The sequence below is a fragment of the Enterobacter sp. MGH119 genome, assembly GCF_001037675.1.
In the GTDB taxonomy this organism is placed as follows: domain Bacteria; phylum Pseudomonadota; class Gammaproteobacteria; order Enterobacterales; family Enterobacteriaceae; genus Enterobacter; species Enterobacter hormaechei_C.
Window position 1 is genome coordinate 112279 of record NZ_KQ089933.1, and the last position, 56091, is coordinate 168369.

Genomic DNA, 56091 nt, shown 5'->3' on the forward strand with positions numbered 1-56091 from the left:
CGTCATAAATCCCGAGCGATAACAGCGCATTGGAGAGGGTGCGACCAATCAGAAACTCCATCGACAGGTAATACACCTGTCGCGTCTCCTGCGAAAGCTGGGCGCGGTTGGAGCGCAGCCAGCGTTCGACCATACGGTCGCGCACCGCAAACAGCGTGGCGTTCAGCCACTCATGTTTGTTGGCAATAACGGGATCTTTCCCAATGGTAAACATCAGCTTATAGGCGATGGAGTGTTTCAACGCCTCAACGCTGAGCGTGGGGGAAGAGTAGCTAAATGGAGCATTCATATCAGTAACTTCGCCTCGTTACATCAAGCGTTGATAAAGGTCGCGGTAGGACTGCGCCGCAACGTGCCAGCCAAAGTCCATGGACATCGCCTGACGTTGTACGTAACGCCACAGGGATGGACGGGACCACAAGACGAAAGCACGCCGGATCGCCCGAAGCAGCGACCAGGCATTACTGTCCTCGAAAACAAACCCGCTGGCGATACCATCCGCCAGGTTTTCCAGGGAGCTGTCAGACACCGTATCCGCCAGCCCGCCCGTGCGGCGTACCAGCGGCAACGTGCCGTATTTCAGACCATAGAGCTGCGTCAGGCCGCAGGGCTCGAAACGGCTCGGCACCAGAATCACGTCCGCGCCGCCCATGATGCGGTGCGAGAACGCTTCGTGATAGCCAATCTGCACGCCCACCTGCCCCGGATGTTCCGCCGCGGCCGCAAGGAAACCTTCCTGCAATACCGGGTCGCCCGCGCCGAGCAGCGCCAGTTGCCCACCCTGCTCCAGTAATCCCGGCAGCGCTTCCAGCACCAGATCCAGCCCTTTCTGGCTGGTCAGGCGGCTGACCACCGCAAACAGCGGTACCTTGTCGTTGACCTTCAGCCCCATCGCAATCTGTAGCTGGCGCTTGTTCTCCGCTTTGTCCTCCACGGAGTCGCGTCCATAGCGCGCCGCCAGCAGGAGGTCCGTTTCCGGATTCCAGATCTGTTCATCTACGCCGTTCAGAATGCCCGACAGACGACCTTCACGGTGGCGCTGTTGCAGCAGCCCTTCCATACCGTAACCGAACTCCGGCTGGGTAATTTCACGCGCGTAGGTTGGGCTGACCGCCGTGATATGGTCGGCGTAGTACAGACCCGCCTTCAGGAAAGAAATCTGTCCGTTAAACTCCAGCCCGTGCATGTTAAAGAACGACCATGGCAGATCGATGTCATTCATATGATGCGCGTAATACATGCCCTGATACGCCAGGTTGTGCACCGTAAACACCGATTTGGCCGGGTGCCCCTTCGCCGCCAGATACGCAGGAGCCAGCCCCGCGTGCCAGTCGTGCGCGTGCACCACGTTCGGACGCCAGAACGGATCCAGCCCGACGGCCATCTCCGCCCCCACCCAGCCGAGCAGGGCAAAGCGCAGCACGTTATCGGTATAGGCGTACAGGTTGGTATCGTGATACGGGCTGCCGGGTCGATCGTATAAATGCGGGGCATCAATCAGGTAAATCCCTGTGCCATTGTAATGTCCAAACAGCAGGGTGATACGTCCCGCGAAGGTCTCGCGACGGGTAACAACCTTTGCATCGGGAATACCACGCCGGATATCCGGAAAAGCGGGCAACAACACGCGGGTATCCACCCCTCCGGCAATTTGCGCCGCCGGTAGTGCACCAAGAACATCCGCCAGTCCGCCCGTTTTTAACAACGGGAACATCTCAGAACATACGTGTAAAACCTGCATCATCGCTCCTGTTTGATTTGCAGCTTCCGCAACATTTCCCGTGTTACTAACACGATCCCCTCTTCCGAACGGTAGAAACGACGCGCATCTTCTTCCGCGTTTTCCCCAATCACCATCCCTTCGGGAATGACGCAGGCACGGTCGATAACGCAGCGACGCAGACGACATGAGCGCCCTACCCAGACATCCGGCAGCAGGACTGCCGAATCGATATTACAGAATGAGTTTATACGCACGCGCGGGAACAGCACGGACTGCACCACCACCGAACCGGAGATAATGCACCCGCCAGAGACCAGCGAGTTGAGCGTCATACCGTGGCTGCCGGAGCGGTCCTGGACGAACTTCGCCGGCGGCAGCGATTCCATATGGGTGCGAATCGGCCAGTTCTGGTCGTACATATCCAGCTCAGGCGTGACGGACGCAAGATCGAGGTTGGCTTTCCAGTACGCTTCCAGCGTTCCCACATCGCGCCAGTAAGGTTCCGCATTCGGATCGGACTGCACGCAGGACAGCGGGAAGGGGTGTGCATACGCCATGCCAGCTTTGGTAATTTTCGGGATAATGTCTTTGCCGAAGTCGTGACTGGAGTTCTCGTCTTTGTCGTCCTCTTCCAGCAGTTCATAAAGATAATCGGCGTCAAAGACATAGATCCCCATGCTGGCGAGCGATTTGGTGTCGTCTCCCGGCATGGTTGGCGGGTTCGCCGGTTTTTCGACAAAGTCGATAATCTTGTCGTCGCCATCTACATGCATCACGCCAAACGCGGTTGCTTCCGCAACAGGCACCGGCAGGCACGCCACGGTGCAGCGCGCCCCTTTTTCGACGTGGTCGATCAGCATGTGGGAGTAATCTTGCTTGTAGATGTGGTCCCCGGCGAGGATAACGATGTATTCCGCGTTGTAGCGGCGAATGATGTCGAGGTTTTGGGTCACGGCATCCGCCGTGCCGCGGTACCAGTTCTCCCCGTGAACGCGCTGCTGCGCCGGGAGCAGATCGACAAACTCGTTCATCTCTTCGCTGAAGAATGACCAGCCGCGCTGAATGTGCTGCACCAGCGTGTGCGACTGATATTGGGTAATGACGCCAATACGGCGAATGCCTGAGTTCAGGCAGTTTGACAGTGCAAAATCGATAATACGGAACTTACCACCAAAGTGAACGGCCGGTTTAGCGCGCTTGATGGTCAAATCTTTCAGACGGGTACCACGCCCGCCCGCGAGTATCAGGGCAACTGTTTTTAATGGTAGCTGGCGCGCCAACATTAACGGATCGTTCTTCTCTAATCTAACCATGACTAACTCCTTTTTTATCATCTTTGGAATACGCACACTCCGTGCGCAGGCCCGTGCCAGACAGCCATAACAACCGGATTATCCGCTCCGGCAAAGGGAGGAATGGCTCGCCACTCCCCGTCAGGTAAAACAATCTCTGCGACGTCATCCGTCGCGTTCAGCGTCACCAGCCACGCATCCGAAAGCAGGATTTGCAGACAGGGTATGCCGTGTTGCCACTCTTGCGCGCTTAACGGTTGCGCGTCTTTATTCAGCCAGCGAACGTTGCCGTCGCCCTCTTCCCACCAGCGGTCGGCGGTGAGCGCGGGGATGCGCTGGCGAAGATGGATCAGCGCCGCGGTGAAATGGGTCAGCCCGCTGTTCGCTTCTCCCCAGTCGAGCCAGGTCAGGGTGTTGTCCTGGCAATAGGCGTTGTTGTTGCCGTGCTGGCTGTGGCCGTGCTCATCGCCCGCCAGCAGCATCGGCGTGCCCTGCGACAACAAAAGCGTCGTCAGCAGCGCATGAACGCTGGCGCGTCGCCGCTCGATCACATCCAGACTTCCGCCTAACCCTTCTATACCATGGTTAAAGCTATGGTTATTGTTAGTCCCATCGCGATTCTCCTCGCCGTTTGCCTCATTGTGTTTCTGATTGAAACAAACGCAGTCGCGCAGCGTAAAACCGTCGTGCGCCGTCACCAGGTTAATGGTGGCCGACGGACGTTTGCCGTCACGCTTAAAGAGATCGCTGGAGCCGGCAAAGCGACCGGCAAACTCCCCCAGCGACAGATCGCGCGTCAGCCAGAAGCGGCGGACGGCATCGCGGAAGTGGTCGTTCCACTCGGCAAACAGCGGCGGGAAGTTCCCCACCTGATAACCGCCCTCGCCGATGTCCCAGGGCTCCGCAATCAGCTTCACCTTTGAAAGCACCGGGCAGTTTTTGATGGCCTCAAACAGCGGCGCCTGCTGGCTGAACGCCGGGGTGCGCCCCATCACTGGCGCCAGGTCGAAGCGAAAACCATCCACGTGGAACGTCTCAACCCAGTATTTCAGGCACTCGTACGCGTAATGCGTAACGGCCGGATGACTGAGGTTGAGGGTGTTACCGCACCCGGTCCAGTTCTCGTAATCGCCGTCGTCCCTGATCCAATAATAGCTACGGTTATCGATTCCGCGCTGTGAGAGCGTCGGGCCGTCAAGATCGCTTTCCGCACTGTGGTTCAACACCACGTCCAGAATGACTTCGATACCCGCCGCGTGAAGCGCTTTCACCGCATCGCGAAACTCATCCCGCGCCTTCTCAGGATTCACCGCATAACGCGGATCGAGGGCGAACAACGCCAGCGAGTTGTAGCCCCAGTAGTTGCTTAACCCGAGACGCTGTAGCCGCGGCTCGCTGGCGAAATGCGCCACGGGCAACAGCTCCAGCGCGGTGATCCCTAAGTGCTTCAGGTACGCGACCATCGTCGGATGCCCAAGCGCTTTGTAGGTGCCGCGCATCTCTTTGGGAATTGACGGGTGCAGATACGTCAGCCCTTTGACGTGGGCTTCATAAATAACGGTGTTGCCCCAAGGCGTACGCGGCGGGGCATCGTCTTCCCAGTCGTAGAGATCGTGCACCACCACGCTTTTGGGCGCGACGGGCGCACTGTCGCGGTGGTCAGGTTCGCCGTAGCCAACGTGGAACAGCGGGTCATCTTTAAACTCACCGTCCACCCGGTGCGCACAAGGGTCAATCAGCAGCTTCGCCGGGTTAAACCAGTGCCCCTGAGAGGGCTCCCAGGGGCCGTGTACGCGAAAACCGTAGTGCATCCCCGGCCGTCCTCCGGCCAGGTAGCCATGCCAGGTATCCCCCGTGCGCGCCGGTAAATCGTAACGGTGCTCGTTACCTTCCCCGTCAAACACACAGAGTTCCACCCGCTCCGCATGGGCGGAAAAGAGCGTGAAGTTCACCCCCTTTCCGTCAAAACTCGCCCCGAGCGGTTCGGGTTTACCTGCCGTAAGCTGCGTCATTCTCCCTCCCGCACCAGCCAGATTGTGCCAAGCGGCGGCAGCGTCAGGCTCAGGGAGTTCGGACGGCCATGGCTTTCAATGGCATCGCTCTGCACCAGCCCGCCGTTACCCGCATTGCTGCCGTGGTAATGCATGGAGTCGGTATTGAGAATTTCGCGCCATTTGCCCGGCTGGTTAATGCCGAAGCGGTAGTGTTCACGCGGCACTGGCGTGAAGTTGCTGGCGACGATGATCTCGTTACCCGCCTTGTCGCGGCGCGCAAAGACAAACACCGAGCGCTCGTGGTCGTCCACCACCAGCCACTCAAAGCCGTACGGGTCGAAGTCCAGCTCGTGCAGCGCTTTGTGGTGGCGATAGGTCAGGTTCAGGTCGCGGACCAGACGCTGTACGCCGTGGTGCCAGTTGTCCGCACCTTCCAGCAGATGCCAGTCAAGGCTGGTATCGTGGTTCCATTCGCGCCCCTGCGCAAATTCGTTGCCCATAAACAGCAGCTTTTTGCCCGGGAAGGCGAACATCCAGCCGTAGTAGGCGCGCAGGTTGGCAAACTTCTGCCACGCGTCCCCCGGCATGCGGTCGAGAATGGATTTCTTGCCGTGCACCACTTCATCGTGCGACAGCGGCAGCATGAAGTTTTCGGTGTAGTTGTAGAGCAGCCCGAAAGTGAGCTTATCGTGGTGATACTGACGATAAACCGGGTCGAGCTTCATGTAGTCGAGCGTGTCGTGCATCCAGCCGAGGTTCCACTTGTACCAGAAGCCCAGTCCGCCCATTGACGGTGGACGGGAAACGCCCGGGAAGTCGGTGGACTCTTCCGCCATGGTCACGGCACCCTCCACCTGCTCCCCGATGATGCGGTTGGTGTTGCGCAGAAACTCAATCGCTTCGAGGTTTTCACGCCCGCCATACTCGTTCGGGATCCACTCACCCTCTTTGCGGCTGTAGTCGCGGTAAATCATCGACGCTACCGCATCGACGCGCAGGGCATCAATGCCGAAACGCTCGATCCAGTACAGCGCGTTCCCGACCAGGTAGTTCGATACTTCACGGCGACCGTAGTTGTAGATCAGCGTGTTCCAGTCCTGGTGATAGCCTTCGCGCGGGTCGCTGTGCTCGTAAAGCTTTGTGCCGTCGAACTCTGCCAGCGCAAAATCATCCGACGGGAAGTGGCCCGGCACCCAGTCGAGGATCACGTTCAGCCCGGCGGCGTGCGCGGCATCGATGAAATAGCGGAAGTCATCGCGCGTACCAAAGCGGCGCGTAGGCGCATACAGCCCGGTTGGCTGATAGCCCCAGCTGCCGTCGAACGGGTGCTCGTTGATCGGCAGCAGTTCCAGGTGCGTAAAGCCCATCCATTTGGCGTACGGCACCAGCTGGTCCGCCAGCTCGCGATAGCTCAGCCAGAAGTTGTTATCGGTGTGGCGACGCCACGAGCCGAGATGCACTTCATAGACGGAGATCGGCGCATCAAAGCGGTTAGCCTGCTTGCGCTCTTCCGTCTGGACAACCTTCTCCGGCAGGCCGCAAATCAGCGAGGCGGTATTCGGGCGCAGTTCGGCCTCAAAGGCGTACGGGTCAGATTTAATGCGCAGCTTGCCGTTGGCATCGATCATCTCGAATTTGTAGAGCTGACCGTTGTGCGCGCCGGGGATAAACAGCTCCCAGATGCCGGTTTCCCGGCGCAGGCGCATGGGGTGACGACGACCGTCCCAGTAGTTGAACTGCCCGACAACGGAGACGCGCTGGGCGTTTGGCGCCCATACGGCAAAACGCGTGCCGGTGATACCGTCCATGGTATCCGCATGGGCACCCAGCGTTTCGTAAGGGCGTAAATGGGTCCCTTCGGACAGCAGCCAGGCGTCCATCTCTTTTAAAAGCGGGCCGAAGCTATAGGGATCGTCAATCAGGTTTTGCTGACCGTGCCAGATAACGGCAAGCTGATAACGAAAAGGATTTTTACGGCGGGGCATGACGCCCGAGAAGAAGCCACGCGAGTCGAGGCATTCCAGATTACCCACCTTGCGGCCGGTTTTGGGTTCGATAACCCACACTTCTGTTGCATCCGGTAACAGCGCACGAACTTCCAGTCCGGCCTCTGTACGGTGCATCCCTAGCACAGAAAAGGGGTCGGCAAAGTGACCCGCAATAAGCGCATTAATCACGTCTCTCGAAATACGATCGGACATGGTATTCATCCTGTTTTTTTATGTCGCCCTTTTTACGCGCTCTGGGACGACTTTTAATGTGACCTAAACGGTGCAGTTAATCCTCTCTGCTCCGCCCTACCCTCAGGTGAGAAATAAATCTTCCTTAAAGCATAGCCAACGTCGTGGGTCCTCCTGATAAAAAATAAGACATCTGCGTTTTACTCCATGTAGTACGCAAAAAAAGGGGGTGACAATCACCCCCCGTGTTTAACAAATTATTACGCCAGCTGGCGCAGCATGCGGCGCAGCGGCTCGGCGGCACCCCACAGAAGCTGGTCGCCAACGGTGAACGCGGAGAGGTACTCTGGCCCCATGTTCAGCTTGCGCAGGCGGCCAACCGGGGTGGTCAGCGTGCCGGTGACGGCTGCCGGGGTCAGTTCGCGCATGGTGATATCGCGATCGTTTGGCACCACTTTCGCCCACGGGTTATGCGCGGCCAGCAGCTCTTCCACGGTCGGAATAGACACATCTTTTTTCAGTTTAATGGTGAAGGCCTGGCTGTGGCAGCGCAGCGCGCCGATACGCACGCACAGACCGTCAACCGGAATGGTGTTCGCGGTGCCGAGGATTTTGTTGGTCTCAGCCTGGCCCTTCCACTCTTCGCGGGTCTGGCCGTTATCCAGCTGTTTGTCTATCCACGGGATCAGGCCGCCGGCCAGCGGTACGCCGAAGTTATCCACCGGCAGCTCGCCGCTGCGGGTGAGCTGAGTGACTTTACGCTCGATATCGAGGATCGCGGACGCCGGGTCTGCCAGCTCGGCAGCGACGCTCTGGTGCAGCTGGCCCATCTGGGTCAGCAGCTCGCGCATATGACGCGCGCCACCGCCGGACGCCGCCTGGTAGGTCGCCACGGAGACCCACTCCACCAGATCCTGTGCGAACAGACCGCCGAGAGACATCAGCATCAGGCTGACGGTGCAGTTACCGCCAACAAAGGTTTTCACGCCGTTGTTCAGGCCGTCGGTGATGACGCCCTGGTTAACCGGGTCGAGAATAATGATGGCATCGTCTTTCATGCGAAGCGAAGAGGCCGCGTCAATCCAGTAGCCCTGCCAGCCGCTTTCACGCAGCTTCGGATAGATTTCGTTGGTATAATCGCCGCCCTGGCAGGTCACAATAATGTCGAGTGCCTTCAGCGCCTCCAGGTCGTAAGCATCCTGCAACGTGCCTGTGGTACCCCCAAAGGACGGTGCAGCCTGGCCGAGCTGGGAAGTGGAGAAGAAGACTGGGCGGATGGCGTCGAAATCGCGCTCTTCAACCATGCGTTGCATGAGTACAGAGCCGACCATACCGCGCCAGCCGATAAAACCAACGTTTTTCATAGCATTTTTTTCCTGCAAGGGGTGTGTGCTGATTGTGCAAGCCAGTATTGAACTGGGATATGCTTCACATTACAAAATGCTGCCAAAGTCGCAAGCGAAATTAATCGATGATTGCCCGGCAATCAGAAAAAGTGCTAATCATCGCAATGACCACAATAAGTATCAGGGATAATTTAAGATGAGTGAAATCATTTCCGCAGCGGTTTTATTGATCCTGATTATGGATCCGCTCGGTAATCTGCCGATCTTCATGTCGGTGCTGAAGCACACCGAGCCGAAGCGCCGTCGGGCGATCATGATCCGCGAGCTGCTCATCGCCCTGCTGGTGATGTTTATCTTCCTGTTCGCCGGTGAAAAAATTCTCGCTTTCCTGAACTTACGCGCCGAAACGGTCTCCATTTCCGGCGGGATCATTTTGTTCCTGATTGCCATTAAGATGATTTTCCCTAGCGCGGAGGGCAGCAGCAGCGGCCTGCCTGCGGGTGAAGAGCCGTTTATCGTGCCGCTGGCGATTCCGCTGGTCGCCGGGCCAACGATTCTGGCCACGCTGATGCTGCTGTCGCATCAGTATCCGAATCAGATGAGCCATCTGGTGATTGCCCTGCTGATCGCCTGGGGCGGGACGTTTATTATCCTGTTGCAGTCGTCGCTATTCCTGCGCCTGCTGGGTGAGAAAGGGGTGAACGCGCTGGAGCGCCTGATGGGGCTGATTCTGGTAATGATGGCAACGCAGATGTTCCTGGACGGGATACGGGCGTGGATGAAAGGATAGGTAAAAGCAAAACGGCAATCCTTGATTGCCGTTTTTAGTGTTTGCTCCCTCTCCCCGTGGAAGAGGGAGAAAACCTGGATCAGCTCAGCAGCGTAAACGCAATCATCCCGACAACCGCACCCGTCGTGCCGAGGATGGTTTCCATCAGCGTCCAGGTTTTCAGGGTTTGCGCTTCGGTTGCGCCGGTAAATTTACCGAACAGCCAGAAGCCTGCATCGTTCACGTGAGACACCACAATCGAACCACCCGCGATACAGATAGAGAGCGCCGCCATCTGCGCGCCGGAGTAGTTCAGCTGTTCAATCACCGGCATTACCAGACCCACGGCGGTTAAGCACGCCACGGTCGCGGAGCCCTGAATGATACGCACCGCCGCGGCCAGCACAAAGCAGGTGACCGCAATCGGCAGGCCCATTCCGGTCAGCGCTTCGCCCAGCGCCGGGCCAACGCCGGAATCCACCAGCACCTGCTTGAACACGCCGCCCGCCCCGATCACCAGCAGGATAATCCCCGCCGGTTGCAGCGCGGCACCACAGATCTCCATCACGCGGTCTTTCGGCATGCCCTGACGCATTGCCAGGCCGTAAATCGCGACCAGACACGCCACCAGAATCGCAGTGAACGGATGACCAATAAATTCGAACCATTCGTAAGCGGTTGACCCCACCGGCACAAAGCGTGCAGCGATGGTTTTCAGGCCCACCAGCACCAGCGGCAGCAGGATCAGCGACAGACTGAAGCCGAAGGACGGCATTTTACCCTCGCCCAGGTGCGGCTCGGTGATGTCGTCCGGAATGTGCAGCTCAACGTAACGGCTGATAAAGTTTCCCCACAGCGGACCGGCGATAATCATCCCCGGGATCGCCGCACACAGGCCAATCAGGATCATCCAGCCAAAGTCAGCATGCATCTGGGAGGCCAGCAGCATCGGCGCAGGCCCCGGCAGCAGGAACGCCGCCGCCGCCGCCACGCCCGCAAACAGCGGAATGACCAGCTTCACGAGGTTAGTACCGGTATGGCGCGCCATGGAGAATGCGACGCTTATCAGCAGCACAACGGCCACTTCAAAGAACAGCGGCAGCGCGCAAATCAGACCGGCCAGACCAATCGCGTAGTGCGCACGGCTGTGCCCGAAGGATTTCAGCATCTTGACAGCAATCTGATCGACCGCGCCCGTCTCGTGCAAAATCTTGCCAAACATCGCGCCCAGTGCCACCACAATGGCCAGGAAGCCGAGCGTGCCGCCCATCCCTTTTTCCATCGTCGCCGCGATTTTGTCGAGCGGCATGCCGGAAAAGAGACCAGCACCAATAGAAACCACCATCAAAGCAACGAAGGCGTGCATACGTGCCTTCATCACTAAAAACAGCAGCAGCAATACGGAACCCACTGCTGTCAAAACTAGCGTTAATGTACTCAAAACTTACTGCCTTTTATTAATAACCTCGATGGTGCTGGCAACAACACCTTCCAGCGGCTGATCGATATCAACCACTAAGACATCCTGCTCGTCAGCACCCGGCTCCTGCAACGCTTCGAACTGCGTTACCAGCATCTGGGTTTTGAAGAAGTGGCCTTTACGCGCCTTCAGGCGGCTTTCAATCACCCCGAAATCGCCTTTCAGGTAGATGAAAGAGAGGTTCGGGTTGCCGTCGCGCAGCAGGTCGCGATAGGTTTTTTTCAGCGCGGAACAGACGATCAGGGAGACTTTATTGGTGCGCTGCATCGCGAACGCGGCGTCATTCAGCGCCTGCAACCACGGTTTGCGGTCGTCGTCGTTCAGCGGCTCGCCGGAAGCCATTTTCATGATGTTGCTACGCGGATGGAGGAAGTCACCATCAAGAAACGCAGCCTGGAGTTGATGCGCCACTTCGCTCGCCACGGCAGATTTACCGCTACCGGACACGCCCATCAGGACGTAAACGTGGTGATCGTGATTAGTCGTGCTCAAAGGGTGTCCCTCAGTCAATTGTTACGGGTAACAGTTATCGGTAACATTGTCCTGCCGGGGCATAAGAGAAGCAATATCCAAACGTGCGCGAAGTGAATAAGTGTGAGCTACTTCAAATTTGTCGGATTAAATAGATCCACCCGGTGACAAGGTGAAACCTAAATCTAACATTTTAGGGGTAACTGCCTCACCACGAATGCGCGCCAGCAGGCGTTCTGCACCAATGCGGCCCATGCGTTCACGCGGGGTCAGGACGCTCGCCAGACGCGGCTCCATCACCTGGCCAATGTCGTGGCCGTGGAAACCGGCAATCGCCATATCATCCGGGATTTTTAAACCCAGACGCTGGCACTCAAACGCCGCGCCGACCGCAAGGTCATCGTTGGTACAGAAAATACCGTCCAGTTGCGGATACTCGCGTCGCGCCTGACGCATCAGCTCAATACCCGACGTGTAAGAAGAAGATTGCTCCACCATCACGCTGTACGGGGTTAAACCGGCGTCGAGCATCGCCTGCTCGTATCCCTTCTGTTTGATGATAGTACGTTCATCCAGACGCGCACCCAGATAGGCCACATGGCGATGACCGCGGGCGATGATCGCCGCCGTCATCTGACGCGCCGCTTCAAAGTTATCGAACCCCACGGCGATGTCGAGGCACGGCGACTGGCTGTCCATCAGCTCCACCACCGGAATGCCTGCCACTTCAATCATTTTCAGCGTGCGCGGGGTGTGAGTACGTTCCGTTAAAATCAGGCCGTCGATGTTCCAGGAAAGCATCGATTCAAGACGTTCCTCTTCCAGTTCCGGCTTGTACCCGTAGTGGGCGAGCATGGTCTGATAGCCAAACGCATCGGTGACGCTTTCGATGCCACGCAGCACTTCGGCGAATACCTGGTTGGTTAAGGAAGGAAGCAGGACACCCACCGCACGGCTGGTCGCATTGGAGAGAATATCGGGCGCGCGGTTGGGGATATAACCCAGTTCATCAAGGGCGGCGGCAATCTTGCCACGCAACGCCACGGAAACCTGTTCCGGGTTACGTAAAAAACGGCTGACCGTCATTTTGGTCACACCGACGCGATCGGCGACATCCTGAAGTACGGGGCGTTTCTTTTTCATCGTCCTGAGAAATCTTGAAGTGAGAGATTTGCTCAGTTTATCACGGACAAAGCTCAACCTTCCCCGTTTAAAGGGAAGGTTGAGAAATTATTTAGACCGGCGGCAGGTCAAACAGCAGAATTTCACTTTCGCTGTCGGCATGCACGGAGAGCGCCTGCTCATCCCAGACGGCCAGACCATCGGCGGTTATCGCTTTGGTGCCATTGATGGACACCTCCCCTTTCACCACCTGGATCCACACGCGGCGGTTGGCGGCGATCTGGTGCACAGACTGTTCATCTTTCGCCAGCGCCCAGCGGTACAGCTCCATATCCTGATGCACTTTCAGGGAACCTTCACGCGCATCCGGCGAGAGCACCAGCTGTTTGCCCTGTTTCGCGTCGAAGCGGCGCTGCTCGTAGCGTGGCGTGATGCCGGTCTCTTCTGGAATGATCCAGATTTGATACAGGTGCAGTTTTTCCGTTTTGCTCGGGTTGTACTCAGAGTGACGCACCCCGGTCCCCGCGCTCATAATCTGGAACTCGCCCGCCGGAACCTGCTCTTTGTTGCCCATGCTGTCCTGGTGCTCAACCGCCCCTTCCAGCACATAGGTCAGGATTTCCATGTCTTTGTGCGGGTGGGTACCGAAGCCCTGGCCTGCATCAATCACGTCATCGTTAATCACGCGCAGTGCGGAGAAGCCCATGAAGTTCGGGTCGTAGTAGTCGGCAAACGAGAATGAATGCCATGAGTCCAGCCAGCCATGATTCGCGTGACCACGTTCGTTTGCTTTGCGTAAGTAGATCATTGTTTTCACCCTCAGTTCGTTTCGATGGAGTAAGTGTGGACGCAAACGCCCTGGGATCATAGAGGGTGAAAATTGACTCCTCTGTTCAAAAATTGTGAACAAGCGCAGAGGAGCCGTTTTTGCTTATTTCGCGAGGGTTACCGTGGCAGGAGAAGCCTGTTCGAAGGCCCGTTCGAGGATTTCCAGGTTGGTCAGAACGTCAGATTCCTTGACGTAATTCGCCGTGCCGTTTGTGAGGGTCTCAAACAGCGCATCATAGACGCGTCCATAGTCGCCCGTTTCCGGCTTCAGCTCTTCCCTGACCGTCACGCCCTCGTCGTTCACGTACTCCAGCACGCCCACGGAATCATCTGCCGCAAAGCCCGGTTCACCCGGCATGATATTGGCCTTCAGGCTGGTCTCCTGCTGGTCAATGCCGTACTTGATAAAGGAGCCTTTCTTGCCGTGAACGATAAATTTCGGGTAGTCGATTTTCACCAGATGGCTGGTTTTCACGATGGCTTTGAGATCGCCGTAGAACAGCTGTGCTTCAAAGGTATCGTCCGGGTTGGCCTTATTGCGCAGGCTGCGGATGTCATACGCCACGTGGTCCGGGCGGCCAAACAGGGAAATAATCTGGTCCATGGTGTGCACGCCCAGACCGTAGAACGACCCGTCCTGCGGCAGTCCGGGCTGGGTTTCCGCCACCGGGCGGTAGTAATCGAAGTGGCTTTCGATTTCCACGATCTCGCCGAGTTTGCCGCTCTCAATCGCCTTTTTCGCCGTCAGGAAGCAGCTGTCAAAGCGTCGGTTCTGGTACGGCGTGACGGTCAGGCCTTTGCTTTTCGCCAGCGCAAAGAGTTCCTTCGCTTCGGCGATGGTCGGAGTGAACGGTTTTTCCACCAGCACGTTTTTACCTGCTTCCAGCGCGCGTTTCGCGTAGTCAAAGTGGCTGTCGGCGTGGGTACAGACCACCACCAGCTTCACCTGCGGATCATTTAACACTTCATCAAGATCGCTGGTGAAATGAATATGGGAATACTGCGGAGACTGTTCTTCCGGCTTCGCGCTGCGGCGGTAGATATGAGCGACGTGCCAGGTCTCTTTACGGTTGAGAACATACGGAAGGTGGTAACGCGTGGTGCTTTTGCCAAATCCAATAAATGCGCAGTGTAGTGTCATGGCTCAGTCCTTTTTCGAAGGTTGCTGAGTCTAACCATAACAAAAAAAAAGCCAGCTAAAAGCTGGCTAAAGTAATACTGGAAGCAATGTGAGCAATGTCGTGCTTTCAGGTTCCCGTAGGAGGTCTTCCTGAACGCAGAGCAATAATAATCATTCTCATTCGCACTTGTCCAACACTTTTTGCAAAAAATAGCGATTGACTCAACTTTTAAAGTCACTGATGTTGGAGGGGACTTTTAACTGACTGAGGAACAAGGAATGAGTGAGATAGTGATACGCCACGCTGAACCGAAAGATTACGACGCCATTCGTCAGATCCACGCCCAGCCGGAGGTGTACCACAACACGCTACAGGTTCCTCATCCTTCAATGGAAATGTGGCAAATGCGGCTAGGCGAACAGCCGGGCATTAAACAGCTGGTTGCCTGCATTGATGATATCGTGGTCGGCCACCTCACCATTGATGTCGCCCAGCGACCACGCCGCAGCCACGTTGCCGATTTCGGTATATGCGTTGGCGCAGAGTGGCATAACCGCGGCGTGGCCAGCGCGCTGATTCGCACCATGATCGATATGTGCGACAACTGGCTGCGCGTCGACCGCATCGAGTTAACGGTGTTTGTGGATAACGAACCGGCAATCGCGGTGTACAAAAAGCACGGGTTTGAGATTGAAGGCACCGGCAGGCGCTATGCCCTGCGTAACGGCGAGTATGTGGATGCGTATTATATGGCGCGAATGAAGTAGTTTGTTGCCGGGTGGCGGCTTCGCCTTACCCGGCCTACGTCCGTGCCGTTGTAGGCCCGGTAAGCGCAGCGCCACCGGGCAACAAAATCAATACCCCGCCGTTAAATCATCCACCGAACGCGGGTCCGACGCGCCAAACAGCGCGCCATCCGGTCCGACCATAATGCTCTGGGTGCTGCCCATCGCCTCCTTCACCGCCACCTTCTGCCCGCGCTGCTCAAGCAGCTTGAGGGTGTCCGGGCTAAAGCCCTTCTCCACGCGCAACTCGTCCGGCAGCCACTGGTGATGGAAACGCGGCGCATTGGTCGCTTCGGCGACGTTCATCCCAAAGTCGATGCTGTTCACCACCATTTGCAGTACGGTGGTGATAATCCGGCTCCCGCCAGGGCTGCCGGTCACCAGCCAGGTTTTGCCGTCTTTCACCACAATGGTGGGCGACATGGATGATAGCGGGCGCTTCTTCGGCCCTACCGCATTCGCATCGCCGCCGACCAGGCCGTAGACATTCGGCACGCCCGGCTTGGCAGAAAAATCATCCATCTCGTTGTTCAGCAAAATACCACTATTGCCCGCCACAATCCCGGTGCCAAAGGTGGTGTTAAGCGTGTAGGTCACCGCCACCGCGTTTCCGTCTTTGTCCACGACCGAGAAGTGGGTGGTCTGGTTACTTTCATACGGCGCCAGCTTGCCCGGGCGGATCTCGCTCGACGGCTTAGCCTTGTTGATGTCGATCTCATCGGCAATCGATTTGGCATAGGCTTTGTTGGTCAGCGCCTGCCACGGCACCTTTACGAAGTCCGGGTCGCCGAGGTATTCCGAGCGGTCAGCGTAGGCGCGCTTTTCCGCCTCGGCCATCACCTGCATGGCATCGGCGCTACCGAAGCCATACTTGTGCATATCGAAGTTTTCCAGAATATTGAGGATCTGCACGATGTGAATGCCCCCGGAAGACGGCGGCGGCATGGAGAAGACCTCGTAGCCGCGATAGGTGCCACTAATCGGCTCGCGCTCCACCGCCTTATATTCCGCCAGATCCGCTTTGGTGATCAGCCCGCCGTTCTTCTGCATCTCATCCGCAATCTGATCGGCAATCGGCCCCTTATAGAAGGCATCCGGACCGTTTTCGGCAATCAGTTCGAGACTTTTTGCGAGGTTCTTCTGCACCAGCTTATCGCCCTTCTTCAGCGGCTCGCCGTCTTTCCAGAAGATAGCCTTGCTGTTCTCATGATTGGGAATAACTTCGCTGCCGTAGGTTTTGAGGTCGTCCGCCAGCGCGTCGTTGACGACGAAGCCGTCGCGCGCCAGCCTGATGGCAGGCTGCACCACTTTATTCAGCGGCAGCGTGCCGTATTTTTCCAGCGCCAGCGAGAACCCCGCAACGGTGCCCGGCGTGCCGGAGGCAAGGTGCGAGGTCAGGGATTTTTTACTGTCCGGATTGCCCTGATCGTCGAGGAACATATCGCGGGAGGCCTGGTTCGGCGCCATCTCACGGAAGTCGATGGCCGTGGTTTTACCGTCTTTGGTGCGCAGCATCATAAACCCGCCGCCGCCCAGGTTCCCCGCCTGTGGATGCGTCACCGCCAGCGCATATCCCACCGCGACCGCCGCATCCACCGCGTTACCGCCCTGTTTAAGAATATCGACGCCCACCTGCGTTGCCAGCGCGTCAACCGAGGCCACCATGCCGTGCGTCGCCCGCACGGGGTGAAAAACATCCTCCTCCACGCCGTAAGAGACCGGTGGAGCGGCGGGCGGGTTGGCCGCCACGGTAAATGTGCCGCCTGCCATCAGCGCAGCGATGGCGACCCAGCGCAAAAAGGTTGGTTTCATCATTATTGTTCTCCAGGTGAAGGGGCCCATATTCCCCGCTTAAGCCTGGTTCACAACTCTTAAAAAATCATCGTTATGCCGGAATGAGGGTAAACTTAAGAGAAGCCTCAAAGGAGGAGATAACCATGAAACGATTACTGATCCTGACCGCGCTGCTTCCGTTCGCCGCGCTCGCACAGCCAATCAACACCCTGAACAACCCGAACCAGCCGGGCTACGTCATTCCGAGCCAGCAGCGTATGCAGACGGAGATGATGAGCCAGCAACAGCAGCAGAAAGGGATGCTCAATCAGCAGTTAAAGACGCAGACCCAGGTGCAGCAGCAGCACCTGCAAAACCAGATGAATACCAACACCCAGCGCGTACAGCAGGGCCAGATGCTTGAACAGCCGCTGCCTAATGCAAACGGTGGGATGTTAGGAGGCGGAGTATCGCAAAGCAGCGGTCAGCAGCACATGCTGCCGACCCAGCAGAACGGCAGTATGCTTAATAAATAAAGTTCGGCCCGATCTGGTCAATCGCATCGGTACAGATGCTGTCCACGCCCCAGCGCAGCAGCTCGGCTGCACGCTGGGGTTTGTTGACGGTATACACCAGGATATGCAGACCGGCCTCCTTCAACAGCGTCACGCGCGCTTCATCCAGCAGCTTATGGTTGAGGTGGATCGACACGCAGCCTAAGCGGGTCGTCAGCGCGCGCCAGTCTTCTCGCCACGCATCCAGCAGCAGCCCGCGCGGCAACTCCGGAACGGCGGCCTGTGCGGCTTCCAGCGCGTCGATATCAAACGACGACAGCAGCGGCGCGGTCATCCCTTCCCACAGCTCACGCGCGGCAATGGCAATCACTTTACCCGTCAGCGGCCCGGTGCCGGTGGTCGGTTTGATTTCAATATTGGCCATCATGCCGTGTTGACGACAGCGGTCCGCCACTTCCGCCAGCAGCGGCAGCGGTTCGCCTTTGAATTCGCCGCTGAACCAGCTTCCGGCGTCCACCTTCAGCAGGTCACGCCACGGCAGTTCACCCGCCACGCCCCAGCCGTTGCTGGTGCGTTCGAGGTTGTCGTCGTGCAGCAGGAAAATTTCGCCGTCCTTCGATAGCTTGGCGTCGAACTCGATCATCGTGTGGCCGTAGCGTGCGCCAACGTCAATTGCCGCCAGGGTATTTTCCGGCGCCAGTTTACCGCCACCACGGTGGGCGACGATGTGGGGGTAAGGCCAGTTGCTCATACTCGTTGTCCTGTTTCACCGTCAAATAAGTGCAGGTGATTTTCCGGCATATGCAGCCACAGCGTGCTGCCTGCTTTCGGGCGCTCCTGATGCGGCAGACGCACTACCAGCTTTTGCTCGCCCCAGCGTCCGTGCGCCAGGTTGTCTGCGCCCAGCATCTCCAGCGTGTCCATCACCAGCGGCACGCCGCCGTCCGCCTGAGACGTCAAACCAATATGCTCGGGGCGGATACCAAGCGTCATCTTACGCCCGGCGTAGCCACGATAGTACCAGTTGATCGGCAACGCCATCCCGCTTTCCAGCTCGAAGTGGGTTCCCGCCGCATTGATCCGCCCGTCCAGCAGGTTCATCGCCGGGCTGCCGATAAAGCTCGCCACAAAACGGCTGGCCGGTTTCTCGTAGACTTCCACTGGGGTGCCAATCTGCTCGGCGATGCCTTTGTTCATCACCATCACGCGCTGGGCGAGGGTCATGGCTTCAACCTGATCGTGGGTCACATAGAGGGACGTGGTTCCCAGCCGCCGATGCAGCTGCTGTAGCTCAAGACGCATCTGCACGCGCAGTTTGGCGTCGAGGTTTGACAGCGGTTCGTCGAACAGAAATACCGCCGGATCGCGCACGATGGCGCGCCCCATCGCCACGCGCTGGCGCTGGCCGCCGGAGAGCTCGCGCGGGCGACGCTTGAGCAGGCCGTCCAGCTCCAGAATGCGCGCGGCCTCTTTCACGCGCTCCTCGATATGGCCTTTGCCCATACCGCGAATTTTCAGCCCCCAGGCCATGTTCTCTTCCACGCTCATGTGCGGATAGAGGGCGTAGTTCTGGAATACCATCGCGATGCCGCGATCTTTGGGTTCCATCTCGGTAACGCGCTGGCGGTCAATCCAGATATCCCCGGACGTCACACGCTCCAGCCCGGCCACCATACGCAGCAGGGTGGATTTTCCGCAGCCGGACGGGCCGACCATCACGATAAATTCCCCGTCCGCCACGTCGAGCGTCAGCGGCTGAATGACCTGGGTTTTGCCGTCCCAGCTTTTGGTTACTGCCTGTAATTTTAAACCTGCCATCTTATTTCTCGCTATCGACCAGGCCGCGGACAAACGCGCGCTGCATGGCTAAAACAATGACTACGGGTGGGATAAGGGTGAGTAGCATCGCCGCCATCACCTGGTTCCAGAGGGTGGTGCCTTCGCCGGTGGCGATCATGCCTTTGATGCCTGCCACGGCGGTGCCGAGGTTGACGTCCTGAACGATCAGCAGCGGCCACAGATACTGGTTCCAGCCGTAGATAAAGGTGATCACAAACAGCGCCGCGAGATTGGTTTTCGACAGCGGCAGCACGATGTCGCGGAAGAAGCGCATCGGCGAGGCCCCGTCGATGCGCGCGGCTTCAATCAGCTCATCCGGCAGGGTCATAAAGAACTGGCGGAACAGGAAGGTGGCGGTCGCCGAGGCCATCAGCGGCAGGGTTAAGCCCGCGTAGCTGTCGAGCATCTTCAGGTTGGCGATCACCTCCACCGTCGGGAAGATACGCACCTCCACCGGCAGCATCAGGGTGATGAATATCATCCAGAAAAACAGGTTACGCAACGGAAAGCGGAACCAGACGATGGCGAAGGCCGAAAGCATCGACACGGTGATTTTGCCGACGGTGATGCCGAACGCCATGATGAAACTGTTGAGCATCATCAGCCAGAACGGCGCGCTGTTAGCGCCCACGCCCTGCGTCCAGATAGTCTTCATGTTCTCGAAAAGATGCGTGCCTGGGATCAGCGTCATTGGCGTGTCGAACACCGCTTTGGTGTCCAGCGTGGCGGCGACAAAGGCCACGTACAGTGGGAACAGGATGACGAGGATGCCCAGGATTAGCAGGGTATGGCTGAAAATCGTCAGCCCGCGACGGTTCTCAATCATTGGTAGCGCACCTTACTTTCGACATAGCGGAACTGCACCACCGTGAGGATGATGACGAGGAACATCAGCACGACCGACTGTGCAGCAGAGGCTGAGAGATCAAGCCCGGCAAAGCCCTCGCGGTAGATCTTGTAAATCAGCGTGGTGGTTGCCTGCACCGGGCCGCCCGCGGTGGCGGCGTCGATCACCGGGAAGGTGTCGAAGAAGGCGTACACCAGGTTCACCACCAGCAGGAAGAAACTCACCGGGGCGATCAGCGGCAGCGACAGCCGGAAGAAGCGGCGCACCGGCCCTGCGCCGTCGATGGCGGCGGCCTCCACCAGCGAACGCGGGATAGACTGTAGCGCGGCAAAGAAAAACAGGAAGTTATAGCTGATCTGCTTCCACACCGAGGCGAACACCACCAGGAACATCGCCTGACCGCTATTCTGGGCGTGGTTCCAGTCATAGCCAAACTCACCCAGGAAGTGGGTAATCAGCCCGCGGCCCGGGTTAAACAGGAAGATCCACAGCACGGCGGCCACGGCGGGAGCCACGGCGTAGGGCAGCAGCATCAGGGTCTGATACAGACGGCTGCCCCGTACTACGTAATCCACCAGCGCGGCGAAAAACAGCGACGCGACAAGACCGCTGACGGTGACCAGCGCGCTGAATTTGATCGTCGTCCAGAAGGAATCCAGGTAGTAGCTGTCGTGGAACAGCGCGGTAAAGTTGTCCAGCCCGACAAACTGGCTGGAAAGCCCGAACGGATCGACGCTTTGTACCGAGTACCACAGCGCTTCGCCCGCAGGCCAGATAAAGAAGATGACGGTGATGACCAGCTGCGGCGCGACCAACAGGTACGGCAGCCAGCGGGAACGGAACACCGGACGGGATGATGACATAGGTTAGCTCAGGTTGGTTTCCCCTCACCCCGTCCCTCTCCCAAAGGGAGGGGGATATGTTCCCTCTCCCTTTGGGAGAGGGTTAGGGTGAGGGCAAAAAGATTAAGACTTCGTCGACTGCTCAAAGCGGCGCAGCAGCTGATTCCCGCGCTCTACCGCGGAATCCAGCGCCTGCTGTGGCGTTTTCTTCCCGGTCCACACGCTTTCCAGCTCTTCATCGACGATGGTGCGGATCTGCGGCATGTTGCCCAGACGCAGGCCTTTGGTGAACGGCAACGGCGGCTTGTTCAGCATCTGACGCGTCGCGATATCCGCGCCCGGGTTCTTGCTGTAGAAGCCCTGCTCGCGGGTCAGGTCGTACGCGGCTTTGGTGATCGGCAGGTAGCCGGTCTTCTGGTGCCACTCGGCGGCGTTTTCCGGCTTCGCCAGGAAGTCGAGGAACTCGGCCACGCCTTTGTAGGTGCCGTTGTCTTTACCCTGCATCACCCACAGGCTCGCCCCGCCGATGATGGCATTCTGCGGCGCGCCTTTGACGTCAGCGTCGTACGGCATCATGCCCACGCCGTAATTGAATTTGGCGTAGTGACGGATGTCTGCCAGCGAGCCAGATGAGGCGGTGGTAATGGCGCAGTCGCCGTTGTAGAACTTCTCGGTGGATTCGTCTTTACGCCCGAAGTAGCTGAAGTCGCCCTTCTTATTGAGTGCTTCCAGCAGCGCGATGTGCTTCACCTGCTCCGGCTTGTTGAACTCCAGCACCGCGTCGGTACCGTCGAAGCCGTTGTTTTTGGTGGCAACCGGCAGGCCGTGCCAGGCGCTGAAGTTTTCAATCTGGATCCAGCCCTGCCAGCCGCTGGCGTAGCCGCACTTCATCCCCGCCGCTTTCAGCTTCGCGGTGTATTCGGCCAGATCCTGCCAGGTTTTTGGCGGCTGCTCCGGATCTAAACCGGCTTTCCTGAAGGCGTCTTTGTTGTAGTACAGCACCGGCGTGGAGCTGTTAAACGGCTGGGACAGCAGATGCCCGCTTTTGGAATCCGTATAGTATCCCGCCACGGTTGGCACGAACTGGGACTCGTCAAAGTTAATGCCCGCCTCTTTGAACACCTCGTACACCGGCTTGATGGCTTTGGAGGCCATCATGGTCGCGGTGCCCACTTCATAAACCTGTAACAGCGCAGGCGCGTTACCGGTACGGAAGGCGGCGATGCCCGCGCTCAGGCTCTGCTCGTAGTTGCCTTTGTACACCGGCACAATTTTGTAATCCGGGTGGGTGTCGTTGAAACGTTGCGCCAGGGAGTCAACCTCTTTACCCAACTCCCCTTCCATGGAATGCCAGAACGGAATGGTCGTCACAGCCATTGCGTTCGTCGCAAAAGCCAGACCCAGTGCCAGACCCAAAGCTGTGTGTCGTAACGATGTCATTGTCATCTCTCTTATTGTGCCGGATGCGCGATATCACGCGTTTTATGCTCGCGAGGTAACATGACATGCTCGAATGACAGAAAAATAACTGTTTGTTTACAGACAGGTGACAGCCAGGCGTCAGAGGGATGATGGTTGTGTGAAGGGGTTTAGATGTTGGGTGCGGTCTGGTGCCCTCACCCCGGCCCTCCCCCTGTGGGAGAGGGAGAAAACACTAAAAAAGGCAACTTGCGTTGCCTTTTTGCTTTTACCTATCCGCCCAGGTACGCGCTCCGCACCGCTTCGTTCGCCAGCAGCGCATCGCCGGTATCGGAGAGCACCACGCGCCCGTTCTCCAGCACATAGCCGCGGTCAGCGAGCTTCAGCGCCTGGTTGGCGTTCTGTTCGACGAGGAAGATGGTCATCCCCTCTTTGCGCAGCTGCTCAATGGTGTCGAAAATCTGCTGGATGATGATTGGCGCAAGACCGAGCGACGGTTCATCCAGCAACAGCAGACGCGGCTGGCTCATCAGCGCGCGGCCAATCGCCAGCATCTGTTGCTCGCCGCCGGACATGGTGCCCGCGCGCTGAATACGACGCTCCCACAGGCGCGGGAAGAGTTCGTACACCCACTTGATGCGGGTCTGGTATTCATCCCGGTGGGCGAAGAAACCGCCCATCGCCAGATTCTCTTCCACCGTCATGCGGGAGAATACGCGACGCCCTTCCGGGACAATCGCCACCGCTTCACGCATGATTCTGGCGGTCTGCCAGTCGGTGATGTCTTTACCATCAAACACAATCCGCCCGCTGGTGGCGCGCGGGTCGCCGCACAGGGTGCCGAGCAGCGTGGTTTTGCCCGCGCCGTTAGCCCCAATCAGGGTGACGATTTCGCCCTGATTGATATGCAGGCTGACATCGTGCAGCGCCTGAATTTTGCCGTAGTGCGCGTTGACCTTGTCGAACGTTAACATCGCTTTTTCCATCTTATGCCTCACCAAGGTATGCGCGGATCACGTCCGGGTTGTTGCGGATCTCTTCCGGCGTGCCGTTTGCCAGCGGCGTGCCCTGGTTTACCACGTAGATACGGTCCGAAATGCCCATCACCAGCTTCATGTCATGCTCAATCAGCAGGATGGTGGTGTCGTGATGGTCGCGCAGCTCGGCAATCAGCTCGTCCAGCTCTTTGGTCTCTTTCGGATTGAGACCTGCCGCTGGTTCGTCGAGCATCAGGATCTCCGGCTGCGTCACCATGCAGCGCACAATCTCCAGGCGACGCTGATCCCCGTAAGCGAGGTTGCTCGCCTGACGGTTGGCGTGCTGGAGCAGGCCGATACGGTCGAGCCAGGTCGCGGCGCGATCGAGCGCCTCTTCCTGCGTGCGGCGGAAGGCCGGGGTTTTCAGCAGGCCGGAGAAGAGGCCGGTTTTCAGCTGCTGATGTTGCGCCACCAGCAGGTTCTCAATCACCGTCATCTCGCGGAACAGACGCACGTGCTGGAAGGTACGCACCACGCCCATGCGGGCAATCTGCTGGCCCGGCAGCCCTTCAAGATGCTGATCGCGCAGCATGATGGTGCCGCCCGTCGGCTTGTAGAAGCCGGTCAGGCAGTTGAAGACCGTGGTTTTTCCCGCGCCGTTCGGGCCAATCAGGGAGACAATCTCTTTCTTGTGCAGATCCAGATTCACATTGTTGACCGCCAGCAGGCCGCCAAAACGCATCATCAGGCCGTTAACGGATAATAAAGGCTTCATGCCTGCTCTCCTTTCGCCTGTGTGCGTTTCAGCTTCAGCTGTGGACGGGTCATCGGCAGGAGACCCTGCGGACGCCAGATCATCATCAGCACCATCAAACCACCCAGCATTAACATGCTGTATTCGTTAAAGTCGCGCATCAGCTCGCGGGAGACCACCAGCAGGATAGCCGCGAGGATCACGGCGAACTGCGAGCCCATTCCGCCGAGCACCACAATCGCCAGCACGAAGGCCGATTCGGCAAAGGTGAACGATTCCGGGCTGACGAAGCCCTGACGCGCGGCAAACAGCGTTCCGGCGAAACCGGCAAACGCGGCGCTGATGGTAAATGCGGTCAGCTTGATGCGGGTCGGGTTCAGGCCCAGGGAGCGGCAGGCGATCTCATCTTCGCGCAGCGCTTCCCACGCGCGACCCAGCGGCATGCGCAGCAGACGGTTGATCACAAACAGCGTAATCACCACCAGCAGCAGCGCCACCAGATAGAGCCAGATCACGCGGTCGGACGGATCGTATTTGATGCCAAAGAAGTTGCTGAAGGTATCCCAGCCGCCTTCGCGGGCGGTACGGCTGAACTCCAGGCCGAAGAAGGTCGGTTTCGGGATCTGGCTGATGCCGTTCGGACCGCCGGTCACTTCGGTATTGTTGAGCAGCAGGATACGGACGATTTCGCCGAAGCCTAAGGTCACAATCGCCAGGTAGTCACCGCGCAGGCGCAGCACCGGGAAACCGAGCAGGAAGCCCGCCGCGGCAGAGACCATCCCCGCCAGCGGCAGACAGGTCCAGAAGCCGAGGCCGTAATAGTGGTTCAGCAGCGCGAAGGTGTACGCGCCGATGGCGTAGAACCCGCCGTAGCCCAGCACCAGCAGGCCAGACAGCCCCACCACCACGTTCAGACCCAGCCCCAGAATCACGTAGATCATGGTCAGGGTGGCAATATCCACCGTCCCGCGCGATACCATAAACGGCCACGCCACGGCAGCCACCAGCAGCGCCACAAGGAACAGCTTCTGTTTCACGGTTGTACCGTCGATCGCCGGCAGGACGAATTTCGGCCCGGAGACGTTTTTCAGCGTCTTCTGGAACAGCGGACGCAGCAGCTGGAACAGGAACACCACAGCGGTGCCGATAAACACCCACTGCCAGCGGATGTCGGGGGCGGTATCCACCACCAGCTTCGTGCCGTCCAGCCCTAACTGGACGCCCATAAAGACGCCCGCCAGGACGAAGAACATGGCGGCAGAGAGCAGCGCCATCGCAAAATGCATCGGTTTCATACTTTCTCTACCTCCGGACGGCCCAGAATACCGGTAGGCATCACCAGCAGAACCAGAATCAGCAGGGCAAACGACACCACATCTTTATACTCCGTACTCAGGTACGCCGAGGAGAGCGACTCCGCCACGCCGAGGATCAGACCACCGATCATCGCGCCCGGAATGCTGCCGATTCCGCCCAGTACCGCCGCGGTGAAGGCTTTCATCCCGGCCATAAAACCGATGTACGGGTTGATTACGCCGTAGAACTGGCCGAGCAACACGCCAGCCACCGCCGCCATCGCTGCGCCGATCACGAAGGTCAGGGCAATCACGCGGTCGGTGTTAATCCCGAGCAGGCTCGCCATCTTCAGATCTTCCGCGCAGGCGCGGCAGGCGCGTCCCATGCGGGAGTAGCGGATGAACAGGGTCAGGGCCAGCATGGCAATAAATGTCACAACCCAGATTACCAGCTGCATGGTGGTGACAGAGGCGGAGAAGTTTTCGCTGGCCCCCACAATCCACTGGCCGTTAAACAGGCTTGGCAGCGCCACGTCGCGTGAACCTTCAGTCAGGCTGACGTAGTTTTGCAGGAAAATGGACATCCCGATGGCGGAGATCAGCGCGATCAGGCGCTTGGAGCTGCGCACCGGTCGGTAGGCTACCCGTTCGATACTCCAGCCGTAGGCGCTGGCGATCACAATCGCGCCGACAAACCCGGCGGCCACCAGCAGCCAGCTGCTGTCGATGCCCATCATCATCAGCGCGGCGATGATCATAAAGGAGACGTAGCTACCGATCATGTACACCTCGCCGTGGGCGAAGTTAATCATGCCGATAATGCCGTAAACCATCGTGTAGCCGATGGCGATCAGCGCGTAAGTGCTTCCCAGCGTGACGCCGTTAAACATCTGCTGCAAAAAGTAGAGAAACTGCTCGGACATATGCAAACCTTTTTATACCCGCCCGGTGAGCCGGGCGGTGGGATGATTATCTGGCGACCGAGGACGAACCGTCGGCGTGCCACTTAAAGACACCAAATTCAAATCCCTTCAGATCGCCTTTCTCATCCCAGTTCAGCGGCCCAATCACGGTGTTCGCCCCGTGCGCTTTTAAATCTTTCACCAGATCCAGCGGTTCTTTGCTGCCGGTACGATCCAGCGCGGTGGCCAGAGACTGTACGGCCGCGTAGGTGATCCAGACGTACGGACCACTCGGATCTTTCTTCTGCGCCTTGAGCGCATCCACGATAGTCTTATTCGCCGGATCCTGGTCATAGCGTTTTGGCATCGTCACCAGCATGCCTTCGGCAGAATCCCCCGCGATGTTGGACAGGGAGGCATTGCCCACGCCCTCTGGCCCCATGAACTGGGTTTTCAGACCGGTGGCGCGCGCCTGGCGCAGCATCTGCCCCATTTCCGGGTAGTAGCCGCCGTAGTAAACGAAGTCGATATTCTCTTTTTGCAGACGGGCGATCAGCGCGGAGAAGTCTTTCTCACCGGCGGTAATGCCGTCGAAGAAGACGATGTTTGCCCCGCCTTTTTTCAGGCCGTCCTGTACGGAACGCGCCAGGCCTTCGCCGTACTGCTGCTTATCGTGAATGATGGCGATACGCTGCGGCTTAACGGTTTCGAGGATGTATTTGGCGGCGGTTGGCCCCTGAGAGGAGTCCAGACCGGCGGTACGCATGATGTGCTGGTAGCCGCGCTGGGTCAGTTCCGGGTTGGTGGCGCCCGGGGTGATCATCAGAATGCCTTCGTCTTCGTAGATATCAGACGCAGGCTGCGTGGAAGAGGAACACAGGTGCCCTATGACGTACTGGATACCGTCGTTAACAATTTTGTTGGCGACCGCGACGGCCTGTTTTGGATCGCAGGCGTCGTCATACTCCACGCCCACCAGCTTGTCGCCTTTGATCCCGCCTTTGGCGTTGATATCTTTGATGGCCTGACGCGCGCCGTTGAACTCCATGTCACCCCACTGGGCAACAGGGCCGGACATCGCCCCCACTACCGCAACTTTAATGTCGTCTGCCATAGCGGCATGCGAGATCGACAGTGCGACCATCCCCGCGATTAATGTCTTCGCGTTCCTTTTCATCTCTGAATCCCCATTCGTGATGTCGTGTTTATATTTTGTTTTATTATGGTTAAAAAGCATTCTGTACTTTTAATGAACAACGCTATTTTTACCAGTGCCTTTAATGGTTTAGCGCAGTTTTTTGTCAAAAACCAGACTAAAATCTCTATTTTTCAGGCGATTAAGCAAAGATAATATTCTGAAATCAGGCGGAGATAAACAAATAAAAGCGCAGTTGGCAGCATAAAATAACGGTACAAAGCGCCGAATAAATCACTGCCCTTCAGGTTAAAATTCTGCTTATTTTTCGATCCATGTGTTTTCAAACTGCGCATTACGCTGTCAAAAAACTAATCACCTGGTAAATGGGAAGAAAAAGAGAAAGCGCCTGAGCAAATAAATTGAGTACACTGGCCCTACTCTTTTTGATTTGGACAAGCAGCTAATGAAACTGACTATCGTGCGTCTGGTGACCTTTAGCGACCAGGATCATATCGACCTGGGCAAGATCTGGCCGGAATATTCCCCTTCATCGCTGGCCGTCGATGAAAACCACCGCATCTATGCCGCGCGTTTTAATGAACGTCTGCTGGCCGCCGTCCGCGTAACGCTGAGCGGCACGGAAGGGGCGCTGGACTCCCTGCGCGTGCGCGACGTGACCCGTCGTCGCGGGGTCGGGCAGTATTTGATTGAAGAGGTGATCCGCGAAAACCCGAGCGTAACCTCCTGGTGGATGGCCGACGTGGGCGTGGAGGATCGCGGCGTGATGGCAGCGTTTATGCAGGCGTTAGGGTTTACGGCGCAGGCGAACGGGTGGGAGAAGCGCTGCTAGATCTGTGCGGCCTGATACCCTCACCCCGGCCCTCTCCCTAAGGGAGAGGGAGAAAACCGGGTAATCCCCTCTCCCCGGGGGAGAGGGTTAGGGTGAGGGCATCAACCCGCACCAGCATTATTTGGCATCAGTAGCAGTGCCATTGGCATGCCAGTCAAACACGCCGAACTCGAAGCCCTTCAAATCGCCCTTCTCATCCCAGGACAGCGGCCCCATCACGGTTTCCACCGAGTTCGCTTTCAGCCAGGTGGCAATCTCCGCCGGATCGGCTGACTGGTTCAGGCCCGCTTGCAGAGACTGCAACGCTGCGTAGGTGGTCCAGACGAATGCACCGCTTGGATCCTGTTTCTTCGCCTTGATGGCATCGACAACAGGTTTGTTCGCAGGCACCTGGTCGTAGTTCTTCGGCTTGGTCACCAGCAGACCTTCAGCGGATTCACCCGCGATGTTAGACAGGGAAACGTTCGCGACACCTTCTGGCCCCATGAACTGCGTCTTCAGACCCGCCGCACGCGCCTGACGCAGGATCTGCCCCATTTCCGGGTGGTAGCCGCCGTAGTAAACGAAATCGATATTTTCCTTCTTCAGACGCGCGACCAGGGTCGAGAAGTCTTTCTCACCGGCGGTGATACCGTCAAAGAACACCACGTTGGCGTTCGCTTTTTTCAGGTTATCCTGCACCGCACGGGCCAAGCCTTCGCCGTACTGCTGTTTGTCATGAACAATCGCGATGCGCTGCGGCTTCACTTTTTCCACGATGTATTTCGCGGCGGTTGGCCCCTGATCGGAGTCCAGACCGGTGGTACGCAGGATCAGCTTATAGCCGCGCGCGGTCAGCTCTGGCGCCGTCGCGGCCGGCGTGATCATCAGAATGCCTTCGTCTTCGTAGATGTCAGATGCGGGCTGGGTGGAAGAGGAGCACAGGTGACCAATAACGTATTTGATCCCGTCGTTTACCACTTTGTTCGCCACCGCGACCGCCTGTTTTGGGTCACAGGCATCGTCATATTTTACGATTTGCAGCTTTTCGCCCTTGATGCCGCCCTTAGCATTAATGTCTGCAACCGCCTGTTCCGCGCCCGTAAATTCCTGATCGCCGTACTGTGCTACCGGACCGGACATCGCGCCCACCACGGCCACTTTAATATCGGCCTGCGCCATGGCGCTGAATGCCAACGCGATACATCCTGCCAGTAACGCTTTACCCTTCATGTTCATCCTGAGATTCCCCATTATTATGGTTATAACGATTGTTGTGATGTTGTTGTGTAGCGCTTTATTTCAGTTATAGGCGTGCTGTTCGCGCTTTTTCAGCATACTCTGCTAAAACATACCCCATTTTTATGATTTTGGAATAGCTAATTTGAAATGAAAATATGATAAGCCCAACCGTCATTTCAGCCGGGCTTTTGGCTTTATCGTGTCAGCGAGGCGGAAATAATATCCAGCGCTTTACGGAACTGCGCTTCGGGGATGGTGAGCGGGTAGAGGAAGCGAATAACGTTGCCGTAAACGCCGCAGCTCAAAAGCAGCAGCCCTTCGTTCAACGCGCGCTCCTGAACCTGACGGGTAAATTCCGGCGACGGCTGTCCGGTTTGCGGATCGGTAAATTCTACCGCCACCATCGAGCCCTGCCCACGGATATCGGCGATATACGGACAGCCATCCTTCGCTTTATTCAGCACCTCGACCAGATGATGCCCGAGATGCGCCGCGCGGGTGCAGAGATCGTCCTCGTCAATCACATCCAGCACCGCATGGGCCGCCGCAATCGCCAGCGGGTTACCTGCGTAGGTTCCGCCAAGTCCGCCCGGGGCCGGCGCATCCATTACCTCCGCCCGGCCAGAGACGGCAGAGAGCGGCATCCCGCCCGCCAGGCTTTTCGCCATAGTGATCAGATCGGGCTTCACGCAGTGGTTTTCCATGGAGAACAGCTTGCCGGTACGGGCGAAGCCGGTTTGCACTTCGTCGGCAATCAGTAAAATCCCGTGGGTATCGCACAGGGCACGCAGCGCCTGCATAAAATCAGCGGGCGCGACGTTGAATCCGCCCTCGCCCTGAACCGGTTCAATAATGATTGCCGCCACCTGATCGGGCGCGATATCGGCTTTGAAGATGCGCTCCAGGCTTTTTAACGCTTCGGCGGTACTGACGCCGTGCAGGCTGTTAGGGAATTGCGCGTGGTACACCGAGCCGGGGAACGGGCCGAAGCCGAGCTTATAGGGCGCCACTTTGCCGGTCAGCGCCATGGTCATAAAGGTACGGCCGTGGAACGCGCCGCCGAAGGTGATAAGGCCGGAACGTCTGGTGTACGCGCGGGCGATTTTCACCGCGTTTTCGACCGCTTCCGCCCCCGTTGAGAAGAAGGCGGTTTTGGCTGGCCCCTCTATGGGTACGCGCTGGTTGATGCGCTCGGCAAGCGATACATAGCCTTCATAAGGGACGATTTGATAAGCGGTATGGGTAAAGGCGTGAAGCTGTTTTTCGACGGCGGCGATAACTTTAGGATGGCGATGCCCGGTATTCAGCACGGCGATCCCGGCGGCAAAATCAATATACTCGTTACCTTCCACGTCCCACACCGTGGCGTTTTCGGCTTTATCGGCATAGAAGTTACACATGACGCCGATACCGCGCGGCGTCGCCTGTAAACGCCGGTCGTTCAGTTCGTTATTTTTCACCCTGTCACCCTCTGAAAGTCGCCTGCTTAGCGCATCAGTAAGTGTTTGCCAGGGGCAGGGAATTCGCCAGAGCGGGCGCTAAAAAAACAAAACCCCCAGACTCTCATCCAGGGGTTCTCGGTGTACTTCGTGAAAATTACGCTTCGATAGCGGCGCGAAGTTTTTTCATGGCGTTCTTTTCAAGCTGACGCACACGTTCAGCGGAGACGCCGTAGCGGTCGGCCAGTTCCTGCAACGTGGACTTGTTATCTTCGTCCAGCCAGCGGGCACGGATGATATCCTGGCTACGCTCGTCGAGGCCTTCCATCGCGAAGGTCAGCTTGTTCGCCGCCTGGTCTTCCCAGTTATCCTCTTCAATGCCGTCAGCAAAGTTAGAGGTTTTATCCTGTAGATACAGAACCGGGGCCATCGGCTGGCTGTCGGACGCGTCATCGTCGGCAGACATATCAAACGTCATGTCCTGAGCGGCCATACGGGATTCCATCTCGCGGACGTCTTTGCTGGAAACGCCCAGCTCGCGCGCCACCATTTCCACTTCATCCTGATTGAACCAGCCCAAACGCTGCTTGGTTTTACGCAGGTTGAAGAACAGTTTGCGCTGCGCTTTCGTCGTGGCGACTTTCACAATACGCCAGTTACGCAGGACGTATTCGTGAATTTCCGCTTTGATCCAGTGCACGGCGAAGGAGACGAGTCGCACACCCACTTCCGGGTTAAAACGACGTACCGCCTTCATCAGGCCAATATTACCTTCCTGAATCAGGTCCGCCTGCGGCAGGCCGTAGCCCGCATAATTACGAGCAACGTGAACAACAAAGCGCAGGTGAGACAGGATCAGCGTTTTAGCTGCTTCCAGATCGCCCTGGTAATGCAGCTTTTCAGCAAGCTCCTTTTCTTCCTCAGCCGTTAACATCGGCCAGGTGTTCGCAGCCCGGATGTAAGATTCCAGGTTACCAACAGGGGCTAAAGCTAAAGTTTGCATTTCTTTGGTCATTCATTCCTCTCAATGTTTCTTCTGGTCCAGGTTGTCCCCGTCAGGCAACAACCATGCCAAAGCGTTTGAGCAACGAGATTAGCATTCACTCTTTTATCAGACAGTGATTTTATCCACAAGTTCCAGGTGCAACAGTGAATAAATTACGCACAAAATGTGACATGAAGATGATTACAGGGGAAGAGACAACAGGGACGCTTTCCCTGCAAGCGAACATCTCGGTGCAGGGAAAGATTATATCACGCTTTTATTAGTCGGGAGTAAAGTGGCGTAAATGTTGAACCGTTGCCAGCCATGCCGCCACCCAGCCGATCATGGAGCACACCAGCAGTAACAGCAGGCACTCATCGAAACCTAAACCACTGATATCAAACTTAGTTCCGAAAACCTGCGCCACCTCGGTGACGGCTGACGACAGCCGCATCACCAAAATTTCTGACAATATCAATGAAAGAAATGCACCAGAAAAACCTAATAACGCGCCGCCGTAAAGGAACGGGCGGAGGATGAAACCATCCGTTGCGCCAATCAGTTTCTGCACGTTGATGGTATCGCGACGGGCGAAGATGCTCAGGCGCACGCTATTACCGATGACGAGGAACACCGCCGCCACCATCAGCACGCCGATCATCGCCGACACGCGTCCTACCAGCCCGGTCAGGGCGGCAAGACGGGCAAACCAGCTGTCGTCCATGCGCACTTCATCAATCCCGTTAATGCGGGTAATGCGGTCGCGCAGGGTGTTGAGCGAATCCGTGCCCTGGAAATCGAGTTTCGGGATCACCACCGCCACCGCGGGCAGCGGGTTCTCTTCAAGCATATCCAGCGCGCCGCCAAATCCGGACCAGTTGCGGAATTCGCCCAGCGCTTCATCGCGGGAGAGATAGTTCACCTTTTCCACGCCCTGCTCGGCCTGAATCTGCCCCACTACCTGAGCCGCCGCGTTATCGTCGAGGGCTTTATCCAGATAAACGGTAATCTGCGGCGACGGATAGTACTGGGACGCCGCCTGGTTTACGTTTTTGTAAACCATATAGCAGACGCTGGGCAGCGTCAGGGAGATGGCAATCACCATCACCGTCAGGAACGTCGCCAGCGGTTTGCTTTTCAGATCCTGCAACGCGCCCTGGAAGGCATACCGCACCTGCTCGTTAAAGACGTTGGTTTTGCGGGAGTTCGGTTTCGGTGTCGCTTTGGCACGCTTAGGCGCATTGCGATTGCCGTCACCACCGCCCTGAGGCTTGCGGAAACGGTCGAACCGGTTGCTGAACTGCCGAATCTGGTTCATTGCATCACGCTTGTTCACCGTGGCCTCCGTGCAAATGCCCATCGCTCAGGGTCAGCATACGGTACGAACGGCGGGAGATCAGCCCCATGTCGTGCGTCGCCATCAGTACCGTGACCCCCACGCGGTTAAATTCCTCAAACAGACGCAGGATCCCTTCAGAGAGGGCATCGTCCAGGTTACCGGTCGGTTCATCCGCCAGCAAAACGGCAGGCTTGTTCACCACCGCACGGGCGATACCCACGCGCTGCTGCTCACCGCCGGAGAGCTGGATCGGGAAGTTCTTCGCTTTGTCCAGCAGCCCGACCTTATCCAGCGCCGCCGAAACGCGACGGCGGATATCATCGTAACTGGCGCCGGCAATAATCAGCGGGATCGCGACGTTATCGAAAACCGTGCGATCCATCAGCAGGTGGTGATCCTGAAAAATCATGCCAATCTGACGACGCAGGAACGGCACTTCACGGTTCTTAAGACGGCTAATTTCATGGCCGCTGAACCAGATTTTACCGGCGCTTGGCCGCTCGATCCCACAGATCAGCTTGAGCAGGGTACTTTTCCCCGCGCCGGAATGGCCGGTCAGGAATGCCATCTCGCCTGGCTGGAGGTGGAATGTCACCCCCTGTAGCGCTTGTCTCCCGCCGAGATAGGCCTTGCTGACGTGTTCAAAGCGAATCATTGTTAGTCCTCTCGGGCAAATAGTGCCTCAATAAAGTCGTCCGCTTTAAACGGACGTAAATCCTCAATACGCTCGCCCACACCGATGTAACGGATAGGAATGCCGAACTGGTCGGCCACGGAGAAGATCACCCCGCCTTTCGCGGTGCCGTCCAGCTTGGTCAGCGTGATCCCGGTCAGTCCTACCGCTTCATGGAACAGCTTCGCCTGGCTGATGGCGTTCTGTCCGGTGCTGGCGTCGATAGTCAGCATAATTTCATGCGGTGCATCTTCGTCCAGCTTCTTCATGACGCGAACGATTTTCTTCAGCTCTTCCATCAGGTGCGATTTGTTCTGCAAACGCCCCGCGGTATCCGCAATCAGCACGTCCACGTTACGCGACTTCGCCGCCTGGATGGCATCGAAAATCACGGACGCGGAATCCGCGCCGGTGTGCTGAGCAATGACCGGAATATTGTTGCGCTGGCCCCACACCTGGAGCTGTTCCACCGCTGCCGCACGGAAGGTATCGCCCGCCGCCAGCATCACCGATTTGCCCTGCTGCTCAAACTGGCGCGCCAGCTTGCCGATGGTGGTGGTTTTACCCACGCCGTTGACACCAACCATCAGGATAACAAACGGCATTTTGCCTTCAATATTAAGTGGTTCGTCAACTTTTGCGAGAATTTCACCCATCTCGTCTTTCAGCAGGCCGTACAGCGCCTCGGCGTCGCGCAGCTGTTTGCGGCTCGCCCCTTCGGTCAGGTTGGCGATGATCTTCCGGGTGGTTTCCACGCCCACGTCCGCAATCAGCAGCTGCTCTTCCAGCTCCTCAAACAGATCGTCGTCGATCTTTTTGCCGCGGAACAGACTGATAAATCCGGAACCTAAGTTTTCTTTGGTTTTGAGCAGGCTGCGTTTCAGGCGCGCGAAGAAACCTTCTTTTGTCGGTTTTTCCTGCTCCTGAACGATCTCTTCTTCGGCCTGCTCTTCTACCGGTACGACGATGACCGCTTCTTCAGCCGCTTCCGCCGCCAGCGCCTGAGCTTCCAGCTCTTCGTCGGTCAGCTCTGGCTCAAGTGCCGCCTCTTCTTCCACCGCCTCAACAATTTCAACGGTTTCCGCTTCGGCCTGCCACTCTTCGGCAGAAACCTCTTCAGCTTTCACCTCTTCCGGCAGCGGCAGCGCTTCGTGTTCGATAGCGGCCTGCGGCGCTTCGGTAAGGGTTTCAACGATAACCGGCTCTGGTTTTTCGCTCTCCTGAACCTGTTCAGTAACCTCAACCACCTCTTCAGCAAAGGATTCAATCTCTTCTTTGCTGTGCGCTGGCTCTTCCGCTTCGACAACCGCAGCGGTTTCGACAGGCGTTTCAGGCTGTGACTGCTCTTCTACAACCTGCTGTTCTTCGGTTTTCTGTTCTGTTTCTTGCTCTTTTTCACCGAAACCCAACCAGGAAAAGAAGCCACGTTTTTTTTGTTTTGCCATCTGCGACTACACTCCTCGCGGCGCTATATACAGGGAAGCTAAAAAAATGATGAAATAGTCTAACACTTTACTTAATTGACATCACCGCCCGCAATCGCAGGGCAATGGTTAACAGAGCTTTCCTGAGATGAAGAAACCCACCCGCGCCCCGGCCGGTCAAATTCGCATTATCGGCGGTCAGTGGCGAGGCCGGAAATTACCGGTGCCGGACAGCCCCGGTTTACGCCCCACCACGGACCGCGTTCGCGAGACGCTGTTTAACTGGCTCGCCCCGTCTATGGTAGACGCCAACTGCCTGGACTGCTTCGCCGGAAGCGGTGCATTAGGGCTGGAAGCGCTGTCGCGCTATGCTGCCAGCGCCACGCTGCTGGAGATGGAGCGCGGCGTCGCGCAGACGTTGCAGCAAAATTTGGCTACGCTGAAGGCAACCAACGCCAAAGTGGTGAATACCAACACGCTGAGCTTCCTCGCCCAACAGGGGACGCCGTACAACGTGGTGTTTGTTGACCCGCCGTTCCGTAAAGGGCTGCTGGAAGAGACGCTATCCCTGCTGGAGCAAAATGGCTGGCTGGCGGACGACGCGCTGATTTACGTTGAAAGCGAAGTGGAAAATGGTCTGCCGTCCGTTCCCGTTCATTGGGATCTGCACCGCGAGAAGGTCGCCGGCCAGGTGGCTTATCGTCTGTATCACCGTCAGGCACAAGGAGGATCCGATGCCAGTACTGATTAACGTAGGGCGCGTGCTGATGCTGGGCGTCTGGGCATTTTTGATTTTGAATCTGGTGCACCCGTTCCCGCGTCCGCTGAATATCTTCATTAACGTGGCGCTGATTTTTACCGCGTTCATGCATGCCTTACAGATGGTGATGCTGAAAAACGGACTGCCGAAAGATAGCCCACCGATGACCGGCTGGCAGCAGCTGCGGGTGTTTATTTTCGGCGTATTTGAGCTGCTCGTGTGGATGAAGAAGTTTAAGGCGCAGGTGAAGAAGTAAGGTGCGGTGTGATGCCCTCACCCTAACCCTCTCCCACTGGGAGAGGGGACCGATCGCGCATTATTCAGCCCTAAAACCTACAAAACGCGACCCTTTATAGCTCAGCGTGCCTTTCTCTCCCACCGTCAGCTGATGGTACTGCTGCGCCTCCAGGCGGAAGGTCATCTCCAGCCCGCCGGTTTCCGGCTTAAAGCTCGCTTCATAGCGCATCGTTGTGCCCGCAGGCGTCACCTGCTGCTGGCGGGAGCGGCGGTCGTTAAGCGGCTTCTCACGCTTGTTCGTCACCACCACGCGCTTTTGCATCAGCGGCGCGGCGTCATTGTCGGCCTTCTCACGGCGCTGCTGCACGAAGCGAAACGAGGCGGCAATGACGATAATCGCCACCACGATAATGAAAAACAGCGGCATCTTGCTCATTGAAAAATCCCATCAGATTATGCGGAATTCAGGATACCTCGCCTGCCCCGGCATTGCCAAACGCCCGCTCGCGTCACTACACTGGATCAGGAACTGATCATTCAGCCTCAACAGTTACAGGGAGTTAATATGCTTTGGTCATTTATCGCTGTCTGTTTTTCCGCATGGCTTTACGTCGATGCGTCCTACCGTGGCTCAGCCTGGCAGCGCTGGTTATTTAAACCCGTCACGCTATTACTCCTGCTGTTGCTTGCCTGGCAGGCCCCGATGTTTAACGCCGTTAGCTATCTTGTCCTCGCGGGGCTGTGTGCTTCCCTGATTGGCGATGCCTTAACCTTGCTGCCGCGTCAGCGCCTGCTGTACGCCGTGGGGGCGTTCTTCCTGTCACATCTGCTCTATACCATCTACTTTGCCAGCCAGATGACGCTCTCCTTCTTCTGGCCGCTGCCGCTGGTGCTGCTGGTGATTGGCGCCCTGCTGATCGCGGTGATCTGGTCGCGTCTGGAAGAGATGCGTCTGCCGGTCTGTACGTTTATCGCCATGACGCTGGTGATGGTGTGGCTGGCGGGCGAGCTGTGGTTCTTCCGTCCGACGGCGCCTGCAATGTCTGCGTTCTTCGGTGCCGCACTGTTGCTGTTGGGTAATATCGTCTGGCTGGGCAGCCACTATCGTCGCCGCTTCCGTGCGGATAATGCGATTTCCGCCGCCTGTTACTTTGCCGGACACTTCCTGATTGTGCGTTCGCTGTATATCTAAATAACGCTTGACTCTGGAGTCGACTCCAGAGTGTATGCTGCGGTTAATGAGAAAATTATCATTACCGGAGACTGCCATGTCGACTCCAGAAACACCTAAAAAAGTTCCCCAATTCTCGGCACTTAAGCTCAGCCCGGTTCCGCCAAAAGAGGACTGCTGCTGCGAGGGCGCGTGCGAAACCCAGACCGAAGCGCTGCCTGAAAGCGGCAACCGCTACAGTTGGGTGGTCAACGGCATGGACTGCGCGGCCTGCGCCCGCAAAGTGGAAAATGCGGTGAAGCAGGTGCCAGGCGTGAATCACGTTCAGGTGCTGTTCGCTACCGAAAAGCTGCTGGTCAGCGCCGAAAACGACGTCAGCAGACAGGTTGAAGCCGCCGTCAGCAAAGCGGGTTATACCCTGCGCAGCGAAACGGCGCCCGCAGAAAAAACGTCCCCGCTAAAAGAAAATCTGCCCCTTATCACCCTCATCATCATGATGGCCCTGAGCTGGGGGCTGGAGCAGATCAACCACCCATTCGGCAACCTGGCGTTTATCGCCACCACGCTGGTTGGCCTGTTCCCGATTGCGCGTCAGGCGCTGCGTCTGATGAGAAGCGGCAGCTGGTTTGCCATCGAAACGCTGATGAGCGTGGCGGCTATCGGGGCGCTGTTTATTGGCGCGACGGCGGAAGCGGCGATGGTGCTGCTGCTGTTCTTAATTGGCGAACGCCTTGAGGGCTGGGCGGCGAGCCGGGCGCGTAAAGGGGTGAGCGCGCTGATGGCGCTGAAGCCGGAAACCGCCACGCGGGTTATTCATGGTCAGCGTGAAACGGTCGCCATCAACACCCTGCGCCCGGGCGACGTGATTGAAGTGCCCGCAGGCGGACGTCTGCCAGCCGATGGGGCCCTCGTTACCGCCACCGCAAGTTTTGACGAAAGTGCCCTGACCGGGGAATCCATCCCGGTTGCGCGCGCGGCGGGTGAAAAGGTGCCTGCGGGCGCCACCAGCGTCGACCGACTGGTGCAGTTGACGGTCCTTTCCGAACCGGGCGACAGCGCCATCGACCGCATCCTCAGGCTGATTGAAGAGGCCGAGGAGCGCCGCGCGCCGGTAGAACGCTTTATCGATCGCTTCAGCCGGATTTACACCCCCGCCATCATGCTGGTGGCGCTGCTGGTCACCGTCGTCCCGCCGCTGTGCTTCGGCGCGCCGTGGGAGGGCTGGATTTACAAAGGGCTGACGCTGCTGCTGATAGGCTGTCCGTGTGCACTGGTGATCTCCACCCCGGCGGCGATTACCTCAGGGCTGGCGGCAGCGGCACGTCGCGGGGCGTTGATTAAGGGCGGCGCGGCGCTGGAGCAACTGAGCCAGATCCGGCACGTTGCCTTCGACAAAACCGGAACGCTCACCGTCGGCAAACCGCAGGTGACCGGCGTGTATCCGCAGGATGTCAGTGAAGACGATCTGCTGACGCTGGCCGCCGCCGTGGAGCAAGGCTCCACTCACCCGCTGGCGCAGGCGATTGTGCGAGAAGCGCAGTCGCGCGGGCTGAACATCCCTCCGGCAACCGCCCAGCGAGCGCTGGTCGGGTCAGGGATTGAGGCTGTGGTCGAAGGCAAAAAAGTGCTGATTGCCGCGGCGGACTCGCGCTCTACTCCACAGGTTGAGGCGCTGGAGCAAGCCGGGCAGACGGTCGTTGCCGTGATGCAGGACGGTGTACTGATGGGCATGCTGGCGCTGCGCGACACCCTGCGCGACGATGCGAAAGACGCCGTCGACGCGCTGCACAGGCTGGGAGTACAGGGTGTGATCCTGACCGGCGATAATCCGCGCGCGGCGGCGGCGATTGCCGGTGAGCTGGGGATGGAGTTTAAGGCCGGATTGTTGCCTGCGGATAAAGTCAGCGCGGTAACCGAGCTGAACAGCAACGCCCCGCTGGCGATGGTCGGGGACGGGATAAACGATGCCCCGGCAATGAAAGCTTCCACCATCGGCATTGCGATGGGCAGCGGCACCGACGTGGCGCTGGAGACCGCCGACGCGGCGCTGACGCACAACCGCCTGACCGGGCTGGCGCAGATGATAGATCTTGCGCGGGCGACGCGGGCCAATATTCGGCAGAACATCGGCATTGCGCTGGGTCTGAAGGGGATTTTCCTGGTCACCACGCTGCTCGGCATGACCGGACTGTGGCTGGCGGTGCTGGCGGATACGGGGGCGACAGTGCTGGTTACGGCGAACGCGTTGCGGCTGTTGCGCCAAAGGTAAAAGTGAAACGGCAACCGGGTTGCCGTTTCTCGTGTTTGCCCCCTCTCCCCGCGGGAGAGGGCCGGGGTGAGGGCATCAGGCCGCACGCATCACTGCATCCCTAGCAGCCCCGGCAACCACAATGAAATCGCCGGGATGTACGTCACCATCCCCAGCACCACCAGCAACATACCGTAAAACGGCAGCATCGCCCGCACCACGTGCTCGATCTTCTGCTTACTCACCGCGCTCGCCACAAACAGCACCGATCCGACCGGCGGCGTGATCAGCCCAATCCCCAGGTTCACCATCATGATCATCCCGAAATGCACCGGGTCGATACCCAGTGCATTGGTCACCGGCAGCAGCACCGGGGTCAGGATCAGGATGATCGGCGCCATGTCCATCAGCGTGCCAATCAGCAGCAGCATGATATTGAGGTACATCAGGATCACGTATTTGTTATCGGAGAGCGACGTGAAGAATTCGGTGATGCGCATCGGCAGCTGCATGTAGGTCATTACCGCGCCAAACGCCGCGGCAAAGCCAATCAAAATCATCACGATGGTGACGGTTTTCACCGTGCGGCACATCAGCTTCGGCAGTTCGCTCCATTTATAGTCGCGGTAGATAAACATAGTGACGAAAAACGCCCACAGGCAGGCCACGGCGGCAGATTCGGTCGCCGTGAATATCCCGGACAAGATCCCGCCGAGGATAATCACCACCGTCATCAGCCCCCACAGGGCATCGAGCATGATTTTCAGCGCCTGCCTGAACGGGATTTTGTCCCCCTTAGGATAGCCGCGCTTGCGGGCGAAGCACAGGCAGAGCACCATCAGGCTCACGCCCAGCAGCAAGCCCGGCAGCACGCCCGCGATAAACAGCGTGGCGATGGAGACCGTTCCCCCTGCCGCCAGGGAGTAAATCACCGAGTTGTGGCTGGGCGGGATCAGGATCGCCTGCACCGACCCGCTGGCCGTCACCGCCGCCGCGTATTCGCGCGGATAGCCCTTCTTCTCCATCTCCGGGATCATCACGCTGCCGATAGACGCCGTATCCGCCACCGACGAGCCGGAAATCGCGCCGAAGAACGTTGATGCCACGATGTTCACCAGCGACAGCCCGCCGCGAATAAAGCCGACAAAAACGTACGCGAAGTTAACCAGCCGTCGGGCAATACCCCCTTCCGCCATGATCGCCCCGGCAAGAATGAAGAACGGGATCGCCAGCAGGGTAAATTTATTCACTCCACTGGTGATCTGGATCATCAGCGCCTCCAGCGGCAGGTCAATCCACAGCGCGCCCGCCACGGCGCTTAAGCCGACGGCGAAGGCCACCGGCATCCCCAGCGCCAGCAAAATGGCGAGGGTGAATAACAAAACAAACGCATCCATTGTTCACCCCTTAACTGTGATTGCCGATCAGCACGACCGGACGGTTTTCCTGCGAGCCAAACAGCAGGCGTTCAAGCACAAACAGGATCAAAATGGCCGACCCGACAGGCAGCGGCAGATAGCTTTCGCCGGAGGTCAGGAGCGGAAACTCCGCCACCGGCTGCTCCCACAGCTCGACGCACAGCCAGTAGCTGTACCAGCACATCAGGCCGGAGATGAGCAGCATCAGCAGATCTACCACTCGCGCGCACACTCTTTGCAGCGACGCGGGCAGGCGGTCGGTGAGCATGTTGACCGCGATATGCGACCCGGCGCGATAGCTCACCGCCGCGCCGATAAAGGTAAACGTCACCATGCAGATAATGGCGATCGGCTCCGGCCAGGATTCGCCGCGATTGAGCACATAGCGAGAGAAGATGCCAATGGGGATCACAATCGTCATCACCAGTAGCGAGAGACCCGCCACCACCATGGCGAGCAGGTACAGACGGTCCATCCACTTCAGGTAGAGTTCGGACATACGTACTCCGGCTTACTGAACGTCAGCGATGGCTTTCATCAGATCCTGATGCTTATCGCCATACTGCGCGCGCACCGGCTCTGTCGCCTTGATAAACACCGTTTTATCGATGTCGTGGAACTGCACGCCGCCGGCCTTCATTTTCGACAGGGCCTGGTCGTTATACGCATTCCACAGCTTGCGCTGCTCGAACTGCGCTTCGCGGGCCAGCGTCAGGATTTTTTGCTGTTCGTCAGCGCTGAGCTTGTCCCATTTCACTTTGGAGTAGAGCAGCATTTCCGGGGTGATGAAGTGGCCGCTCAGCGTGTAGTTTTTGGCGACCGGCATATAGTTGTGGGCGATAAAGGTTGGCGGGTTGTTCTCCGCGCCGTCGATCACCCCGGTCTGCATGCCGCTGTAAACCTCGCTGACGCCCATCGCCACCGAGTTCGCCCCCATCGCTTTCAGCGTGGCCAGCGCCACCGGGCTGCCCTGCACGCGGATTTTCTTCCCTTTCAGATCGTCCGGTTTGACGATCGGCTCTTTGGTGATCAGGTTGCGGGTGCCGGAATCCATCCAGCCAAGGAAGACCAGACGCGATTTCGGGTTGGCGGTGAGTTTGTCGCCGATCTGCTTGCCGATATCCCCGTCAATCACCTTGTGCATGTGGTCTTCATCGCGGAATACGTAGGGCAGGGTAAACACTTCGATATCCGGCAGGATGGCGGCCACCGGCGCCATGGAGACGCGGATCATGTCGATCGCCCCCATCTGCGCCTGCTCAATCATCTGCTTTTCATCCCCCAGCACGCCGCCGGGGAAGACCTTAATCTCCAGCTTGCCATCGGTTTGTTGTTTGAGTTTTTCACCCATGTGCTGGACCGCCACCACGTTCGGGTAGCCTTCGGGATGCACATCGGCGGCTTTAATGGTCTGGGCAGAAACGGTGCAGGCAAAAGCAGACAGACACAGCGCGGCCAGTAACGGCTTGAGGGTCGTTTTCATTAAGTCAACTCCAGGGTAGTGAGATAAGCGTTAAAACGATGTTTTAGTTTTTGACGCTTAAAAATTAGACTACGGCTGGAAAAGGGAGGGTGAAGCGCCTCACAAAAAGCGCGAAATTTTGAAACGATGGTTCGAAATTGTGATGAGTACTTGTCGGGTGGCGGCTGCGCCTTACCCGACCTACTACACCCGTAGGCCCGTGCAAGCGAAGCGCCGCCGGGCGTCAGGCCGCACTTACCCCTTACGAATCAAATACCGGTACGGCAAGGTCTCGGTTTGCTGCGCCACCAGTTCATGTTCCATGAAGGTACAAAAGCCGGGGATATCACGGGTGGTAGCCGGGTCATCGGCGACGATCAGCAGCGTTTCGCCACTCTGCATGTTACGGACGGTTTTACGCACCATCATTACCGGCTCCGGGCAACGGAGGCCCTGAGCATCAAGCGTGTGGTCTGGGCTGGAAAACAGGTCGGTCATTTTCTTCTCGTTCAGGTAAAAACGGCTGTAGTTTACGCCCCGCTATCGTCAATGCAAACCAGGTTAACGATTGCGTGAAAATTAGCCATTGCAAAGTGTCGTCAAAGCAGTATCATGCGGCGGCTTTATTGGGTTCCCTCACCCCAAATATTAATCAAAAAGGTACAATATGAACTCCTTTACACAATCGCAGCGCGTCAAGGCGTTGTTCTGGCTTTCGCTATTTCATCTGCTGGTGATCATCTCCAGTAACTATCTGGTACAGCTCCCCATCTCCATTTTTGGTTTCCATACCACCTGGGGCGCGTTCAGTTTCCCGTTTATTTTCCTTGCGACGGATTTAACCGTGCGTATTTTTGGCGCACCGCTGGCGCGGCGGATTATTTTTGCGGTGATGATCCCGGCACTGTTTGTCTCCTACGCCATCTCCTCGCTGTTTTACATGGGAAGCTGGCAGGGCTTCGAAGCGCTGACGCACTTCAACCTCTTCGTCGCGCGTATTGCCACCGCCAGCTTTATGGCCTACGCCCTGGGGCAGATCCTCGATGTCCACGTGTTTAACCGCCTGCGTCAGAACCATCGCTGGTGGATGGCGCCAACGGCCTCCACGCTGTTCGGTAACGTGAGCGATACGCTGGCCTTCTTCTTCATCGCCTTCTGGCGCAGCCCGGACGCCTTCATGGCAGAACACTGGATGGAAATCGCTCTGGTGGACTACGCCTTTAAGGTGCTTATCAGCCTGGTTTTCTTCCTGCCGATGTACGGCGTACTGTTGAATATGCTGCTGAAAAGGCTGGCAGATAAATCTGAAATCTCCGCATTGCAGGCAGGTTAAGGGTTCGCTTTATCAGTTGTGATAAGATGAACGAATGAGCCGTTATGGCCGTTTATCGAAAGGAAGAAGTCAATGCGCAATCTGGTTAAATATGTCGGGATTGGCCTGCTGGTTGTTGGCCTTGCAGCCTGTGATAACAGCGACACCAAAACGCCTGCTCAGGGCGCGTCAGCAGAAAGCAACGCCACCGGTCAGCCGGTGAGCCTGATGGATGGCAAACTCAGTTTCTCTCTGCCCGCGGACATGACCGACCAGAGCGGTAAGCTGGGTACCCAGGCGAACAATATGCACGTCTATTCCGATGCCACCGGCCAAAAAGCGGTGATTGTGATCGTCGGTGACGATACCAGCGAAGATCTGGGCGTGCTGGCCAAACGCCTGGAAGATCAGCAGCGCAGCCGCGACCCGCAGCTTCAGGTGGTCACCAACAAGTCTGTTGAACTGAAAGGCCACACGCTGCAACAGCTGGACAGCATCATCTCTGCCAAAGGCCAGACCGCGTACTCCTCCGTGGTGCTCGGCAAGGTGGACAATAAACTGCTGACCATGCAGATCACCCTGCCGGCAGACAATCAGCAGAAAGCGCAGACCGCCGCTGAAAACATCATTAACACCCTCGTGATCCAGTAATCGTTCACCGGGATGCCGTGGCCTCCGTCGCTTGCGCCGGGGGCCATTTTTTTGCCACGACTTTCAGACTAACGCTCCAGACGAAGCCCATCCGGCGCACTACAATTAACACGCCCCCCGGAAAAAGGAATTCTTATGACTGCCAGCCCGCCCGACAAAGCCGGACTTCATATTTTATTAAAACTTGCCTGCCTGGTGGTTATCCTTGCGGGTATCCACGCGGCGGCGGATATCATTGTTCAGCTTCTGCTGGCGCTGTTTTTCGCCATTGTGCTCAACCCGCTGGTGACATGGTTTTTACGCCGGGGCATCAGCCGCCCAGTCGCGATTACCATTGTGGTGATGGTGATGCTGGTTGTCCTGACGGCGCTGTTCGGCGTGCTCGCCGCCTCGCTGAGCGAATTTTCCACCATGCTGCCGCAGTACAATAAAGAGCTGACGCGCAAGCTGGTCGATCTTCAGCGCATGTTGCCGTTCGTGAATCTGCATATCTCACCGGAACGGATGCTGCGCCGGATGGATTCCGAGAAGGTGATGACCTACGCCACCACGTTGATGACCGGGCTTTCCGGGGCAATGGCCAGCATTCTGCTGCTGGTGATGACGGTGGTGTTTATGCTGTTCGAAGTGCGCCACGTGCCGTATAAGCTGCGTTTTGCCCTGAACAATCCGCAGATCCACATTGCCGGCTTGCACCGCGCGCTGAAGGGCGTGTCCAAGTATCTGGCGCTGAAAACATTGTTAAGCCTGTGGACCGGCGTGATCGTCTGGCTGGGGCTGGTACTGCTGGACGTGCAGTTCGCGCTGATGTGGGGCGTGCTGGCGTTTTTACTGAACTACGTACCCAATATCGGCGCGGTGCTTTCCGCCGTTCCGCCGATGATCCAGGCGTTCCTGTTTAACGGTTTTTATGAGTGCATGCTGGTAGGGGCGCTGTTCCTCGTCGTGCATATGGTGCTGGGTAACATTCTTGAGCCGCGCATGATGGGCCACCGTCTGGGCATGTCGACGATGGTGGTGTTTTTATCGTTACTGATCTGGGGATGGCTGCTGGGTCCGGTGGGCATGCTGCTCTCCGTGCCGCTCACCAGCGTCTGTAAAATCTGGATGGAAACCACGAAAGGAGGCAGTAAACTCGCCATTCTTCTGGGTCCGGGTCGGCCAAAAAGCCGTTTGCCGGGATAACCGGGTGGAAAGGGTCAAAAGTGACGTTTATTCGCCAGCGCGACGACAACATTGTACGATGTGCGCAGTAAATCGCGCTGGCGAAGAAAAAGTCACAGAAACAGGTTTATCGCGGACGCGCGTAGATGAAATTTACACTTACCCTTATCGACTGGCAGGCAAGAGCGCCAGGACTCAGCGATGCCGACGAATGGCAGGCATGGTCACGCCGGTCTGACGCCATCGATCCCGCTGCACCGCTGGCGAAACTGACCGATCTGCCGATGATGACCGCCCGCCGCCTGAATTCAGGCAGCAGGCTGGCCGTCGATCTTGGCCTGATGATGCTGCGCAAACACCGCATCGATGCCGTCGTCTACAGCAGCCGTCATGGGGAGCTGGAGCGCAATTTCCGTATTCTCCAGGCTCTGGCGGCAGAACAGCCCGTTTCCCCCACCGATTTTGCCATGTCGGTACACAACTCGGCGGTCGGCAATCTCACTATCGCCGCGCGTCAGCCTGTTGTCTCTTCGTCGGTTTCCGCCGGTATGGATACCTTCCAGCAGAGCTTGTGCGACGTGCTGAGCCTGCTGCATGCGGGATACTCCCGCGTATTGCTGGTGGATTTCGACGGTCTGCTGCCTGATTTTTATCACGCCGGGTTGCCACCGCAGATGCCCGTCTGGCCCTACGCGCTGGCGCTGGTGATTGAAGCCGGAAATACGCTCAGCTGTGAAACGCACGTCAACCGCACGCCTGAAGAGCCCGCGCTGCCGCAAAGCCTCCAGTTCCTGCGCCATTACCTGCGGGACGAGCGCCAGTTCACCCTGCCGGGCGAGCGCCTGCTGTGGCAATGGACGCGCCAATGAGAGGGTTACGTTCCCGCCTCGATCGGTTATGGCGGATGCTGATGACCGGATTGTGCTTCGCCCTGTTCGGCCTCGGCGGACTGACGCTGTCGCTGGTATGGTTTAACCTGCTGCTGATTTTCCAGCGCGACCGCACCCAACGTCGCCGCCTGGCACGCCGTACTATTTCTGCCAGTTTTCGCCTGTTCCTCGCGGTGGTACGCGGTGTAGGGGTACTGGATTACCGTTTCAACAACCTGGACGTTCTACGCGCCGAGCGGGGCTGTCTGGTGATTGCGAATCATCCCTCGCTGCTGGACTACGTTCTGCTGGCGTCGGTGATGAACGAAACCGACTGTCTGGTGAAAAGCGCGTTGCTGCGTAACCCGTTCGTCAGCGGCGTGATCCGCGCGGCTGACTATCTGATTAACAGCGAAGCCGACACGCTGCTTGCCGCAAGCCAGCAGCGTCTGTCCCAGGGCGACACCCTGCTTATCTTCCCTGAAGGCACCCGCACCCGGGTGGGGGAAGTCATGACCCTGCAACGTGGGGCGGCGAATATCGCCGTTCGCTGCAACAGCGCCGTGCGCGTGGTGGTGATCCACTGTAGCGAACGGATGCTGGATAAACAGAGCAGCTGGTATAACGTGCCCCCCAACAAACCTGTTTTCACCGTGGATGTTCGCGAACGCATCAACATTCATGATTTTTATGATGCGAGTCAGCACGAACCCGCGCTGGCAGCAAGGCAGTTAAACCGGCATATGCAGCATCAGTTAACAACCGGTCTTCAATCTTTGTCAGGAACGAAAGATGCAAGCGCTCTATCTTGAAATTAAGAATCTCATTATCTCTACGCTGAATCTGGAAGAACTTACCCCAGAGGATATTGATACAGACGCCGCGCTCTTTGGCGACGGCCTCGGTCTGGACTCAATCGACGCCCTTGAGCTGGGGCTGGCGGTAAAAAATCAGTACGGCGTAGTGCTTTCTGCCGAAAGTGATGAGATGCGTCAGCACTTTTATTCCGTTGCCACGCTCGCGGCTTTTATCCATCAACAACGCGCCTGAGAATGACCGCTATGACAGAACAACAAACGATTTATCAGGAAGTCTCTGCGCTTCTTATTACGCTGTTTGAAATCGCCCCGGAGGATATTACCCCTGAGGCACGTCTTTACGAGGATCTGGACCTCGACAGCATTGATGCCGTCGATATGGTGGTGCACCTGCAAAAGAAAACGGGCCATAAAATCAAGCCTGAAACCTTCAAAGCGGTGCGCACGGTGCAGGACGTCGTGGACGTTGTGGAACAGCTTCAGCGCGACGCGTAACGTGCGTTCGATTCCAGTTCTTCCCGCCCTGACGGGGCTGATGCTGCTGGCATGGCCGTTTTTGATCGGCTTCGGGCTGGCGAATAATAGCCTGCACGGGATACTGCCCGTGATGGCGCTGGTGCTGCTGATGCGCGTCTGCCAGGCCCGTCGGCAGGGCGGCCCCCTGCGTTATCTGTTCGTAAGCGTGGCGCTGGCCGGCATAGCGCTTTGCGCGGCGAGCTACGTCCTGCACGCGCACCAGTGGGTGCTGTTATATCCGGTGGTGGTGAATCTGGTGATGCTGGTGGTGTTTGGCGGTTCGCTGTGGACGGCAATGCCCGTCGTCGAACGGCTGGCGCGCCTGCGTGAACCGGACCTCTCCCCCGTCGGGGTACGTTACACGCGCCGGGTTACCCAGGGCTGGTGCGGCTTTTTTATTATCAACGGGGCGATCGCGCTGTTTACCGTATTACACGCCGATATCCGTCTGTGGACGCTGTGGAACGGGATGATTGCCTATCTCCTGATGGGCACGCTGATGGCTGGCGAGTGGCTGGTGCGACAACGGGTGAAGAAAAACGATGCTTAACCCTCTTCCGCTTAGCCAGTGGCTCAGTGCGCCCCGCCCTGACGACACCCCTGTCGCCTGGCAGGACGACCATCTCTGGACGCTTGGCGATCTGCGCCACGACGTCACTCAGCTGGTCGACACGCTGCGTCGTGAAGATGGCGAGCGCTGGGCGCTGTGCATCGAAAACGGCTATCTGTTTATTGTCGCGCTGCTGGCGACGCTGCATGCGGGTAAAACGCCGGTCCTCCCCGGGCACAGCCGGGCGGCGCAGCTTAACGAACAGCGGGCGCTGTTCAGCGGTGTCCTGAGCGACACCACGCTCGATTTTCAGGGGCAACAGCTGCGGGTGGCTTCCGCTCAGCGGGCAGGCCATCCCTTTTCACCGCTGCCTGCCATCGGTGAGATGCGCACGATCGAGCTTTACACCTCCGGCTCGACCGGCACGCCGCAGCGGGTGAGTAAGCCGGTGGTCAGCCTGGATCGTGAGGCTCGTCTTCTGGCGGCGCATTTTGGCGAGCGTCTGGCGGGCTGTCACGTCGTGGCTTCCGTGGTGCTGCACCACCTGTATGGCCTGACGTTTCGTGTCGTCTTACCCATGGCGCTCGGCCTGCCGCTGCACGCCAGCCTGCTCAACTATGCCGAGCAGCTCTCAGCCCTTCCCGACGATAAACGCTATCTTTTCATCAGCAGTCCGGCGTTTCTCAAGCGGCTGGACGCGTCACTGACGCCGCCCCCCGTCAACCTGCTCTTCTCCGCTGGCGGCGCGCTGCCCTGGCAGGAGGTCGCCGCGGTTCAGGCCTGGCTCAACGTCTGGCCGGATGAAATATACGGCAGCACGGAAACAGGCGTAATGGCCTGGCGCTACCGTCAGGAGGAAAGCACCCGCTGGCAGCCTTTCCCCGGCGTGACGTTTCACGGCGATCGCGTGATGTCGCCGCTGATCCCCGAGGTGGAGGGGGTCGTGCTGGATGATATCCTGCACTTCACGGCTGACGGGCATTTCAGCCTCGTCGGGCGCCGCGGTCGGGTGGTCAAAATTGAAGATAAACGCATTTCACTCGATGACATTGAGCGCCGCCTGTTGGCGCTGGACGGCATCCGCGAGGCCGCCGCGCTGACGGTGACGCGCGGCGGGCGTCAGGGCATTGGCGTATTGCTGGTGCTGAATGAAGCGGTGCGTCAGCAACACGAACAGGGCAAAAAAGCGCAGGAGCTCGCCTGGCGACGCGCCCTTCGCCCCTGGCTTGAACCGGTTGCCGTGCCGCGCTACTGGCGGATCGTTGATGAAATCCCGGTCAACAGCATGAACAAGCGCGTGACTGCGCAGCTACAGGAGTTGTTTCATGAAGATCCCTGAAATCGGGCGCCTCCAGCCCGATCCACAGCATCTGGAGATAACCTTTTATCTTGATCCTGACCTGCTCTGGTTTAAGGGACATTTCGCCGTACAGCCGCTGCTGCCGGGCGTGGCCCAGCTCGACTGGGTAATGCATTACGCTGCCGCGCTGGCGCCGGGCTACCGTTTTCACAGTATTCAGAACGTGAAGTTCGCCGCCCCGCTGTTGCCGGAGAATACGGTCACGCTGCTCCTTGCCTGGCAGCCCGAACGCGAGATGCTGACCTTTAGCTACCAGCGCCATGCGGGTAACGAGCGCCACACCGCCAGCAGCGGGAAGATTCGCTTATGTCAGTAACCTTCCGTCCCTGCGTGCTGATCCCGTGCTATAACCACGGGGTGATGATGGCTTCGGTGCTGGCGCGCCTGGCGCCTTTCGATCTGCCCTGTCTGGTGGTGGACGACGGCAGCGATGAAACCACGCGCCGCACGCTTGAAGCGCTGGCGGCGGATCGTCCGCAGGTCACGCTACTGCGGCTGGCCGAAAACAGCGGCAAAGGCGCGGCGGTGATGCAGGGGCTGAAAGACTGCGCCGATCGCGGCTTCACCCACGCCGTTCAGGTGGACGCTGACGGCCAGCACGCTATCGAAGACATCCCCAAACTGCTGGCGCTGGCCGAACGCCATCCCGATGCGCTCATTTCCGGGCAGCCCGTTTACGATGACTCGATCCCCCGTTCGCGCCTGTACGGCCGCTGGATAACGCACGTCTGGGTCTGGATTGAAACCCTCTCCCTGCAACTGAAAGACAGCATGTGCGGGTTTCGCGTTTACCCTATAGCCCCGGTTTTGCGCCTTGCAGCAACCACGCCGCTCGGCAGGCGAATGGATTTTGATACCGAAGTGATGGTGCGCCTCTACTGGCAGGGCAACACCAGCTATTTTCTGCCCACCCGCGTGACCTATCCGCCGGACGGGGTATCCCATTTCGATGCCCTGAAAGACAATGTGCGCATCTCGTTGATGCATACCCGTCTGTTTCTCAGCATGCTGCCGCGCATTCCTTCCCTGCTGATGCGTCGCCGCTCGCAGCACTGGGCGCAGCAGCAGGAGGTGAAAGGATTATGGGGCATGCGCCTGATGCTGCGCGTCTGGCAACTGCTGGGGCGTAAGGCGTTTACCGCCCTGCTATGGCCGGTTACGGCCGTCTACTGGCTAACCGCCCGCGCTGCGCGTCAGGCGTCGCAGCAGTGGCTGGCGCGGGTTAAAACGGTGATGGCACAGCGGCAAATGCCGCAACCCGCGCGGCTTAACAGTTTTTCCCACTTCCTGCGCTTCGGTCATGCCATGCTGAACAAAGTGGCCAGCTGGCGCGGCGAAATGAAACTCCATCGCGATCTGGTCTTTGCGCCAGGCGCGCAGGAGGCGCTGGGGCTCGACGATCCTCAGGGCAAACTGCTGCTCGCGTCGCATCTTGGCGATGTGGAAGCCTGCCGGGCGCTGGCCCAGCGCGAAGGGGCGAAAACCATCAACGCGCTGGTCTTTAGCGACAACGCCAGACGTTTTAAGCAGGTGATGGAGGAGATGGCGCCGCAGGCGGGCATTCACCTGATGCCGGTCACCGACATTGGCCCGGAGACCGCCATCCTCATCAAAGAGAAGCTGGATCGCGGCGAATGGGTGGCGATCGTGGGCGATCGCATTGCCGTCACCACGCAGCGCGGCGGTAGCTGGCGGGTGATATGGAGCGAATTTATGGGCCAGCCCGCGCCGTTCCCGCAGGGGCCGTTTATCCTGGCGTCCATTTTGCGCTGCCCGGTGGTGCTGATTTTTGCCCTCTGTCAGCAGGGAAAGCTGACCCTGCACTGCGAGCCGTTTGCCGACCCGCTGCTGCTGCCGCGCGGCGAACGCCAGCAGGCGCTACAGCAGACCGTCGACCGCTATGCGGAGCGGCTGGAGCATTACGCGCTCTTGTCGCCGCTCGACTGGTTTAATTTTTTCGATTTCTGGCAGCTGCCAGAGATCAACGAGAAGGAGTAAAGGGTGCTGACCGATCCCCGCTTTACGGCTGAAGTTGAAATCACCGTTCCGTTCCACGACGTCGATATGATGGGCGTGGTGTGGCACGGCAACTACTTCCGCTACTTTGAGATTGCCCGCGAAGCGCTGCTCAACCAGTTTGATTACGGCTATCGCCAGATGAAAGCGTCCGGCTACGTCTGGCCGGTGGTGGATACCCGGGTGAAATACCGCGACGCGGTGACCTTCGAGCAGCGCATTCGCGTCCGCGCCCACATTGAAGAGGTTGAAAACCGTCTGCGCATCGCCTATCAAATCTTCGACGCGCAAACCGGGAAACGCACCACCACCGGCTACACCATTCAGGTGGCGGTGGAAGAAGCAAGCCGGGAGATGTGCTTTGTCAGCCCGGCCATTCTGTTCGAACGCATGGGGATCGCGCCATGAAATGGATAACGCTACTCGCGCTGCTGGTAAGCCCGCTGGTGAACGCGGTCACGCTGGATGAACTGCAACAGCGGTTTGCGGAGCAACCGGTAGTGCGCGCACACTTCGAACAGATACGCACGATCAAGGACATGCCTCAGCCCCTGCGCTCGCAGGGGGAGATGCTAATCGCCCGTGACAATGGCCTGCTGTGGGATCAAAAAGCGCCGTTCCCGATGACGCTGCTGCTGGATGACAAACGGATGGTGCAGATCGTCAACGGTCAGTCGCCGCAGACCATTACCGCCGACACTAACCCGCAGATGTTTCAGTTCAACCATCTGCTGCGGGCGCTGTTCCAGGCCGACCGCAAGGTACTGGAAGAGAACTTCCGCGTCGATTTCAAAGACCTGGGCGAAGGCCGCTGGTCGCTGGTGCTGACGCCCGTCACCACGCCGCTGGACAAGATTTTCTCCACCCTTGATTTGAAGGGCGCGATCTGTCTGGAATCCATTCGCCTGAACGATAAGCAGGGCGACACGACGGATATCGCCCTCTCCCGCCACCAACTGACGCCCGCCCGCCTGACTGATGCAGAACGCCAGCGCTTTGCCGCACCGTAACGCCCTGCGCCCGGCGCTGCTGTGGGCCGCGGTATGCCTGATCCTGCTGGGCGTGCTGCTGTCGCTGCTGCCTGGCTCGCGGCTGAACAGCAGCGTGCTCGCCATGCTGCCGAAACAGACGCTCGGCGCGATCCCTCCCGCTCTCAACGACGGATTTATGCAGCGCCTCGACCGCCAGCTCATCTGGCTGGTCAGCCCCGGCAAACAGCCGGACCCGCGCGTGGCGCAGCAGTGGTTAACCCTGCTGCAACGCAGCCAGGCGCTGAGTGTCGTAAAAGGTCCGCTGGATGCCGCCGGGCAACAGGCCTGGGGAGATTTCTTCTGGCAGCACCGCAATGGCCTGGTCGATCCGGCCACCCGCGCCCGCCTGCAAAACGGCGGTGAAGCGCAGGCTCAGTGGATCCTGTCCCAGCTCTACTCCGCCTTTTCCGGCGTGAGCGGCAAGGAGCTGCAAAACGATCCGCTGATGCTGATGCGCGGCGCGCAGCTCGCGCTGGCGAAGAACAGCCAGAAGATGCAGCTGATGGACGGCTGGCTGGTGACAAAAGATGCGGCCGGGAACTACTGGTATCTGCTACACGGCGAGCTGGCGGGCTCGTCGTTTGACATGCAGCAAACCCACCAGCTGGTGACCACCCTCAACGCGTTGCAGCAGACGCTGAAAAGCCAGTATCCACAGGCGCAGCTGCTCTCGCGCGGGACGGTGTTCTACAGCGATTACGCCAGCCAGCAGGCTAAAAACGATATTTCCACGCTTGGCGTCGCCACGGTGCTCGGGGTGATCCTGCTGATTGTGTCGGTGTTTCGCTCCGTGCGTCCGCTGCTGCTGAGTCTGCTCTCCATTGCCATCGGCGCGCTGGCGGGGACGGTCGTGACGCTCCTGCTGTTCGGTGAGCTGCACCTGATGACGCTGGTGATGAGCATGAGCATCATCGGCATCTCGGCAGACTATACGATTTACTACCTCACGGAGCGGATGGTGCACGGCGCGGAACACTCGCCCTGGCAAAGCCTGGCGAAGGTACGTAACGCGCTGCTTCTGGCGCTGCTGACCACCGTCGTGGCGTATCTCTTCATGATGCTGGCCCCCTTCCCCGGCATTCGTCAGATGGCGGTGTTCGCCGCCGCAGGGCTGAGCGCCTCGTGCCTGACGGTAATGTTCTGGCATCCGTGGCTGTGCCGGGGCATGCCGGTCCGCCCGATCCCCCTGAGAGGGATGATGCAGCGCTGGCTGGACGCCTGGCGCGACGGTAAAGCCCTCTCCGTCGGGCTGCCGGTAGCACTGGCGCTGCTCTCCGCCATCGGGATCGCCAGCCTGCGGGTGGATGACGATATCGCCCGGCTTCAGGCGCTGCCGCAGGACATTCTGGCGCAGGAAAAAACCATCACCGCCCTGACCGGGCAAAATGTCGATCAGAAGTGGTTCGTGGTGTACGGCGCGTCGGCTCAGGAAACGCTGGAGCGGCTGGAGGCGTTTACCCCGGCGCTGGCGCAGGCGCAAAAAGCCGGAGAATTAACCCGCTGGCGCACCCTGCCGCTGAACTCGCTGGCGCGGCAGAACAGCGATCTGCAACTTCTGCGTAACGCCGCGCCGACGGTGACGAAAATGCTGCAAAGCACGGGGCTGAATGCCGTCGCCCCGAATCTGAACGCCATGCCTGTCAGCGTGGAAGCGTGGCTCGCCAGCCCGGCCAGCGAGGGCTGGCGTTTGCTGTGGCTGACGTTGCCGGACGGCAAAAGCGGTGTGCTGGTCCCGGTCGATGGCGTCAGAAACAGCGCCGCGCTCGGTGAGCTGGCCACCCGCCATCCCGGGGTCGTCTGGGTTGACCGTAAGGCCAGCTTCGACAGCCTGTTTGCGCTCTACCGCTCGCTGCTGTCGGGGCTGCTGGGCGTGGCGCTGGCGGTGATTGCCGGCGGCGCGATGCTACGTCTCGGCTGGCGAAAAGGGCTGGTGGCGCTGGTGCCGTCCGTGCTGTCGCTGGGCGGCGGGCTGGCGGCGCTGGCCGTGACGGGCCATCCGGTGAACCTGTTTTCCCTGCTGGCGCTGGTGCTGGTCCTCGGCATTGGCATCAACTACACGCTGTTTTTCAGCAACCCGCGCGGCACGCCGCTGACCTCCATGCTGGCGATTACCCTCGCCATGATGACCACCCTGCTGACGCTGGGGATGCTGGTATTCAGCACCACTCAGGCCATCAGCAGCTTTGGCATTGTGCTGGTGAGCGGTATCTTCACCGCGTTCCTGCTCGCCCCGCTGGCGATGCCGTCTAACAAAGAGAACTTACCATGACCCGTTTCATTCGCCTGGCGGCAGTGATGATGGCCCTGTTGCTGGCGGGGTGTAGCCATACGACGAACCGCGATGACGCGCGCCCTCAGGCCTGGCTCCAGCCCGGCACCCGCGTCACGCTGCCCCCGCCGGGCATCACGCCTGCCATCCGCTCGCAGCAGTTGCTTACCGGCAGTTTTAAAGGCCAGACCCAGTCGCTGCTGGTGATGCTGAACGCCGACGGAAATAAAGTGACGCTTGCCGGCCTCTCCTCCGTCGGGATCCGCCTGTTCCTCGCCACCTACGACGACACCGGGATCCACACCGAGCAGTCGGTTGTGATGCCGCAGCTGCCGCCCGCCAGCCAGGTGCTGGCCGACGTGATGCTGAGCCACTGGCCGCTCAGCGCCTGGCAGCCGCAGTTGCCGAAAGGCTGGACGCTGAACGATACTGACACCAGACGCGAACTGCGCAACTCCGATGGCAAGCTGGTCACGGAAATTGCCTACCTGAACCGTAACGGCAGGCGCGAACCGATTAGCATTGTGCAGCACGCTTTTCACTACCACATCACCATTCAATATCTGGGTGACTGAGATGATTTACCTTTCTGCCGTTGGCATGGTCAACGCGCTCGGCAACTCGGCTGATGAAATAGCGGCGAACCTGATCGCTGGCGTGGCCCCCGGGATGCGCCAGCGTGCGGGCTGGCTACAGGGCTTACCCGAGGCCGTGCTGGGAGGCGTGGAGGGTGAACTTCCCCCTTTCCCCGAGTCTTTTTCTGCGCATCGCAGCCGCAACAACCAGCTGCTGCTGGCGGCGCTTGCGCAAATCCGGCCCGCCGTCGATGCAGCCATTGCGCGCGTGGGGCGAGACCGCGTGGCGGTTGTGCTGGGCACCAGCACCTCCGGACTGGA

Annotated in this window: 57 protein-coding genes (2 of these 57 cut by a window edge); 24 read left to right on the forward strand and 33 right to left on the reverse strand. The window is 58.4% G+C overall.

Translation table 11 applies throughout. The annotated features are described in order from the left end of the window. The 6 genes from glgP to asd all read right to left on the reverse strand — a co-directional run. Positions 1 to 289, reverse strand: partial view of a glycogen phosphorylase gene (glgP, locus tag SK53_RS19215; protein ID WP_023314966.1) — the 5' end (the start) only. It extends 2159 nt beyond the left edge of the window; the window shows 289 of its 2448 coding nt (coding positions 1-289); its start codon is at positions 287 to 289; the stop codon falls past the left edge of the window. Between the two features lie 18 nt (positions 290 to 307). Further along, a complete protein-coding gene (gene glgA / locus SK53_RS19220; RefSeq protein WP_003861584.1) occupies positions 308 to 1741 on the reverse strand; it encodes a glycogen synthase GlgA in 1434 nt (477 codons plus the stop codon). Continuing rightward, on the reverse strand, positions 1741 to 3036 hold the full coding sequence (gene glgC, locus SK53_RS19225; RefSeq protein ID WP_003861582.1) for a glucose-1-phosphate adenylyltransferase: 1296 nt from the start codon (positions 3034 to 3036) through the stop codon (positions 1741 to 1743). The genes glgA and glgC overlap by 1 nt, the downstream gene beginning before the upstream one ends. Positions 3037 to 3053: 17 nt before the next feature. Next, positions 3054 to 5027, reverse strand: a complete 1974-nt coding sequence (glgX, locus tag SK53_RS19230) for a glycogen debranching protein GlgX (RefSeq protein ID WP_048209893.1) — start codon at positions 5025 to 5027, stop codon at positions 3054 to 3056. Then, a complete protein-coding gene (glgB, locus tag SK53_RS19235; protein WP_023314968.1) occupies positions 5024 to 7210 on the reverse strand; it encodes a 1,4-alpha-glucan branching enzyme in 2187 nt (728 codons plus the stop codon). Before glgB ends, glgX begins: the two co-directional genes overlap by 4 nt. 239 nt (positions 7211 to 7449) lie before the next feature. Next, entirely contained in the window at positions 7450 to 8553 is a 1104-nt protein-coding gene (gene asd / locus SK53_RS19240) for an aspartate-semialdehyde dehydrogenase (protein WP_003861575.1), read from the reverse strand. A gap of 178 nt (positions 8554 to 8731) precedes the next feature. On the opposite strand from asd, the gene yhgN reads away from it, so the two are divergent. Then, entirely contained in the window at positions 8732 to 9325 is a 594-nt protein-coding gene (yhgN, locus tag SK53_RS19250; RefSeq protein ID WP_003861574.1) for an NAAT family transporter YhgN, read from the forward strand. Positions 9326 to 9404: 79 nt separating this feature from the next. Here the strand turns inward: yhgN and gntU are convergent, their stop codons facing one another. The 5 genes from gntU to SK53_RS19275 form a co-directional block, all read right to left on the reverse strand. Beyond that, positions 9405 to 10745 (reverse strand): gluconate transporter, encoded by a 1341-nt coding sequence (gntU, locus tag SK53_RS19255; RefSeq protein WP_003861572.1) that lies wholly within the window; start codon positions 10743 to 10745, stop codon positions 9405 to 9407. A 3-nt stretch (positions 10746 to 10748) separates the two neighbouring features. After that, positions 10749 to 11276 (reverse strand): gluconokinase, encoded by a 528-nt coding sequence (gene gntK, locus SK53_RS19260; RefSeq protein WP_003861569.1) that lies wholly within the window; start codon positions 11274 to 11276, stop codon positions 10749 to 10751. Between the two features lie 126 nt (positions 11277 to 11402). Continuing rightward, the gene (gene gntR / locus SK53_RS19265) at positions 11403 to 12398 is read right to left on the reverse strand and encodes a gluconate operon transcriptional repressor GntR (protein WP_003861567.1); all 996 of its coding nucleotides are present in this window, start codon (positions 12396 to 12398) and stop codon (positions 11403 to 11405) included. A gap of 91 nt (positions 12399 to 12489) precedes the next feature. Beyond that, the gene (locus SK53_RS19270) at positions 12490 to 13185 is read right to left on the reverse strand and encodes a pirin family protein (protein WP_048209894.1); all 696 of its coding nucleotides are present in this window, start codon (positions 13183 to 13185) and stop codon (positions 12490 to 12492) included. A gap of 123 nt (positions 13186 to 13308) precedes the next feature. After that, on the reverse strand, positions 13309 to 14346 hold the full coding sequence (locus tag SK53_RS19275) for an oxidoreductase (protein ID WP_003861563.1): 1038 nt from the start codon (positions 14344 to 14346) through the stop codon (positions 13309 to 13311). A 258-nt stretch (positions 14347 to 14604) separates the two neighbouring features. Here SK53_RS19275 and yhhY point away from each other — a divergent pair, with 258 nt between their 5' ends. Further along, the gene (yhhY, locus tag SK53_RS19280; RefSeq protein ID WP_003861561.1) at positions 14605 to 15093 is read left to right on the forward strand and encodes an N-acetyltransferase; all 489 of its coding nucleotides are present in this window, start codon (positions 14605 to 14607) and stop codon (positions 15091 to 15093) included. 87 nt (positions 15094 to 15180) lie between these two features. Here the strand turns inward: yhhY and ggt are convergent, their stop codons facing one another. Continuing rightward, the gene (gene ggt, locus SK53_RS19285; RefSeq protein WP_003861559.1) at positions 15181 to 16926 is read right to left on the reverse strand and encodes a gamma-glutamyltransferase; all 1746 of its coding nucleotides are present in this window, start codon (positions 16924 to 16926) and stop codon (positions 15181 to 15183) included. Between the two features lie 122 nt (positions 16927 to 17048). On the opposite strand from ggt, the gene SK53_RS19290 reads away from it, so the two are divergent. Beyond that, a complete protein-coding gene (locus tag SK53_RS19290) occupies positions 17049 to 17420 on the forward strand; it encodes a DUF2756 family protein (protein WP_022651960.1) in 372 nt (123 codons plus the stop codon). On the opposite strand, the gene ugpQ is transcribed toward SK53_RS19290, so the two are convergent. The 10 genes from ugpQ to livK all read right to left on the reverse strand — a co-directional run bounded on the left by ugpQ (position 17410) and on the right by livK (position 27451). Beyond that, a complete protein-coding gene (ugpQ, locus tag SK53_RS19295; RefSeq protein WP_022651961.1) occupies positions 17410 to 18150 on the reverse strand; it encodes a glycerophosphodiester phosphodiesterase in 741 nt (246 codons plus the stop codon). The two genes, SK53_RS19290 and ugpQ, sit on opposite strands and share 11 nt — an antisense overlap. After that, the gene (locus tag SK53_RS19300; protein ID WP_003861554.1) at positions 18147 to 19217 is read right to left on the reverse strand and encodes a sn-glycerol-3-phosphate import ATP-binding protein UgpC; all 1071 of its coding nucleotides are present in this window, start codon (positions 19215 to 19217) and stop codon (positions 18147 to 18149) included. The genes ugpQ and SK53_RS19300 overlap by 4 nt, the downstream gene beginning before the upstream one ends. 1 nt (position 19218) lies before the next feature. Further along, positions 19219 to 20064, reverse strand: coding sequence for a sn-glycerol-3-phosphate ABC transporter permease UgpE (gene ugpE, locus SK53_RS19305; protein WP_023314971.1), 846 nt, complete (start codon positions 20062 to 20064; stop codon positions 19219 to 19221). Continuing rightward, positions 20061 to 20948, reverse strand: coding sequence for a sn-glycerol-3-phosphate ABC transporter permease UgpA (ugpA, locus tag SK53_RS19310; protein WP_003861551.1), 888 nt, complete (start codon positions 20946 to 20948; stop codon positions 20061 to 20063). Before ugpA ends, ugpE begins: the two co-directional genes overlap by 4 nt. A gap of 102 nt (positions 20949 to 21050) precedes the next feature. Then, positions 21051 to 22367, reverse strand: coding sequence for a sn-glycerol-3-phosphate ABC transporter substrate-binding protein UgpB (ugpB, locus tag SK53_RS19315; protein WP_022651963.1), 1317 nt, complete (start codon positions 22365 to 22367; stop codon positions 21051 to 21053). A gap of 251 nt (positions 22368 to 22618) precedes the next feature. Continuing rightward, on the reverse strand, positions 22619 to 23332 hold the full coding sequence (gene livF / locus SK53_RS19320; protein WP_022651964.1) for a high-affinity branched-chain amino acid ABC transporter ATP-binding protein LivF: 714 nt from the start codon (positions 23330 to 23332) through the stop codon (positions 22619 to 22621). Position 23333: 1 nt separating this feature from the next. After that, a complete protein-coding gene (gene livG, locus SK53_RS19325) occupies positions 23334 to 24098 on the reverse strand; it encodes a high-affinity branched-chain amino acid ABC transporter ATP-binding protein LivG (protein ID WP_003861544.1) in 765 nt (254 codons plus the stop codon). Further along, complete coding sequence (locus SK53_RS19330; protein WP_048209895.1) at positions 24095 to 25372, reverse strand: high-affinity branched-chain amino acid ABC transporter permease LivM; 1278 nt, start codon at positions 25370 to 25372, stop codon at positions 24095 to 24097. The genes livG and SK53_RS19330 overlap by 4 nt, the downstream gene beginning before the upstream one ends. After that, positions 25369 to 26295: a high-affinity branched-chain amino acid ABC transporter permease LivH gene (gene livH, locus SK53_RS19335; RefSeq protein WP_023323835.1), complete on the reverse strand. Its 927-nt coding sequence runs from the start codon at positions 26293 to 26295 to the stop codon at positions 25369 to 25371. Before livH ends, SK53_RS19330 begins: the two co-directional genes overlap by 4 nt. A 46-nt stretch (positions 26296 to 26341) precedes the next feature. Beyond that, entirely contained in the window at positions 26342 to 27451 is a 1110-nt protein-coding gene (gene livK, locus SK53_RS19340; protein ID WP_048209896.1) for a high-affinity branched-chain amino acid ABC transporter substrate-binding protein LivK, read from the reverse strand. A 424-nt stretch (positions 27452 to 27875) separates the two neighbouring features. Here livK and panM point away from each other — a divergent pair, with 424 nt between their 5' ends. After that, a complete protein-coding gene (gene panM / locus SK53_RS19355) occupies positions 27876 to 28262 on the forward strand; it encodes an aspartate 1-decarboxylase autocleavage activator PanM (RefSeq protein WP_048209897.1) in 387 nt (128 codons plus the stop codon). Between the two features lie 117 nt (positions 28263 to 28379). Here the strand turns inward: panM and livJ are convergent, their stop codons facing one another. The 6 genes from livJ to ftsY all read right to left on the reverse strand — a co-directional run bounded on the left by livJ (position 28380) and on the right by ftsY (position 35364). After that, positions 28380 to 29480, reverse strand: coding sequence for a branched chain amino acid ABC transporter substrate-binding protein LivJ (livJ, locus tag SK53_RS19360; protein ID WP_003861530.1), 1101 nt, complete (start codon positions 29478 to 29480; stop codon positions 28380 to 28382). 197 nt (positions 29481 to 29677) lie between these two features. Then, positions 29678 to 30943 (reverse strand): 4-aminobutyrate--2-oxoglutarate transaminase, encoded by a 1266-nt coding sequence (locus SK53_RS19365; protein ID WP_023323836.1) that lies wholly within the window; start codon positions 30941 to 30943, stop codon positions 29678 to 29680. A 136-nt stretch (positions 30944 to 31079) separates the two neighbouring features. Further along, the gene (gene rpoH / locus SK53_RS19370) at positions 31080 to 31937 is read right to left on the reverse strand and encodes an RNA polymerase sigma factor RpoH (RefSeq protein ID WP_000159624.1); all 858 of its coding nucleotides are present in this window, start codon (positions 31935 to 31937) and stop codon (positions 31080 to 31082) included. 250 nt (positions 31938 to 32187) lie between these two features. Then, the gene (gene ftsX, locus SK53_RS19375; RefSeq protein ID WP_003861527.1) at positions 32188 to 33243 is read right to left on the reverse strand and encodes a permease-like cell division protein FtsX; all 1056 of its coding nucleotides are present in this window, start codon (positions 33241 to 33243) and stop codon (positions 32188 to 32190) included. Beyond that, positions 33230 to 33901, reverse strand: a complete 672-nt coding sequence (ftsE, locus tag SK53_RS19380) for a cell division ATP-binding protein FtsE (protein ID WP_003861525.1) — start codon at positions 33899 to 33901, stop codon at positions 33230 to 33232. The genes ftsX and ftsE overlap by 14 nt, the downstream gene beginning before the upstream one ends. Positions 33902 to 33903: 2 nt before the next feature. Beyond that, entirely contained in the window at positions 33904 to 35364 is a 1461-nt protein-coding gene (gene ftsY / locus SK53_RS19385) for a signal recognition particle-docking protein FtsY (RefSeq protein ID WP_023323837.1), read from the reverse strand. Positions 35365 to 35491: 127 nt separating this feature from the next. Between ftsY and rsmD the strand changes: the two genes are divergently transcribed. Then, positions 35492 to 36094 carry a 16S rRNA (guanine(966)-N(2))-methyltransferase gene (gene rsmD, locus SK53_RS19390; RefSeq protein ID WP_023314975.1) on the forward strand — a complete coding sequence of 201 codons (603 nt, stop codon included), beginning with the start codon at positions 35492 to 35494 and terminating at the stop codon, positions 36092 to 36094. After that, entirely contained in the window at positions 36078 to 36359 is a 282-nt protein-coding gene (locus SK53_RS19395) for a DUF1145 family protein (protein WP_003861520.1), read from the forward strand. Before rsmD ends, SK53_RS19395 begins: the two co-directional genes overlap by 17 nt. Positions 36360 to 36419: 60 nt before the next feature. Here SK53_RS19395 and SK53_RS19400 read toward each other — a convergent pair whose 3' ends face one another. Beyond that, positions 36420 to 36776, reverse strand: coding sequence for a DUF2500 domain-containing protein (locus SK53_RS19400; protein WP_003861518.1), 357 nt, complete (start codon positions 36774 to 36776; stop codon positions 36420 to 36422). 129 nt (positions 36777 to 36905) lie between these two features. Here SK53_RS19400 and SK53_RS19405 point away from each other — a divergent pair, with 129 nt between their 5' ends. Further along, a complete protein-coding gene (locus SK53_RS19405; RefSeq protein WP_048209898.1) occupies positions 36906 to 37532 on the forward strand; it encodes a lysoplasmalogenase in 627 nt (208 codons plus the stop codon). 76 nt (positions 37533 to 37608) lie between these two features. Further along, positions 37609 to 39780, forward strand: a complete 2172-nt coding sequence (gene zntA / locus SK53_RS19410; RefSeq protein WP_048209899.1) for a Zn(II)/Cd(II)/Pb(II) translocating P-type ATPase ZntA — start codon at positions 37609 to 37611, stop codon at positions 39778 to 39780. Positions 39781 to 39869: 89 nt separating this feature from the next. On the opposite strand, the gene SK53_RS19415 is transcribed toward zntA, so the two are convergent. The 4 genes from SK53_RS19415 to tusA all read right to left on the reverse strand — a co-directional run bounded on the left by SK53_RS19415 (position 39870) and on the right by tusA (position 43137). Further along, positions 39870 to 41156 carry a TRAP transporter large permease gene (locus tag SK53_RS19415; RefSeq protein ID WP_022649674.1) on the reverse strand — a complete coding sequence of 429 codons (1287 nt, stop codon included), beginning with the start codon at positions 41154 to 41156 and terminating at the stop codon, positions 39870 to 39872. A gap of 10 nt (positions 41157 to 41166) precedes the next feature. Continuing rightward, entirely contained in the window at positions 41167 to 41676 is a 510-nt protein-coding gene (locus SK53_RS19420; protein WP_003861278.1) for a TRAP transporter small permease, read from the reverse strand. A 12-nt stretch (positions 41677 to 41688) separates the two neighbouring features. Then, positions 41689 to 42660, reverse strand: coding sequence for a TRAP transporter substrate-binding protein (locus tag SK53_RS19425; protein ID WP_048209900.1), 972 nt, complete (start codon positions 42658 to 42660; stop codon positions 41689 to 41691). A 234-nt stretch (positions 42661 to 42894) separates the two neighbouring features. After that, positions 42895 to 43137 (reverse strand): sulfurtransferase TusA, encoded by a 243-nt coding sequence (tusA, locus tag SK53_RS19430; RefSeq protein WP_000130627.1) that lies wholly within the window; start codon positions 43135 to 43137, stop codon positions 42895 to 42897. Positions 43138 to 43306: 169 nt separating this feature from the next. Between tusA and SK53_RS19435 the strand changes: the two genes are divergently transcribed. The 16 genes from SK53_RS19435 to SK53_RS19510 all read left to right on the forward strand — a co-directional run. Then, positions 43307 to 43972, forward strand: coding sequence for a 7-cyano-7-deazaguanine/7-aminomethyl-7-deazaguanine transporter (locus SK53_RS19435; RefSeq protein WP_003861274.1), 666 nt, complete (start codon positions 43307 to 43309; stop codon positions 43970 to 43972). Positions 43973 to 44044: 72 nt separating this feature from the next. Continuing rightward, entirely contained in the window at positions 44045 to 44602 is a 558-nt protein-coding gene (locus SK53_RS19440) for a DcrB family lipoprotein (RefSeq protein WP_003861272.1), read from the forward strand. 135 nt (positions 44603 to 44737) lie between these two features. Further along, positions 44738 to 45787 carry an AI-2E family transporter gene (locus SK53_RS19445; protein WP_003861270.1) on the forward strand — a complete coding sequence of 350 codons (1050 nt, stop codon included), beginning with the start codon at positions 44738 to 44740 and terminating at the stop codon, positions 45785 to 45787. 125 nt (positions 45788 to 45912) lie between these two features. After that, on the forward strand, positions 45913 to 46635 hold the full coding sequence (locus SK53_RS19450; protein ID WP_017384119.1) for a beta-ketoacyl synthase chain length factor: 723 nt from the start codon (positions 45913 to 45915) through the stop codon (positions 46633 to 46635). Next, entirely contained in the window at positions 46632 to 47447 is an 816-nt protein-coding gene (locus tag SK53_RS19455) for a lysophospholipid acyltransferase family protein (protein ID WP_023314978.1), read from the forward strand. The genes SK53_RS19450 and SK53_RS19455 overlap by 4 nt, the downstream gene beginning before the upstream one ends. Continuing rightward, positions 47428 to 47685 (forward strand): phosphopantetheine-binding protein, encoded by a 258-nt coding sequence (locus SK53_RS19460; RefSeq protein ID WP_003861263.1) that lies wholly within the window; start codon positions 47428 to 47430, stop codon positions 47683 to 47685. Before SK53_RS19455 ends, SK53_RS19460 begins: the two co-directional genes overlap by 20 nt. An 11-nt stretch (positions 47686 to 47696) precedes the next feature. Further along, positions 47697 to 47948, forward strand: coding sequence for an acyl carrier protein (locus SK53_RS19465; protein WP_003861262.1), 252 nt, complete (start codon positions 47697 to 47699; stop codon positions 47946 to 47948). Beyond that, on the forward strand, positions 47920 to 48519 hold the full coding sequence (locus tag SK53_RS19470; RefSeq protein ID WP_048209901.1) for a COG4648 family protein: 600 nt from the start codon (positions 47920 to 47922) through the stop codon (positions 48517 to 48519). Before SK53_RS19465 ends, SK53_RS19470 begins: the two co-directional genes overlap by 29 nt. Next, entirely contained in the window at positions 48512 to 49858 is a 1347-nt protein-coding gene (locus tag SK53_RS19475; protein WP_048209902.1) for an AMP-binding protein, read from the forward strand. The genes SK53_RS19470 and SK53_RS19475 overlap by 8 nt, the downstream gene beginning before the upstream one ends. Further along, positions 49845 to 50195, forward strand: coding sequence for an ApeI family dehydratase (locus SK53_RS19480; protein WP_003861256.1), 351 nt, complete (start codon positions 49845 to 49847; stop codon positions 50193 to 50195). Before SK53_RS19475 ends, SK53_RS19480 begins: the two co-directional genes overlap by 14 nt. After that, positions 50186 to 51877 (forward strand): glycosyltransferase family 2 protein, encoded by a 1692-nt coding sequence (locus SK53_RS19485; protein WP_048209903.1) that lies wholly within the window; start codon positions 50186 to 50188, stop codon positions 51875 to 51877. Before SK53_RS19480 ends, SK53_RS19485 begins: the two co-directional genes overlap by 10 nt. 3 nt (positions 51878 to 51880) lie before the next feature. Continuing rightward, on the forward strand, positions 51881 to 52303 hold the full coding sequence (locus SK53_RS19490) for an acyl-CoA thioesterase (RefSeq protein ID WP_006812302.1): 423 nt from the start codon (positions 51881 to 51883) through the stop codon (positions 52301 to 52303). Beyond that, positions 52300 to 52905, forward strand: coding sequence for an outer membrane lipoprotein carrier protein LolA (locus tag SK53_RS19495; RefSeq protein WP_048209904.1), 606 nt, complete (start codon positions 52300 to 52302; stop codon positions 52903 to 52905). Before SK53_RS19490 ends, SK53_RS19495 begins: the two co-directional genes overlap by 4 nt. Then, complete coding sequence (locus tag SK53_RS19500; RefSeq protein ID WP_048209905.1) at positions 52874 to 55195, forward strand: MMPL family transporter; 2322 nt, start codon at positions 52874 to 52876, stop codon at positions 55193 to 55195. Before SK53_RS19495 ends, SK53_RS19500 begins: the two co-directional genes overlap by 32 nt. Then, positions 55192 to 55770 (forward strand): DUF3261 domain-containing protein, encoded by a 579-nt coding sequence (locus tag SK53_RS19505; protein WP_048209906.1) that lies wholly within the window; start codon positions 55192 to 55194, stop codon positions 55768 to 55770. The genes SK53_RS19500 and SK53_RS19505 overlap by 4 nt, the downstream gene beginning before the upstream one ends. Position 55771: 1 nt before the next feature. Beyond that, positions 55772 to 56091: the beginning of a beta-ketoacyl-[acyl-carrier-protein] synthase family protein gene (locus SK53_RS19510; RefSeq protein WP_048209907.1), read on the forward strand. The gene runs 847 nt beyond the window's last position; 320 of the gene's 1167 nt are visible here — the first part of the coding sequence; it begins with the start codon at positions 55772 to 55774; the stop codon falls past the right edge of the window.

What these genes read in the sequence shown, in the direction of transcription:
- glgA (WP_003861584.1), bottom strand. Translation starts at nt 1,741, where the DNA reads ATGCAGGTTTTACACGTATGTTCTGAGATGTTCCCGTTGTTAAAAACG.
- glgC (WP_003861582.1), bottom strand. Translation starts at nt 3,036, where the DNA reads ATGGTTAGATTAGAGAAGAACGATCCGTTAATGTTGGCGCGCCAGCTA.
- glgX (WP_048209893.1), bottom strand. Translation starts at nt 5,027, where the DNA reads ATGACGCAGCTTACGGCAGGTAAACCCGAACCGCTCGGGGCGAGTTTT.
- glgB (WP_023314968.1), bottom strand. Translation starts at nt 7,210, where the DNA reads ATGTCCGATCGTATTTCGAGAGACGTGATTAATGCGCTTATTGCGGGT.
- asd (WP_003861575.1), bottom strand. Translation starts at nt 8,553, where the DNA reads ATGAAAAACGTTGGTTTTATCGGCTGGCGCGGTATGGTCGGCTCTGTA.
- yhgN (WP_003861574.1), top strand. Translation starts at nt 8,732, where the DNA reads ATGAGTGAAATCATTTCCGCAGCGGTTTTATTGATCCTGATTATGGAT.
- gntR (WP_003861567.1), bottom strand. Translation starts at nt 12,398, where the DNA reads ATGAAAAAGAAACGCCCCGTACTTCAGGATGTCGCCGATCGCGTCGGT.
- SK53_RS19270 (WP_048209894.1), bottom strand. Translation starts at nt 13,185, where the DNA reads ATGATCTACTTACGCAAAGCAAACGAACGTGGTCACGCGAATCATGGC.
- SK53_RS19275 (WP_003861563.1), bottom strand. Translation starts at nt 14,346, where the DNA reads ATGACACTACACTGCGCATTTATTGGATTTGGCAAAAGCACCACGCGT.
- yhhY (WP_003861561.1), top strand. Translation starts at nt 14,605, where the DNA reads ATGAGTGAGATAGTGATACGCCACGCTGAACCGAAAGATTACGACGCC.
- ggt (WP_003861559.1), bottom strand. Translation starts at nt 16,926, where the DNA reads ATGATGAAACCAACCTTTTTGCGCTGGGTCGCCATCGCTGCGCTGATG.
- SK53_RS19290 (WP_022651960.1), top strand. Translation starts at nt 17,049, where the DNA reads ATGAAACGATTACTGATCCTGACCGCGCTGCTTCCGTTCGCCGCGCTC.
- ugpQ (WP_022651961.1), bottom strand. Translation starts at nt 18,150, where the DNA reads ATGAGCAACTGGCCTTACCCCCACATCGTCGCCCACCGTGGTGGCGGT.
- SK53_RS19300 (WP_003861554.1), bottom strand. Translation starts at nt 19,217, where the DNA reads ATGGCAGGTTTAAAATTACAGGCAGTAACCAAAAGCTGGGACGGCAAA.
- ugpE (WP_023314971.1), bottom strand. Translation starts at nt 20,064, where the DNA reads ATGATTGAGAACCGTCGCGGGCTGACGATTTTCAGCCATACCCTGCTA.
- ugpA (WP_003861551.1), bottom strand. Translation starts at nt 20,948, where the DNA reads ATGTCATCATCCCGTCCGGTGTTCCGTTCCCGCTGGCTGCCGTACCTG.
- ugpB (WP_022651963.1), bottom strand. Translation starts at nt 22,367, where the DNA reads ATGACATCGTTACGACACACAGCTTTGGGTCTGGCACTGGGTCTGGCT.
- livF (WP_022651964.1), bottom strand. Translation starts at nt 23,332, where the DNA reads ATGGAAAAAGCGATGTTAACGTTCGACAAGGTCAACGCGCACTACGGC.
- livG (WP_003861544.1), bottom strand. Translation starts at nt 24,098, where the DNA reads ATGAAGCCTTTATTATCCGTTAACGGCCTGATGATGCGTTTTGGCGGC.
- SK53_RS19330 (WP_048209895.1), bottom strand. Translation starts at nt 25,372, where the DNA reads ATGAAACCGATGCATTTTGCGATGGCGCTGCTCTCTGCCGCCATGTTC.
- livH (WP_023323835.1), bottom strand. Translation starts at nt 26,295, where the DNA reads ATGTCCGAGCAGTTTCTCTACTTTTTGCAGCAGATGTTTAACGGCGTC.
- livK (WP_048209896.1), bottom strand. Translation starts at nt 27,451, where the DNA reads ATGAAAAGGAACGCGAAGACATTAATCGCGGGGATGGTCGCACTGTCG.
- panM (WP_048209897.1), top strand. Translation starts at nt 27,876, where the DNA reads ATGAAACTGACTATCGTGCGTCTGGTGACCTTTAGCGACCAGGATCAT.
- livJ (WP_003861530.1), bottom strand. Translation starts at nt 29,480, where the DNA reads ATGAACATGAAGGGTAAAGCGTTACTGGCAGGATGTATCGCGTTGGCA.
- rpoH (WP_000159624.1), bottom strand. Translation starts at nt 31,937, where the DNA reads ATGACCAAAGAAATGCAAACTTTAGCTTTAGCCCCTGTTGGTAACCTG.
- ftsE (WP_003861525.1), bottom strand. Translation starts at nt 33,901, where the DNA reads ATGATTCGCTTTGAACACGTCAGCAAGGCCTATCTCGGCGGGAGACAA.
- ftsY (WP_023323837.1), bottom strand. Translation starts at nt 35,364, where the DNA reads ATGGCAAAACAAAAAAAACGTGGCTTCTTTTCCTGGTTGGGTTTCGGT.
- rsmD (WP_023314975.1), top strand. Translation starts at nt 35,492, where the DNA reads ATGAAGAAACCCACCCGCGCCCCGGCCGGTCAAATTCGCATTATCGGC.
- SK53_RS19395 (WP_003861520.1), top strand. Translation starts at nt 36,078, where the DNA reads ATGCCAGTACTGATTAACGTAGGGCGCGTGCTGATGCTGGGCGTCTGG.
- SK53_RS19400 (WP_003861518.1), bottom strand. Translation starts at nt 36,776, where the DNA reads ATGAGCAAGATGCCGCTGTTTTTCATTATCGTGGTGGCGATTATCGTC.
- SK53_RS19405 (WP_048209898.1), top strand. Translation starts at nt 36,906, where the DNA reads ATGCTTTGGTCATTTATCGCTGTCTGTTTTTCCGCATGGCTTTACGTC.
- zntA (WP_048209899.1), top strand. Translation starts at nt 37,609, where the DNA reads ATGTCGACTCCAGAAACACCTAAAAAAGTTCCCCAATTCTCGGCACTT.
- SK53_RS19415 (WP_022649674.1), bottom strand. Translation starts at nt 41,156, where the DNA reads ATGGATGCGTTTGTTTTGTTATTCACCCTCGCCATTTTGCTGGCGCTG.
- SK53_RS19420 (WP_003861278.1), bottom strand. Translation starts at nt 41,676, where the DNA reads ATGTCCGAACTCTACCTGAAGTGGATGGACCGTCTGTACCTGCTCGCC.
- SK53_RS19425 (WP_048209900.1), bottom strand. Translation starts at nt 42,660, where the DNA reads ATGAAAACGACCCTCAAGCCGTTACTGGCCGCGCTGTGTCTGTCTGCT.
- tusA (WP_000130627.1), bottom strand. Translation starts at nt 43,137, where the DNA reads ATGACCGACCTGTTTTCCAGCCCAGACCACACGCTTGATGCTCAGGGC.
- SK53_RS19435 (WP_003861274.1), top strand. Translation starts at nt 43,307, where the DNA reads ATGAACTCCTTTACACAATCGCAGCGCGTCAAGGCGTTGTTCTGGCTT.
- SK53_RS19440 (WP_003861272.1), top strand. Translation starts at nt 44,045, where the DNA reads ATGCGCAATCTGGTTAAATATGTCGGGATTGGCCTGCTGGTTGTTGGC.
- SK53_RS19445 (WP_003861270.1), top strand. Translation starts at nt 44,738, where the DNA reads ATGACTGCCAGCCCGCCCGACAAAGCCGGACTTCATATTTTATTAAAA.
- SK53_RS19450 (WP_017384119.1), top strand. Translation starts at nt 45,913, where the DNA reads ATGAAATTTACACTTACCCTTATCGACTGGCAGGCAAGAGCGCCAGGA.
- SK53_RS19455 (WP_023314978.1), top strand. Translation starts at nt 46,632, where the DNA reads ATGAGAGGGTTACGTTCCCGCCTCGATCGGTTATGGCGGATGCTGATG.
- SK53_RS19460 (WP_003861263.1), top strand. Translation starts at nt 47,428, where the DNA reads ATGCAAGCGCTCTATCTTGAAATTAAGAATCTCATTATCTCTACGCTG.
- SK53_RS19465 (WP_003861262.1), top strand. Translation starts at nt 47,697, where the DNA reads ATGACAGAACAACAAACGATTTATCAGGAAGTCTCTGCGCTTCTTATT.
- SK53_RS19475 (WP_048209902.1), top strand. Translation starts at nt 48,512, where the DNA reads ATGCTTAACCCTCTTCCGCTTAGCCAGTGGCTCAGTGCGCCCCGCCCT.
- SK53_RS19480 (WP_003861256.1), top strand. Translation starts at nt 49,845, where the DNA reads ATGAAGATCCCTGAAATCGGGCGCCTCCAGCCCGATCCACAGCATCTG.
- SK53_RS19485 (WP_048209903.1), top strand. Translation starts at nt 50,186, where the DNA reads ATGTCAGTAACCTTCCGTCCCTGCGTGCTGATCCCGTGCTATAACCAC.
- SK53_RS19495 (WP_048209904.1), top strand. Translation starts at nt 52,300, where the DNA reads ATGAAATGGATAACGCTACTCGCGCTGCTGGTAAGCCCGCTGGTGAAC.
- SK53_RS19500 (WP_048209905.1), top strand. Translation starts at nt 52,874, where the DNA reads ATGCAGAACGCCAGCGCTTTGCCGCACCGTAACGCCCTGCGCCCGGCG.
- SK53_RS19505 (WP_048209906.1), top strand. Translation starts at nt 55,192, where the DNA reads ATGACCCGTTTCATTCGCCTGGCGGCAGTGATGATGGCCCTGTTGCTG.